Raw genomic sequence first — 57,671 nt, 5'->3', positions numbered from 1 at the left:
GCGTGCCACCTCCGCTGTTTCCAGTTCAATATGCACGCTTTGATTGTCGTGGTTTAAATTGAAGGGTGTGACAGAGTAACTTAGAGGAGTGATGAAAATATCAGGCGAGTCCCAATTACGCACAAAACTGACATTGACATAAGCATTGCCCTGTAAATTATCTGGGATATGAATTTTCTGTACGGAACTTGTAGTTTCGGTTTTAAACCATTGAGTGGCGTACACTTTATCGCGTTCAATAGTAATTAAACCAGAACCGGTGTAAGGCGCAGTGATTTGTAGCTCAATATCTTCACCGGCTTTATATTCGGATTTATCCAATTTAACGCTCAGTTCAGCATTTTTAGATAGGGGGACTTGGCTGGTACCAACAATGCTAAATTTAAATTGACTTAATTCAGTATTGTTTTTATCCAATACCTTGAGTGCAAAATCACCAACTTGCTGAGTTGGCAAATTATATTGAGTCCCCTGTTCATCAATAGTGAAAGGTTTTGTGTCAATCACCGTTGATTGAATAATTGATTGATATTGATAGGTTCCATCCGATTTTTTAACCAGTGTAGAAACGGGATGTAGAGAAACTAGCTGTCTTTTTAAATCACCAACTTGTTGCTGGATAAGTTCAGGATTGACCGCAATAAAATGAATGGAACGCTCGCTGTTTTGTTTAATATAAGCGAGATCGCCATCCGGCTTATAACCAATAAAATAAGGCAGCGGGCTAACTAAAGCGGTTGATTGTGCTGTAACAGAACGACCGCCTTCCGCTTCAAAACCCTCAGCAAAAAAACTGAGCTGATAAGTGGCCTTATCAAAGCGTTCTAAATGCAAATTAAATTGAGCCTGACCGTTTTCATTCGTTGTGCTATCCGCCAAAGTATCGGTAAAAACTTTAGATGGTTTATTCGGATCAAGCAGTGGATCCGCAAAAATATAATCAGGATATTTGGCAAACTGAACAGGTTTAGGAGTAAGAAGAATTTTCGCAGAGACTTTGCGATCTGCTGCCGGTGCACCGTATAAATTCCATAAGCCAACTTTAGCTACAAGGTCAGTCGGTGAAATCCATCCTTGAGTCGCTTCTTGAGAGAAGTTTGAAGTGATGCGCATGCGATCAGGTTGAAATTCGGCGACACGAATGGTGGTTGAGCCCAAAAGGCTATCGGGGCGAGAATCTTTAACAATATAAAGATTCACAAAATACTGACCCGTTGGCGAAGTCGCATTGGTTTGAAAGTCAAAGCTTGAAAAGCCGGTTGAATCAAGGGTAAATTTTTGATCGTAAATAGTAGTACCACGCGGATCGGTAACAGTCACTTCCAGCGGCAAACCCGCAGGTTGAGAGCGGGCATAGGCTTGTTTCACAATCGTTCCGATATGAACTGGATCACCCGGGCGATAAATTCCTCTATCTGAAAATAGATAAGCAGATAAGCTGTTTAATTCTGGATTGCTGCTATAAAGTCCACCGGTCTCAAAACGTGTGTAATTCAGTTGACGTCCAGATTTATTGTAGGGAATAAAAGAAACATCAGAACCCAGACTCGCTAAGTAAACAGTAGGTTCGCGATCATCGACAAAATCACGCAGGGTAGGGAAGTTTGCGCGACCTTGATTATCGGTCATTCGTGTCAATACAGGCAAGCCATTTTTCCCTAAAACGGTGACAGTGGCATTACTAACCGGAGTACCTTGAGTAATGGACTGAACAAAAACATCATGAGAGCCATCATTGTTATCTTTAACGATTAATCCCAGATCCGTAATCAGAACCAAACGACTTGCGTTAACATCAAGGGCGATGTTTTGGGTCGGATCCCATGCCGTCGCTTGCAATAGAAATAAACCTTGCGGGCCGTTTGTATTAGCGGAAGCGGAGAGATATTTTGTAAAATCTAAAGTTGTATATTGTTGTTTAGTTAGATCTGCGGCATCAAATGGTTGGATTTCGGAAAAAATTTGGCTGATATTTTGTTGATTAAAACTCTGATTAATAAAATAGGGGTTATTGAAATCACCTTCAGTTTGAGTGACTAATTGATTAATATTCTCAGGCAATACCCGCGCAAAATTAAATTTAACAGCAGCCAAGCCACGAACGAGCACTGAAAGTTTTTTCTCACTACTAAGAGCAAGTAAAGAGCCTTTATGAAGAAAGCTGATTTCTTTAAGAAATTCAGGTGCTTTAATAATGGCAACATAATCCTTAGTGAGTGCAAAATCACCAAAGCCGCGTATCCCTTTATCAATTTTTAAATAAAGATATTGCGGTGTTGAGGCCTTAAATTTATAGCTATGTAAGTTAGCATAATTGCGATCAGTAGGCAGGGCTTGGATTGCGAGTGGTTTGGCTAATGCTAAGATATTTGCCGTGACTTCGCCTGGGGTTTGCCATTCATAATTGGTTTTTTCTGGCTCTGCGGCTGTTGCAGGGTAATTTTGCGGTAATAAATAGACATGCAAGGATTTGTTTATTTCAGGCTCGGTAACGCCTAAAGTGGATTCGATAGTTAAAACCTGCTCGGGTCTGTCTTGTTCGTTTCTAATAATTGACGCTCCGGCCTGATTAATTTTAAGGTAATTACTGCTGTCGGGAATTAAGAGATTCTGGCTCACTGAAGTGGTTAAATTGCCCGAGCCTGTGCTGGATTTAATGCCTTTACCCAGTGTTAACACCAGGTAACGAGATACTTCAGGGAGCGATAAATTTTCTGAGCTTATATAAGCTATGCGTTTGTGTTCATCGTAACTGACAGTGAATTTATATTGTTGAGCATTTAAATCGCGTTTGTTGTTTTTTAGGGCTTGCAACATGAAGGAGGTTTTAGCTTCGAAACTGTTCGTGTCTACAGGAAAATTAAAGTTAACCGTTGCAACAGCCTGCCTAGTTTTAGGATCCACAGGATCTTGATAAAATTTTAATTCACTAACTTTGGCCTGAAAAGGTTCAGTTGAAAAAGAGTAATCATAACTTGCCATTTTTGCATCGCCTGCAAAAACATCTCTGGCGAAATGAACAGAATAAGTTTGATCAGCAGGCCAGTCTTGAGCTGGTGTGAACACTAAATTGCTATCATCTGTCCAAACCCATTTACCAGGCATCGTAGGCGATAATTCAATACCGGTCGTGACTTCTTTACCAATTAAATTAAGGGGCGCAACCGATTTATTAGTAAAATTATCTGCTGGTCCATCACCAAAACTAAAACTAAGAGTATTTGGAATCAGTTGTTCGGCGAGCGGGGTGATTTTAGGTGCAGCAATTAATGCTTCAATTAATTGCGGTTTAGGCAAGTGTTTATACCAGTAGTAGCTGTACCCCAGCCCCGAAAGTATCAACATAAGTCCTGCGGCCAATCCCCAAAATACCCTTGGACTCGTTGAGGCTTGACGATGCAAATAATTCACCCAAGGAGGACTGCTCCAGTTAACTCGACCAAATAGGGAAGAAAAAGCGCACTTGACCATGCCAAATATTTTACAAAAGAATGAATTGTTCATATATTGTTCTATTTTTAGGTTAACTGTGGCAGACGAGGAGAAGTTTACCTTGTTTTGCTTAATATTTATCCTATTTCGAATTATTTATTTCTCAAAATGGCTCTGAAGCGGCTAGCTTTCAGCTAACTCATTGTATTCCTAAAATATTCCAAATCATCGTTCACATGCGGAATTAGGGGAACAAATTTTTCAAAGTAAGCAGTCATGGTTTCATATTTATGATCAGACCATTGAGATCTTAGCTCTGCATCAATGAGTCGCATATGAAACGTTTGAACATAGCTGGTAGACATTAAAGAATAGGCTGTAATTGTAAAAATTATTAACAATGGAGTAAAATGATTTTTAAGTCATCAATTAATTCCTACTCTATTTCAATATAACTCAATGCGACGATTCCTAAAATTTTTTAGCCTTACACTAATCCTAAGCTTTTTTTGTGGTTTGGGAATCTTATTTTTTTTACCCAAGCCTAGCTTGTTGAGCGATTATCAGTTTTCTACCGCTGTCTATGAAGAGCAACAACACTTACTGCGCTTAACACTTAGCCAAGATGAAAAATATCGCTTGTTTAGTCCTTTAGCACAAATTTCACCCCAACTTAGACAAGCAACTTTATTGCAAGAAGATCAATATTTTTATTGGCATTATGGTTTAAATCCTCTCGCGATATTTAAAGCAGGATGGCAAACCTATGTTGCCAAATCACGTCGTGTTGGTGCATCGACTATTACTATGCAATTAGCGCGGATTCGCTTTGGGATAAATTCTAAAAAAGTATCGGGAAAATTATGGCAAATTATCCGCGCTCTGCAACTTGAAATGCATTACAACAAAGATCAAATCCTAGAGGCCTATTTAAATCTTGCTCCTTATGGAAATAATATCGAAGGAGTAGGGGCCGCGAGTCTTATTTATTTTGCTAAACCGGTGAGTAAACTAACACTTCCGGAAGCACTGACCTTAACTGTTATTCCTCAAAATCCTAGCCGTCGGATCCCTTCAAATAAAAATCTAAAAACGATTCGTAATAAGCTTTTTGTTCGTTGGCTAGCAAAGCATCCAGAAGATGCATACCAAGCGACAAGCATTCATTTACCTCTAGAAATGCAAACGGTGCATTCATTGCCATTTATTGCTCCGCATTTTGTCAATTCCGTTTTGCATGAAACTCGAAAACAGCAAGAAATTACAACAACTTTGGATTATCGTTTACAGACGATTCTAAAACGTATAATCCATCAATATTTAGTTCGTAAAAAAACAGTAGGAGCTTATAATGCGGCTGTTTTATTGGTTGATACCCGTGATATGTCGGTTAAAGGATTAGTGGGTTCGGCTGATTTTTTTAATTCTGAGATTGGCGGGCAAATCAATGGAACCGAAATAAAACGCTCACCAGGTTCGACACTAAAACCTTTTATCTATGGATTAGCGCTTGATCAGGGATTGATTCATCCTAACACGGTATTAAAAGATGTTCCTTCCAGCTTTGGAAGCTATAATCCAGAAAATTTTGATTATGATTTTATGGGACCGATTAAAGCAAAGGATGCGTTGGTATTAAGCCGAAATATCCCGGCGATTTACCTAGAAAGTCAATTAACCAAGCCTAATTTGCATCAATTACTTGAAAACGCCCAAGTCAGCGAATTGAAATCGGAATCTTACTATGGCTTAGCCTTGAGTCTAGGTGGGGCCGAGTTAACTATGAGGGAATTAGCGAGCCTCTACGCGATGTTGAACAATGACGGCCTGTGGCATCCCTTACGAACGCGTAAAGATGAACCCAGTAGTCCAGGTACTCGACTTCTCAGTCCCGAGGCCAGCTATTTAGTTTTAGACATGTTAAAAAATACCCCTCGTCCCCAATTGCAGGGTTCAACGTCGAATAATACGCAGGTCGCGTGGAAAACGGGAACCTCATCGGGATATCGCGATGCCTGGTCAGTCGGTGTTTTTGGTCCCTATGTGTTAACTGTATGGCTTGGCAATTTTGATAACCAAGCTAATCCTGCATTTGTTGGGAAAAATCTTGCTGCCCCTTTATTTTTTGAGTTAATTGATGCTATCCGCCATGAGCGTGGACCCTTAGCTATCATAGAGAAGCGGCCAGAGACAATGCAGCTGACGCGAGTTGAGGTTTGCAAAGCATCGGGCATGCTGCCTACTCGTTATTGCCAAGACAAGGAAATGACTTGGTTTATCCCTGGTAAATCACCGATAAAGACCGACACCATTTATCGCGAAGTGGCTATTGATAAAAATACAGGCTTAAGAACCTGCCATTTTAATGACAATACTCGTTTCGAAATTTACGAATTTTGGCCTACTGACTTACTAAAAATTTTCAAACAAGCCGGCATTCAACGCCGTGTTCCTCCAGTTTTTGAGTCTGATTGTAGTTTAACGCAAACTAACTTTGGGCTAAGCCCGCAAATTAGATCACCCCAAACGGATTTGAGCTATATTGTGCGGGCCAACTCAGTACACAATACAGAAATTCCTTTAACTGCCGTAACGGATGCAGATGTTGCTTCTATTTATTGGTTCATCAATGAAGTCTATTTAGCAAAAACTCGACCTGATGAACCCTTTTTTTGGAAAGCTAAACCAGGTAAATTTGTCATTAGAGTTGTTGATGATCACGGTCGCTCAAATGCGCGAGATATCAATATCGAAATGGGATAACTAGGAGAGTAGGATGAAACTCAATGGATCTTGTCATTGTCAAGCTGTAAAGTTTGAAGTTGAATCGCACACTCCCTATCCTTTTATGTACTGCTATTGTTCTATTTGTCGAAAAACTGCTGGTGGTGGCGGTTATGCCATTAACATTATGGGGCAAGCGGATACTTTAACGATAGAAGGAAAGCCATCTTTAGCAATTTACCATGCGATCATGTCGCGTGATAAACAAGGTAGACCGAAAGAAATCAGTGAAGGCCAAAGACATTTTTGTAAACAATGCGGCTCCTGCTTGTGGATTTTTGATCCGCGATGGCCAGAGTGGGTCTATCCTTTTGCCTCTGCCATTGATACTCCGTTACCTAAACCTCCTGAGAGGTTGCATATTTTGCTAGACTATGCCGCGAATTGGTGTGAACTTGCTAGTACAAATCAGGATCAGCGATTCGCTCAATTCCCTAAAGAGTCGATTGAGGAATGGCATAAGCGTCATCAGCTTTATAACTTGTAGGTGGACCTTGGCCCTGAGGTATCGTCATTTTTTTTGAATAATATTTGGAGCTAAATCCAGTGTTTTACTGAACCGTTCAGCCTGAAGAGGAGCGCCAGCGACGTCTCGAGGGCCTGTCCTGAGGCACTCGAAGGAGTCAGCCCGAACGGATCGAGCTACTGATTGGAGCAACAGCTATTTTTGTTCAAAAAAAAGTGACGATACCTCAGACCTTCGCCCAACACACCTACTCTAGGGGGGGGAAGTCCCCGAGCATAATTGCATCAAACTCTATTATTTTATTGGCTATGATGTTAACATACTGCATTTTTATGTATCCATTGATCTACCAATTAAGCGAAGAACAGTGAATTTTAAGATATAGAGGTTAAAATGTTACGAGCGTTAAATAAAATAAGTGGGGCGGCAGTAGGTTTTGTTTTATATCCGATTAAATCTGCAATCGTTAACGCGTTTATCATAATTGGAACTTTCGTACTTGCTACAATTATTATCCTTGGATTGCCAATTTTATCGGCTATCCAAGCTTTTAGGACTAACGAAGATGATAGATTAGGCTATGCTATCGCGTCACTTATATTAACGGGTTTATTGACATTTTTTATTGGCGTCCCCTTTGCAATTATTGTCCTTGCTGCAGAGTTAACATTAGCAATCAATGATGTAATTAGAAGTTTTATAGCTGGAACATTAGATGGATACAATGAAGGCTTATTTTCCCATGTCATCAACCGATTTTTATTCGATTTCAGTTATTTTTCTACTTCTTTAACTGGAATTGTTGAGTATGTAAGAACTCTAGCAACTTTCGTTGCTCCTCATAATGATCCACAACCTATGGACGAGGCTGCTTTTGCTGCTTTGCACGATAAAACAGGACAAGAGGTTGTTTTTTCGCCCTTATCCGAAGAAGAGCTTGCGTCAGCGCAAGAGAAAGAGGGGATTAAAACTATTTTAGATAAATATATCGATTTAGATGCTCGATTGACAAAGTTAGATCAGGAAATAGCTAGAGGTCAAACACCTTATAATAGTGATCTAGACGAAATGATGATGATGGATATCGAGATACCAGTTTTAGTTGTAAAAATGTTTGAAGTTTCTCCTGACCAATGGAGGGCTGTGCCTGGAACCACTAAAATTAGTTGTGACATACAACTGAATAGATGGTTGGGGAGTGAGAATAATTCTCATCCGACAACGAGAGAACCTATGGACAATGCTAACCCACATGAAGATAAAAACACAAAATATGTAATAACCCCCTATACAAGCAAGAAAGATTCTAAAGAGTTAGTCGAGGCTGCCGATTTAATTCGTAAGGAACTTGCCAAAGTGGAAGTGAGCCTACCAGAAGCTGGTTTGGGTGTAGTAAAGGGAGTAAGCTCTTTAGTTAATCAAATGTTTTTTGGTCAAGGGGTTGTAAGTCCAGCAACACCAACTGCAACTCAAGGATATACACCCTAGAGGGCTTCTATCTGGCCTTTTGAAAGGCTCAGATAGAGCTGAGTTATTCGACGAACCTAATTCGAAAGGAAACTCGTCTCTCAAAGCGAATCACCAAGGGTTATAGCCCCCGTTTTGCGGGGGCCATCACTAGCTAGATTCCAAACCTAAATTCTCAGTACACCATCCCCATTTCAAGACAATGACTACGATTATAAAATAATCCCAATGACCACTTCGCGTAGCTCGCTTAGTAATACATTAAAAGTTCGGCAAGCGGCACCAATGGACATACACTCCAAACCAATACGTTTTTTTGACAAGGTTTCTAAAATAGTCGGTGGTGGGAATTTTCCTTGCTGTTTATGGCCAATAACAATAATGTTAGGACTATAGCGAAGAAGAGGTTCCAAAGAGGCTTCATCGAGTTGCAGAATGCTGTCAATAGACCAGTCAGTGATGAGCTCCCGACTACTTATAATGAGGCTTTTTTGATAAATAATCGAATTAACCTTTATTTCATTGTCGCTATAAGCTTGAATACTGTGTGCATCAGTAGCTTCTAAGTTGATTTGCATGGTGTTTAAACGGGCAATAATTTATACTAAACGCAGTATATCACAGAGGTAGAAAACATGAGTCAGTTTCCACGCATAAAACGCTTGCCCCCTTATGTATTTAATACGCTTAACCAACTTAAGTCAGAGGCGCGAGCGCGTGGAGAAGATATCATTGATTTTGGAATGGGTAATCCTGATCAACCAACGCCAACACACATTGTGGACAAACTGGTTGAGACCGTGCAACGCCCTGATACCCATCGCTACTCCATGTCAAAAGGAATTCCGCGCTTACGTCGAGCAATGGCTGCCTGGTATGAACGAAATTACCACGTGAGTCTCGATAGTGAGAAGCAGGTGTTAACAACGATTGGCTCTAAAGAAGGATTAGCGCATCTTGCTTTGGCCATTAGTGGTCCAGGGGATACAGTGTTAGTTCCCGATCCTGCTTATCCTATTCATACCTATGGATTTATAATTGCCGGAGCTAATGTAAAACAAATTCCTTTGATTAATGAAAATCAATTTTTAGAAGCCGTGGAAGTGGCTATTGAACAAACTTGGCCTAGACCTAAGGCTTTAGTCATCAGTTTCCCTGCTAACCCGAGTACTCATTGCGTTGAGTATGAGTTTTTTGAGCGTGTTATTGCACTTGCTAAACGTCACGGAATTTGGGTGATTCACGATCTGGCTTATGCAGATATCGTTTTTGATGGCTACAAAGCACCCTCCATTTTGCAAGTGCCTGGTGCAATCGATATTGCAATAGAAACCTACTCTATGTCTAAATCCTACAATATGCCCGGTTGGCGTGTTGGTTTTGCTTGTGGTAATGAAGAGTTAGTTGGCGCATTGACTCGAATTAAATCGTATTTGGATTATGGAACTTTTACCCCAATTCAAGTTGCTGCGATTGCGGCTTTAGAAGGCTCAGACGATTGTGTGCATGAAATTAGGTCAATGTATGAACAACGTCGGAATGTTTTATGTGATGGCTTGCAGGATATCGGTTGGTCTGTAGAGCGGCCCAAAGCAACGATGTTTGTCTGGGCAGCTATCCCCGAGCATTACAGTCATATGGGTTCGCTTGAGTTTTCAAAATACCTACTTCAAGAGGCTTACATTGCAGTATCACCAGGAGTAGGATTCGGCCCTCAGGGAGATAATTTTGTGCGTTTTGGTTTAATTGAAAATCACCAACGAACACGACAAGCTTTACGTAATTTAAAAGCTTTATTCCGACGCGACGGTTATTTGCAGGCCGTTTAAGATGGATGTGGTCGTCAATGATTCAAAAGAAGAGCAACCAGTAGGCAGCGAACCTTTAATCGGTCACGAGAACTATTATCAAAATATTTTAGTCGGCTTAGGTTTTAAATCAGAAAGCCTACCTTTAGCCAAATTTTTATCGCTTTATCATTATTTGCCTGAAGGGCAATGGCTTGTTGCCTCACCGATTCACTGGGAGGCAACCCACAACGATGCCATGATTGTTGCAACAGGGTCTGGACTTGATTTAGATGACAGTGAATCACGCTTATGGTTTGCGGAAGTTGCGCGCTTTCTTCAAGACGATCATTTCGAGCCTTTTTTTCATGATGGACAAACTTGGCTGTTTAGAATAAATGGCAAGCCACAAATTACTAGCCGCCCCGTGCAGAGCATGTTGCATCAATCCATAATGCCGACTCTCAACTCACTTGACTCATCGCTCTATTGGCAGCGCCTCATTACCGAGTTGCAAATGTATCTGAGCGCGCACCCTTTGAATTTACAGCGTGAAAACAAGTTGCCAATCAATGGATTGTGGTTCTGGGGAGAGGGCGAGTTTAAAATCATTGAAAAAAGACCGGTCGCAACTGACGATGAGAAACTTCTCAACCTCGGTTTAACAGAAATTAGCGCGCTGACCTCTGAAACGATCATCGAAAAAAATCATTTATTAATTATTAATGATCAAAAAGAAATTGAGCTTTGTCATTTAAACGATAAAATCAGCAAAAACAAAGTTCATTGGTATTGGAATAATTTAGCTTACTCCACTCGAGCGACCCATTGGTGGTCTAGATTTATCTAGCTCGATAGACTAGGGAGATAATAAAAATATGCGCATTAAACAACGACAACTTCCACAGTCCTTGCCTTCATTTTCAAACTATCCGTCTGTTTTACAACGTATTTTTGCTTTACGAGGGGTCAGTGATGAATCCCAATTGAATAAAAGCCTTCAAGCGCTGCTCCCCTTTACTACGCTAATTGATATCGATAAAGCCTGTATTCGCCTCGAGCAAGCTTTACGAGAACAACAGCGCATTTTGATTGTGGGTGATTTTGATGCCGATGGCGCCACCTCAACAACGGTTGCTATTTCTGCTTTACGTTTGATGGGCGCTTTATATGTTGAATTTCTAGTTCCTAATCGGTTCGAGTTTGGCTATGGCTTAACACCAGGGATTGTCGATGTAGCTAAAAAATGGAAACCTGATTTGATTATCACAGTGGATAATGGCATTGCCAGTATTGATGGTGTAGAAGCTGCGCAGGAAGCAGGGATCGATGTCTTGATTACTGATCATCATTTACCCGCAGAGGTATTACCGAAGGCTTGTGCCATCGTCAATCCCAACCAAGCTGGCGATCCGTTTCAAAGTAAATCCATTGCCGGTGTGGGGGTCATTTTTTATGTCATGCTTGCTTTAAGACGTCATTTAATTAATGCCAATTGGTTTAGCTCCCAAGGATTAGCCGAACCGAATATGGCGCAATTGTTAGACCTTGTTGCTCTTGGAACAGTCGCTGATGTGGTGGCGCTTGACCAAAATAACCGTATTCTAGTCAATCAAGGACTGGCACGCATTCGCCAAGGCCAATGTCGACCGGGTATTAAGGCGTTGATAGAAATTGCAGGAAGAAATTGCGAACGATTGCGCGAAAGTGATTTGGGTTTTGCTATAGCTCCAAGGTTAAATGCAGCAGGGCGCTTGGATGATATGTCGCTAGGTATTGAGTGTTTGTTAAGTGATAATTATGAGAAAGCCGTCATGCTTGCAAAAAATTTAGACGAGCTCAATCAAGAGCGTCGAGTGATTGAAGCAGAAATGAAAGAACAAGCGATGTTGGCAGTCGATAAACTGGCTAAAAAAATGGAAAATGCACATCATCTCCCCGTCGCTTTATGCATGGCAGATTCAAGTTGGCACCAAGGTGTGATTGGAATATTAGCGGGACGCTTGAAAGAGCGCTACCATCGCCCGGTGATTGCCTTTGCCATGGTTAGTGACAATGAATTAAAAGGCTCAGCACGCTCGGTATCGGGCTTAAATATACGAGATGCACTCGCAGCAGTCGATCGTGATAATCCTGGTTTAATTACCAAATTTGGTGGTCATGCAATGGCTGCAGGTTTAAGCATGCATCCTCAAGCATTCACTGAGTTTCAACAGGCTTTTGTCGCTGAGGTCGCTAAACATCTTGATGTTTCTCAATGTGAAGGTGAGTTATGGACTGATGGCCCTTTGCAACTCGCAGAACTCAGTATAGAAACCGCCACTTTATTGCAGCAAGCTGGACCGTGGGGACAACAATTTCCTGAGCCTTGTTTTGATAATATCTTCGAAATCCTCGAGCAACGATTAGTAGGGAAGCATCATCTTAAATTAAGTTTGGTTCATTCTGAAGGCGGTAATGCAATCGATGCCATTGCATTTAATGTTGATCTCAATCAATGGCCTAATCACCGTGCACGTAAGGCACATATCGCTTATAAATTGGATATTAATGTTTATCAGGGGCGCTCAAGACTCCAATTATTAGTAGAAGCTATGCAGGTGGTTTAAGTTTCGAGTATAATTAACTGTTTTTATTTTCCGATAACAGCTGTGAAATCCTCTGAACCATTTTTGACTAGCAATTTAATCTCACCTCTTGCAATCGCACCAATGATTGATTGGACTTACACGCATTTCCGCGTGTTTATGCGTCTTATCGCCCCTAGCGCAGTTTTATATACTGAAATGCAAACTGTCGGGGCTATTGTTAATAATCCCAATCGCGCCTTGTCTTTTCACCCAATGGAACATCCTTTAGCCTTACAACTTGGCGGTGCTGATAAGGAAGGATTAATTCGTTGTGCAAAAACGGCCGAGGAACAAGGATTTACCGAAGTAAATTTAAATTTAGGTTGCCCAAGCGACCGGGTGCAAGCAGGCCGATTTGGGGCGTGTTTAATGGCTGAACCTGGAATGGTTGCTGATTGTTTAGCAGGTATAAAACAACATGTTTCAATTCCTGTAACCGCTAAAACCCGTATTGGTATTGATCATCAAGATAGCTACGAATTTTTTTCCTCGTTTGCGCATAAACTTGTCGATGCCGGCTGCGATAAATTGATTGTGCATGCACGCAAAGCTTGGCTTCATGGTTTAAATCCCAAACAAAACCGAACCATTCCGCCTGTGCATTACGATTATGTCTATCGAATTAAACAAGAAATTCCCAATATTCCAATAATAATCAATGGAAACATAAACACTATCGATGAAATAGTGACTCACATGCAATACGTGGATGGTGTGATGCTGGGCCGTTTGGCTTGCCAAAATCCCTATGCATTAATGTCAATTCATCATTATTTTTATCCCAATACGCCAGTTCAATCTCGTTCAGCTATTTTGCAGCAATATATGGCTTATGCTCAAACACAAGCTGAACAGGGCGTGGCTTTAAGTTTATTGTTAAAGCCTATTTTCAATTTTGCTTATGGCCTAGCTGGTGCAAGAAGTTGGCGAGAGTTGTTGGTTAAGATTCAACAACAGAAAAGAATCGATAAATTAGCGCAAGTAGTAACCATGCTTAGAGAGATGGAAGAAGATAAGCTAGTGAGCTTAGATCTGTAGTCATTCAGGCTCCGTTTGGGCTGAGGAGGCCGCGAGGCCGTCTCGAAGCCTTGCCAATCTTGATGTAACTTCGAGACGGCGTAAACGCCTCCTCAGTCCGAACGGTTTAGTCATGACTTGCAGCTTAGAGGAGTAGTTATGGGGAAAAAAATATTATTTGGGTTAGCATTTGCGTTTATGTCAACGGCGAACGCATTTTTTTGTTATCCGGGCTATCATTATAGTGATAATTACTCCTCTGAAATGGTCTGTGAGGTTTATCGATTTAAAGATTATTTATTAGGAAAGACTTATAACAATGGATGCTATAGAGGTTTATTTTTTTACTATTATTGCAAAAAAGATGATTGAAACTTCCCTCAGATAGGATGTTCTCCAGTTTGCATGGTATTTTTATCAAAATTCTAGTAAATTAAGCGCTTTTAAAGCTGAAATTCTCAAGAGGATTACCAAGGGCTATGCTGAATACGTTAATGAAAAAGATGTTTGGTAGTCGCAACGAACGCACCTTGCGACGCATGGAAAAAACAGTAATGGCCATTAATGCCTTCGAGCCTCAGATGCAGGCACTTACTGATGACGAGCTGGCTGCTAAAACTGCACAATTTAAGGCGCGATACGCTGAAGGCGAAACCTTAGATGAAATGCTTGCCGAGGCGTTCGCACTCGTGCGTGAAGTCTCTGTACGTACCTTAGGATTACGTCATTTTGATGTGCAGTTAATCGGGGGAATGGTGTTGCATGAAGGCAACATTGCAGAAATGCGTACCGGGGAAGGTAAAACCTTGATGGCAACCTTAGCTGCTTATCTTAACGCCATTAGTGGTCAGGGCGTGCACGTCGTGACTGTCAATGACTATCTCGCTAAGCGAGATAGTCATTGGATGAAACCAATTTATGATTTTCTCGGTTTGACTGTGGGCGTTATTTTCCCTGACATGCCTCATGGTGAAAAACAAATTGCTTATCGAGCCGATATTGTTTATGGAACAAACAATGAATTTGGTTTCGATTACTTACGCGATAACATGGCCTTCAGTTTAACTGACAAAGTTCAGCGCCAATTAAATTTTGCTATCGTTGACGAAGTCGACTCTATTTTAATTGATGAAGCACGTACTCCTCTCATTATTTCAGGCGCAGCAGAAGGTAGTTCTGAGCTCTATGTCAAAGTGAATCAATTGATCCCTCAATTAATTAAACAAGAAGAAGAGGGCGATCAGGGTGATTACACAATTGATGAAAAACAAAAACAAGCCCATCTAACTGAACTGGGTCATCAACATATTGAAGAGCTTCTCGTCTCAGCAGGTCTGCTTGATCCAGGTGAAAGTTTATATCATGCATCTAATATCATGCTCATGCATCATGTCAATGCAGCACTGAAAGCGCATGCAATGTTCCATCGCGATATTGATTACATTGTGAAAGATAATCAAGTCGTTATTGTGGATGAGCATACTGGCCGTACCATGTCGGGTCGACGTTGGTCTGAAGGCTTGCATCAAGCTATTGAAGCAAAAGAGCGTGTTGCCATTCAACAAGAAAACCAAACCTTAGCTTCAATTACCTTCCAAAATTACTTCCGGATTTATAATAAGTTATCGGGTATGACTGGAACAGCTGATACAGAAGCCTATGAGTTCCAACAAATCTACAATCTTGAAGTAGTGGTTATTCCTACTAACAAAACAATGCGTCGTCGCGATGAGGCTGATTTAGTTTACCTAAGTCATGAAGACAAATATCAAGCAATTATCACTGATGTTAAAGAGTGTATAGAGCGAAAACAACCTGTTTTGGTTGGTACAGCATCGATTGAAACTTCAGAATTAGTTAGTCATTTACTGAATAAAGTAGGAGTTAAGCATCAAGTACTCAACGCGAAGTTTCACGAAAAAGAAGCACAAATTATTGCTGAAGCAGGTAGACCAGGTGTTGTGACTATTGCTACTAATATGGCTGGACGCGGTACTGATATTGTTTTAGGTGGAAGTTTATCCGCTGAATTATCTTCTTTACCCGAAGAGGCCAGTGAAGCTGAGCGTGAAGTAATTAGGAAAGATTGGCGGACGCGTCACGAGGCAGTTATTGAGGCCGGTGGTTTACGCATTATTGGTTCCGAGCGTCACGAATCAAGACGTATCGATAACCAGCTTCGCGGTCGGGCAGGGCGTCAAGGTGACCCAGGATCCAGTCGTTTTTATCTCTCACTAGATGATAATTTAATGCGCATATTCGCCTCAGAGCGTGTTGCTTCCATGATGCGACGTTTAGGTATGAAGCCCGGTGAGCCCATCGAGCATAATTTAGTAACCAAAGCCATAGAAAACGCACAACGTAAGCTTGAAGGACATCATTTCGACATCAGAAAGCAACTTCTTGATTATGACAATGTTGCCAATGATCAAAGAAAAGTGATCTATACTCAACGCGCTGCAATCATGGCAATGACTAATCCACAAGAAGTGGTAGAAGCTATGCGTGAAGAAGTAATTAACGATTTAGTGAATAATTTTATACCGCCACAAAGTTTGGAAGATCAATGGGATTTAGATGGTTTATCGCAAGCTTTAACTGAAGATTTCCAAATTAAAGTTAATGTTGGACAATGGGTGGAAGAAGATCACAGTATTCAACCTGAGCAGATTAAAGAGCGGGTTTTTGAACTTTGCCTAAATCGTTATCGCGAAAAAGAAGAGAGAGCAGGACGAGAAGTCTTAAGTCAATTTGAAAAATCCGTTATTCTACAAACAATGGATAATCATTGGCGTGAGCATTTGGCTTCAATGGATTATTTGCGTCAAGGTATTCATTTACGCGGTTATGCACAAAAGGATCCAAAGCAAGAATATAAACGCGAAGCCTTTTCACTATTTAAAGACATGCTAGATACTCTGAAATATGACATTGTTCGCATAGTCACTGCGGTTGAAGTTCAAACTGAACAGGATGTTGATGCGGTTGAGCAACAACGCCGTGCTGAACAAGTGCAAAAAATGACATTTCATCATCAAGAAAGTTATGATGATGTGGATGAGAGCAATATTCCTGAAAATACTTTCAAACGCGCGGAAAGAAAGATTGGGCGTAATGATCCCTGTCCTTGTGGTTCAGGTAAGAAATATAAAAGTTGCCACGGAAGTTTAGCGTGAAAGTTGCTGTAGCCGTTATTTATGATGAACAAGGCCGTATATTAATTGCTCAAAGGCCCCTACATGCTGCTCATGGTGGCATGTGGGAGTTTCCTGGCGGAAAATTGGAACCTGATGAGTTAGCAGAAACGGCATTAATTAGAGAAATTAAAGAAGAAGTTGGAATTGATATTCTCGACTACTCTTTTTTAGGCGAGGTTGTACATCATTATGGTTCTAAGATGGTTAATTTATTGGTTTTTACAGTAAAAAAATACCTAGGAATACCCTTTAAATGTGAATCTCAGCTTGATCTACAATGGGTTGAGGTAAATAAACTTTTTGATTATAGTTTCCCTGAAGCGAATACCCAAATAATTGAGCTAATAGAGAAAGACACGCTCAGAAATTTATATTTAACTGAAATTTAATCAAAAAGAGGGTAGGAGCAAGCAAGAGGCCTGTACACCTATCCAGAGGAGATCGCAATGAGGTTGTTGTTTTCTCGATTAATAACTATCCTATTGATGTATTGTGTTGTCCTAGCGACACAAGCAGCAACCCCAAAATCTACCGACTATTGTCCTGACCTTAATCGATTGGAATTGATCATAACTGAACTCGATGTAATGATTACGCAAGAGGTGTGCACAAAGAATGTTAAACCTGAAAATATCCAATGGCTAGCCAAACAACTTTTTCCTAAATTGATGAATAAAGCATTTCTCGGTGTTGACCCACCTCCATTTTGGCAGAGCATAACCAATGAAGTTGTAACGAATTGTTATCCAACAGGAAACTTGTGCATGGATAAAGTACAGAGCGATTTTGAGAATTGTCTTATGGAAAAATTTCCTGCCGTAATTTGGCAATTTGGTTTATGGCTCGCAGAGAATTGTGATGCGCTGAATAAAAATATTGTTCTGAATTGGGATTCAAAAAAGCTTGTTGTTAGAGGATTAATATCAGCATTTATCGCCAAACTATAAAAAGTCCTATTCGATAGTAAAGGCATTCTATATCAAAATTATCCTTATCAAACTCTAAACGGCAGTCTTGTTGCAGAAATATATAGCTACTTGGCGCGCAGGTTAAATGAATTAGTCTATGCTTTAGAAATATATGGATGAAGTATATGTCTCGAAAAGGACTCTAATTTGCATCCATAAGGCTAATAGCTAAGCCCAAGTCTGAGCTATCAAGTTCTAACACTAATAGATAGGAGCTGAAATGAAAAAATTGGAACTGCCTAAACTTGCTACTCCTAACGATTTGGATGTAAAAGATCGTAGCGCCATTGCAAAAGTTATAAATCCACTTGTAGCAGATACCTTTGCTTTATATGTGAAAACAAAGAATTTTCATTGGCACATGTCTGGAAGTCATTACCGTGATTACCATCTTTTATTGGATGAGCAAAGCGACCAAATTTTTGAGATGGTTGATGTTTTAGCTGAACGTGTCCGTAAACTTGGCGAAAAAACCATCCATTCGATTGGACAGATTAAAGAGTTAACAACGATTAAGGATTCTAATGAAACTCTGACAGCAGAGGAAATGTTAAGCGAGCTCTTGGAAGACAATCGCCATTTCGCAACCCATATGCGTGCTGCGCATGAGCTTTGTAGTAAGAAAAATGATGTTGCTACAACCAGCTTATTAGAGAATTACATTGACGAAACAGAACGACGAATTTGGTTCTTGTTTGAAACTTTAGCCAAGTAATGTTGGATAACGGACCCCCGTGGCGTTGGTCATGGGGGGAATTCTGATTAAGTCATACAGAAGGGTAAATCTAAAGTTATAACTGGCAAAGCGCCAAATAAAGCTTAGCCTCAGTCTCCCGAACTTCTCGCATTGTACTCACTTCACATAATCGAAGACTTAGCCCATGATGTCCTAGCTGCATGCGTGGGACTATGCCAAACGACTTATCGATTTTTAATAAAATAAGATGGCAAGATGTTTTTGGTGGCAAAGGGCGTTGATAATAACCATTAAACATATCAATTTTATCGAATTGCGCAGTTTTTCTTATCAAGGACAGATAGAGAGTAACTGTAGCATGCAAGGCACGTAAATTATTTAACCAAATTGCAAGATCACGTTGCCTTATGACAGGATTGGATTCTAGCCATAATAATAGTGGTGGAGAATACATTTCATAATCATTTAACTGTGAAGATTGAGCAAGTTTTATAGATTGTAGAAAAGAATTGTTGTGTATGTTTTCACCAAAACGACCTACTGTATGCGATAAGATTTGAATCTGTGTATATAAGTCATTACCTAATTCAATTGGAATTTCCGTTCGCGACTTATTGAGTGAGTGCTGTACACGCATTAATTCTTTTAAGAAACGACTTTTTAACTCAGGTTTTTCAATCAATTTCACTATTTCTATAACATTTTTTAAGGCATAGTGATGAATAATCGGATGGGTTTCTTCACAAGCCTGATTGATAGTGCGAATTAAATATTCCAATCGCAGCGCAATTTTGGGTAAAAAATGGGTGGCTAGTTCAAAGGTAATTGTATCTTCTTGCATAATGAAGTTGCTTTCCTTAGCCAGTATATATGCTCATATATTTATGAAAAATTAAAGAGTCTTATCATGACTTTTGACTTGCGAATTGTAAATACTGCTGATGTAAAATTTCAATTTTTTTTGCTAAATCATTAAGAGATCCATCATTATTCACAATATCATCCGCAAATCCACGATGAGTTGTCTCATTGACTTGGGTTGCAAGTATTGCTTCTGCCTGTTCTTGATTACTATGGTCTCGAGCCATCACTCGGGAAACTTTTTGTTCGTGATTCGCAACAATAAGCAACACCCGATCAAGATAAGGGTAATCTGAGCGGCTATTTAAAAGAGGGATTTCGATGATGACATAAGGACCTGCGGAAGTTTTAATCTTCTCTTGAATCAGTTGTCTAATCAATGGATGAAGTAATTGTTCCAACCAAAGTCGTTGCTTTGGATCCTTGAAAATCATTTCTCGCAGTGCAAAGCGATTGAGTTCGCCATTTGAATGAATAACCGATTTGCCGAAGTGTTTTGCAATCGCGATTAAAGCAGGTTGATTAGCCAAGGTTAACTCACGCGCAACCTCATCAGCACTAATTACGGCGATACCACGTCTTTTAAGAAAATGGCTTACCGTTGATTTTCCGCTAGCAATATTTCCCGTTAACCCTACACAATACATAAGCTTACTCTTGCGAATTTAAATTTTTACAAGTCATCAGATTGATGTAACAAGTATCTGGAAAAGAACTGTGCTGCCGGCAATTGTCTTTCGCGGCTATTGCTGCGTCATCTCGATCGGGGTGAGAATTACTAGGCCATTCTTTTGCCATCTGATCAAGAGCGATGCATTGCCACATTGGACGGGTTGACACACCGTTGACAAATTCTTCACAGGCTGCTTTAGATACTTTGCAACTAGCTGGAATCTTACTTTGTTTTTTACATTCCTCATAGGCTTTATGAATTGCAGAAATTTCATAACTACTATAAATAACCCATTCCCTATTTTCTGCATCATGTGCGCTACAGGTCCAATAATTACCGTCTGAAAGATCAGCTGCCATCGCGAGAGAGGAAATAGAGCTAACTAGAGAAACGAATAAGAAAGATTTGTTCATTTCGAACCACCTTCAACTAATTGCACTAGACGTTCATAAGACAAGGCTTTTGCAAAATACCACCCTTGCATAAAATTAATATTATTTTTAAGTAAAAAATTAACTTGTTCTTCAGTTTCTACCCCTTCAGCAATAATATTGAGTTCCATACATCTTGCCATATGTATAATCGCTTGATTGAGTGTCTCAGTAACAGCACCTGTGCCGATTGCTTGTATGAAAATTTTATCGATTTTAAGGTAATTAAAGGGGAAATGTTGTAAGTACTTTATGCTCGCATGGCCTGTACCATAATCATCAATTGCTAAAGAATAACCTTTCGCTCTTAAGTCATGCATTTTAGATGCAATCTGTGGGTCGTTTTGATCTAAAAGTTCTCTTTCTGTTAATTCCAACATTAGTTGGTGGGGCAAAATTTTATAATTAGCACATAATTCATAAAATTGAAGGAAAAAATCTTTGTCTGAAAAATGATTGGCTGAGAGGTTAAATGATAAATAAAAACTAGGTTGATGTTTAAGGAAAAAATGCACTTGTTGGAAAGTTTTAGCGATTAATTGCAGAGTAATAGGAACAATCAATCCTGATTTTTCTGCATCACCAATGAATGAATCGGGCATAATAATTTCATTAGAATCGGTTTGCCAACGGAGCAACACCTCAGCGCCGCAAAAGCGATCTGTAAAATGATCTCTGATAGGTTGAAAAGCGGGCTGAAAATGATTTTGTTTAAGCGCGTTGGATAATGCATAATGTAATGAATAACGATTATTGAGCATGGATCGCGATTTAAAATAAATGAGCGCAGAGATAAGTGAAATAACGAGAAGTAATGGTATTTCTTGATAAAAAAAAGATGAATTTATTTTGATGGGATTCGCTGCAATAATTATTTTAATATTCGCCAAACTTTGGAGAGGCGTTTCAACTCTATTCTCATTTGTATTAATTGCTAAAGGGTCATTACCAACAACTAATAAATTTCTCTTTAGACTAGAGTCAAAAAGGGCGATTTGGTTATCATTTGTAGAAACAGATTTTAATAAATCCTCAAAAACACTTCTAACGATATAAACACCAAGATAATATTTGCCCAAATGCTGCTGCAATAAAAATGCGGGTACTCTGCCTGAGCCAATAGGGATGGGACCCATGAGTGAAGGTGTTCGTTCTGGAGGTGGTGGAAGCGATAGTTGCGGAGTAAGGGTTGTACAAACTATCTTGTTATTATTATCGCTGAGTACGGCTGCAGAAATAGCAGGATTATTGAAATTCAGATTATACAAATAAGGTAACAGATCCTTTTGACAGTTTTTTAGTTCGCTACCATACAAAGGGATTGAATAGATTGAGTGAAATACCGTATCAAGTAAGACATCAAATTTAAAACCAAGGTTATTGGCGGTTAGCTCAAGTTGTTGCTGTTTTTGAAGTCGATAATTATACCATTGGTGATGCAGTGCGATGATTAAAAATAAAAATGTTAAGAGAGGCCATAAAAAATTCAATGTCCGATGTGCTTTATCATGTTTCCTATAAATGTTGGTTTTCATTTAACCCTTATTATAGAGCCTTCTTATAGAGTTTAGAGTGATTTCTGCTAAATTCTCAATGGTTTTATTATCAATATTTAAGGGTGGAAACCAATATAAAGTATTTCCTAATGGTCTTAAAAGAGCGCCTAGCTCAAGGGCTTCTTGATAAAGTTGAAAACCGGTTCGTTTACTACCGCAATCGACTAAATCTGCTGCAATAATTGCTCCTACTGAGCGAACATTTGTTAATTTACCGGTTATTGAGGCTAGCTCATGAAATTGTTGCTGCATGATCTGACTCAGTTGTTGAGCACGTTCAATCAATTTTTCTGTTTCCATCACTTTGATTGTTGCAAGGGCTGCACTGATTGCAAGAGCATTGCCGCTGTAGGTATGAGAATGCATAAAAGTTTTGCCTTTATCATAATCATCGTAAAAAAGTTCATAAATTGGATGATCAACCAATATACAACTGAAGGGTATTGAACCAGAGGTTAAACCTTTTGATAAGCAAATTAAGTCAGGTTTTATTTCGGCATGATCACAGGCAAGCCATTTTCCGGTTCTACCTAACCCGGTCATGATTTCATCAGCAATGAAATAAATCTCATTTTCCTTTGCCCATTGTGCTAGTTTTCTTAAAAAGTCTGCACTATAACAGCGCATACCACTCGAACCTTGGACAATAGGCTCTACAATTATTGCACAGGCTTTATGCTTAATTTTATCTAATTGCTCAAGAATGAGTGGCCAATATTCCCCTGCCTCTTTCCATAAAGGATCATTTTCATTAGAAATATAGGGTAGTGGCGAGAGAAAATGGCATTGAACACCATAGCCTTCATAAGGTTTTTTAAAAATTCCTAAATCACTAACACTTAAGGTACCAAAAGTCTCTCCATGATAGCTGTTTTGCAGCGAAATAAATTCATTGCGCTGCGGCATTCCTTTGAGTTGGCTTGCATGAAGTGCAAGCTTCATCGCAATTTCAACAGCACTTGAGCCATCACTAGCAAAAAAAACATGCTGAAGCTTGCTGATTTGCGTCATTTTTTCGCCAAACTCCACCAACGCTGAGTGAGTAGTGTGTGCAGAAATGACGTGCTCAAAAGAGTCCAATTGTTCTTTAATTGCCGCAATAACGGCGGGGTGACCATGACCTAAAGATTTGCACCACCAACTAGAAACCGCATCAATCATTGGTCCTTTGTTAGTATAGAGATAACTTCCTTTTGCGTGAGTCACGATCAAAGGTGGGCTTTGTTGAAAATCTTTCATCTGTGAACAGGGGTGCCAAATGTGGTTCAGATCTCTTTCAATCAGCTGCATAGTGTTAACCTAGGTTTAAATTTTGGTTGACAAGTAATGGGGTGACTCTATCATGTTCGGCAGATTAAAAAAAAGGGGTGAACAGTGAGTAGAGTTAGTGAGCGTTGGGCCTTAGCCGAAGTAACAAGCATTTATGAGCAACCTTTTAATACGCTACTCTATGCAGCGCATAGCATTCATAAAGAAAACCATGATGCAAATGCCATACAGCTAGCAAAATTGCTAAGTATTAAAACGGGAGCTTGTCCTGAGGATTGTGGTTATTGTTCGCAAAGTGGACATTATAAAACCCATGTTGAAAAAGAAAAGTTAATGACTGTAGACCAGGTGCTCGCAAAGGCTGCCGAGGCGAAGGCGAACGGTGCAAAACGTTTTTGTATGGGAGCAGCCTGGCGTTGCCCTCCTAATAAAGCAATGCCCGAATTAAAAGCCATGGTTGAAGGGGTGAAAGCAATGGGCATGGAAGCTTGTATGACACTAGGAATGTTGGATAAAGAGCAAGCTGGTGAATTAAAAGAAGCAGGATTAGATTATTATAATCACAATATTGACACCTCGCCTTCCTATTACGACAAAGTGGTTACTACAAGACGGTTTAGCGAGCGCTTAGAAACCCTTGAAACTGTGCGTCAAGCTGGGATGAAAGTTTGCTGTGGTGGAATTTTGGGTTTAGGCGAGACACGTGAGGATAGAATCGAATTTTTATTCACTCTGGCAAACCTAGAATCGCCCCCAGAAAGTGTGCCAATTAATCGTTTAATTCCCGTTGAAGGAACACCGCTTGCTCATGCAAAACAAGTGGAAGGTGTTGAGTTAGTACGAACCATTGCTACAGCGCGCATACTAATGCCTAAAAGTGCAATTCGCCTCACTGCCGGTCGAACTGAAATGAGCGATGAGTTACAAGCGCTTTGCTATTTCGCGGGTGCGAATTCTGTTTTTATCGGCGGTAAACTGTTAACCGAAGCAAATCCTGAACGCGATGAGGACCGAATTCTTTTTAAAAAATTGGGAATAAAGGCCTTTGCTGAAGCATGATAAATGATGCCCTGGTTGACCATTTAGCCCAACTTAAGCAAGATGGCTTGCATCGACGACGGTTACTCAATCGTTTTGATGATAGGTCGTTAATTAACTTTAGTTCAAATGATTATTTGTCATTAGCTGAAGAGTTGAGCATTCGCGAAGCTTTCCAAAGAGGCTTCGCGAATTATCCTTCCGGTAGTGGCGGCTCAATGGTGATTTGTGGCTATCATGCGAGCCATCGTGAATTAGAACAGGCTTTTGCTCAAGCTTTAGGGGTGGATGATGCACTGCTGTTTAGTTCAGGCTATGCTGCCAATTTGGGCATCATTTCTCTCTTTGCCCATTTTAATAGCCACTTTCTAATCGACAAAGGAACTCACGCTTCTTTCTACGATGGCTTGCGGCTGGCAAATGGAGACTATACTCGTTATCTGCATAATGATCTCAACCATTTAGCAAAAAAACTACAAACCTGTCCTGTGAATCCAGTCATTATTACAGAAGCAGTCTTCAGTATGAGTGGACAAACAACAGATCTTCTTGAGCTATCAAGATTAGGTGCCACCTATGGCGCTGATTGTGTGGTTGATGAGGCGCATGCCTTTGGTGTGTTTGGGGAAGAAGGATTAGGTGGAGTGAAACTCTGCGGTCTTAGTCAACATGAAATTCCATTACGAATAATTCCTCTTGGCAAGGCCTTTGCCTTTCAAGGCGCGATAGTTGCGGGACGCGGCGAATGGATTGATGCGTTATTGCAGCTCGCTCGTTCGCATATTTATTCGACTGCTGTGAGTCCGGCCTTGGCGTATGGAATTCTGGAAACCTTAGCATTTATTCGTAATGCAAAGAGTAGACGGCAAAAACTCTATGAATTAATCGCTTATTTTCGGAAATTGAGTGAAAACTCTTCTTTAAAATGGCGCGATTCATCAACGCCTATTCAACAATTACAGCTCGGTTGTCCTCACCAAGCATTAACTTACGCGGATAATTTACGCCAACGAGGAATTTTTTGCCAAGCCATGCGTGAGCCTACTGTGAGTAAAAAAGACACAGGATTGAGGGTTATTTTAAACTATCATCATGAGGCAGAGGATATTGAGTTTTTGTTTGAGATCCTTCATCAAATTGCTTAAATTCATTGACGCATAGCGAAGTTATAAAGGTTTAACTTTATGAATTTACACATCACAGTGATTGGAAAAGGCTTCCCCTTGGTTTTTTTTCATGGTTGGGGCTTTGATCATAAAATATGGCTACAGCTGGCCAGTCATATAAGCAGCGAATATCAGCTTTATTTAGTTGATTTACCTGGTTTTGGTTTAAGTTCGCCTATGAGTTGGGATAGGTTTAAGCAACAGTTAGATCAACTATTGCCAGAGCATTTTGCACTTGCTGGCTGGTCCATGGGTGGGCTTTTTGCTACGCGTTTTGCTATTGAAGAACCAACGCGCGTAACAAAACTAATTAATATTTCATCTTCTCCTCGTTTCATTAAAGAAAAAGGTTGGCCTGGTGTTGAAAAGCATGTTTTCAACCAATTTTTTGTTAATTTAGCGACAGATCCCCAACTAACAATCTCTGAATTTATTGGCTTGCAATTAAAAAATCATCGTTATCAATATCAAAATGAATTAATGCCTGATCCAGTAAGCTTAAAAGAAGGATTACAAATATTAGCTGACTGGGATTTACGAGAACCGCTCCATTCGTTTACAAGGCCAAGTTATTTTTTATTTGGCCGTCTGGATGCAATAACCCCAAGAACAACCATGGCAGCCATGCAAAAAATGTATCCACAATTTGAGTATCTAATGTTTGCCAAAGCAGCGCACATGCCATTTTTGTCTGATCAAAATGAGTTTATAACTGTGTTAAAGGACATTTTGCGATGAAAATTTATTTTATTACAGGTACAGATACAGATAGTGGCAAAACCTATATCACTTGCCAATTGTTGGATTATTTCAAACAGCGAAAAAAAAAGGCCTTGGCTTTGAAACCAGTAGCCAGTGGTTGTTATGAAAAAAATGGACTGTTGCAAAGTGAAGATGTCATCAATCTACAAAAACATAATGTGAACCCCAGGTTTAAAATTAACGCTTGGCAATTTGCTCCTCCTATTTCTCCTCATATTGCAGCAAAGCAAGTAAATTCTCGCCTAACACTTCAAGAAATCGCCGATTTTTGTTTTGATAAACAATTTATTCAGATGGATTATTTGCTGATTGAAGGAGCAGGGGGCTTAATGGCTCCTTTAAATGAGGAGGAAACCTGGCTTGATTTTTTAAAACTTACACAAATTCCTGTTATTCTGGTTGTCGGAATGCGTCTTGGTTGTTTAAACCATGCTTTACTTACGGATGCAGTATTAAAGTACAATCATATAAGTTGTGAAGGTTGGATAGCAAACTGCCTGGACAATGAGATGTTGGTGAGAGATGAAAATATAACCACTTTAGCGCAAAAAATGCATATGCCGCAATTAGCGACGGTCTACTTTCAAGGAAATTTAGCTGATGAGAGAGTTTTTCAGAAATTAACATAGGGTTTAATCAAAAACTGCCGCAAATTTAAGCAATTATCATTGTCGATAACTTGCTAATTAAGCTATAATACTTAATTCTTTTAAATATTTATTATAAAACGACGGAGATTCGTTGATGCCAATTTATGAGTATGAATGCACAAGTTGCCATCATCATTTCGATTTAATGCAAAAGATTGGCGATGAGCCTGCAAAACAATGCCCTCAATGCTTTCAAAATTCGGCAGTACGACAAATTTCTGCTGCAGGATTTCAATTAAAAGGAAGTGGTTGGTATGCCACAGATTTTAAAAATAAAGGAAAGCCAGAGCAGAAAAAAGAAGCGACATCTGATAGTACTGAGAAATCAACGGGTTCAGAGAAAAAATCTGAGGACAAGAAAGCTACGGGTAGCACGTCAACTAAAAAGGGTGATTCTGAGTGAAAGCGTTTCGTAGTTATCTTCTCACAGGCTTAGTAGTATGGTTGCCTATTTTGGTAACTTTTGTTGTGTTGCGCTTTATTATTGAACTACTGGATAACACAATTGCTCTGCTACCCAACTCCTACCAACCAGAAAGACTTTTTGGAATGCATATACCGGGATTAGGAGTAATTATTTCATTACTTTTACTTCTTGGAACAGGCCTTTTAGCGACCAACTTCATCGGACAACGCCTAATGGGCTGGGGTGAGGCAGTATTAGCTCGTATTCCCTTGGTTCGTTCCATTTACAATGCCGCAAAGCAAGTTATCCAGGCAGTATTTGCTACAAATAGCCAAGCTTTTCGTAAAGTACTGCTAGTTGAATACCCAAGAAAGGGATTATGGACAATCGCTTTCCTTACTGGCGCACCGTATCCTGAAGTAAATAGTCTGGTTGGTACAGAAATGCTTTCCATCTTTGTACCAACAACACCAAACCCTACCTCTGGTTTTTTCATGATGATTCCCAAGGAGGATGCCATCGAATTGTCAATGACAATCGAAGAGGCATTAAAGCTCATTATTTCTTTAGGCGTTATGCAGTCTGCACCCTCTCTGCAAATTGAGAAATAAAAACTAATATCAAGACAGGTGGCTTATGAGATCACATTATTGTGCAAATGTTAATGAAACAATCACAGGGCAGTCAGTAAGTGTCTGCGGTTGGATACATAACCGTCGTGATCACGGTGGAGTAATTTTTTTAGATGTACGAGACCGCTCTGGCTTAGTCCAAGTTGTTTATGAACCAGAACTCGCCTCTGTCTTTGCTATTGCTGAAAAACTGCGGCATGAATATGTTGTTTGTATTCATGGCATTGTTCGTCCTCGACCAGAAGGGATGATTAATGACAAAATGGCAACAGGCCGTATTGAGATTTTAGGCACCCAACTTGAAATATTAAATCAGGCACAAACGCCACCTTTCTTGCCTGATGAGCATCAATTAGTCAATGAAGATTTACGTTATCGTTATCGCTACATCGATTTAAGACGTAGTGATATGCAAAATAATCTCATGTTGCGCCATAATTTAAATCGCTGCATTCGTGATTATTTGAATGCACAACATTTTATTGACATCGAAACACCGATGCTGACTAAGGCAACACCCGAAGGCGCAAGGGACTATCTAGTTCCTTCCCGAGTGCATCCAGGACAGTTTTATGCTTTACCTCAGTCACCGCAATTGTTTAAACAGTTATTAATGATGTCTGGTTTTGATAAATATTATCAAATTGTGCGTTGTTTCCGCGATGAAGACCTACGCGCAGATAGACAACCTGAATTTACTCAGCTTGATATTGAAATGGCTTTCATTGATGAAAGCACTATTCAACAACTCATCGAAGGCATGCTCCAAAAAGTTTTCCAGGAAATTTTAGGCGTTGAAATCCCTAAAATTTTGCCTAGAATGACTTACAATGAAGCAATGCGTCGCTTCGGTAGTGATAAACCAGACCTACGTATCCCTCTAGAATTGATTGATATTGCGGATCTGGTGAAAAACTGTGAGTTTAATGTTTTTGCCTCTGCCGCTGAAAGCAAAGAGGGAAGAGTCGTTGCATTAAAATTACCAAATGGTTGCAGTTTAAGTCGTAAAGAATTAGATGATTATGGACAATTTGTAGGCATTTATGGTGCAAAAGGTTTGGCTTACATCAAAGTCAATGATCGCTCTCTAGGGATGGAAGGTCTGCAATCACCGATTATCAAGTTTCTTTCTGAAGACTGTGTAAATGCCATTCTCGATCGTGCTGAAGCTAAGACTGGTGATGTGGTTTTCTTTGGTGCTGGTCATGAACAAATGGTAAACGAATCCATGGGCGCCTTGCGTATTAAATTGGGCCACGATCGTAATCTTGTTGAGCCAGGTTGGCGTTTATTATGGGTTATCGATTGGCCTATGTTTGAAAATGATCCAAAAACAAACCAATTGTTCGCTATGCATCATCCGTTTACTTCGCCGCGAGAGTTATCGATTGCGGCGCTCAAGCAAAATCCAACGAAAACTTTGGCTAAAGCTTATGATATCGTAATTAATGGCTATGAAATTGGCGGTGGCTCAATTCGTATTCATCAGACCCAACTGCAGCAAGCAGTCTTTGATCTGCTAGGAATCGAGAAAGAAGAAGCTCAGCAGAAATTTGGTTTCTTACTTGATGCTTTGCAATATGGTTGTCCTCCGCATGGCGGAATCGCTTTAGGTATTGACCGCTTAGCTATGTTGTTAACCAATTCAAGTTCAATTCGCGATGTAATTGCTTTTCCTAAGACACAATCAGCGTCTTGTCTGCTGACGGATGCGCCGTCGGAGGTTGGTAATACACAACTTAATGAGTTAGGAATTCGTCTTGCACCTACTTCACAAACGAAATAAATTAAATTCAACCGATGCCAGTACATTTTTCTGGCATCGGTTATTTTTCTATCTAGTCTGTATAGCGTTTGCTCTACTGGCTTCGGCGCCTCTTTGTGCTAAATCGGATGGCGGCGTTAATAAACTTATTGAATACCTTGTTCAAGAAAAAAATAGCTTAACCCAATCTCTTAATGAGACAAAATTATTTGCTTCTCCTGCCAATCAAGAGGAATACAATAAGCGATTACAAGAGAATAGGGCGATGCTGGTGCTTAATCGTGCCAAAATTGCAAGTCTTGAGAGTTTTCTAGTTAATCAAAAAAAATTACAGCAAGACTTCACTTTGAGATTAAAACGGTTACAGCAAACCCCGTTATTCGATAGCGAGCAAATCAGTTCGCAAGAACGAATATCAACTATCTCTACCCTCATTGATATCAACAAAAAAGGAATTGATTTAATTGCTGAAGACCTAGTTTTGGCAAATCATTACCAAGACGCCTTGAGCTTCCAAACCGAGCAACTGGATTTATGGAAATCGAAAGCTCAGATGCATCAGCAATTAGAAAAGCTGCGATCGCAAGAGGATCGATTGCGAGAATCTTTGGAAAAGCTTTTTGAAAATAGTATCAAGCTGCAACAACAAGCAAAATCCAATCTCGATTCTATGCTTAACTATACCCTTGAGGCAAAACTAATATTAAATAATCAGGTCATCAATTTAACTCAATATAAAATTGCTGAATTGAATTTACAAAAGCAACTCGTCAAAGCGGATTATAAATTACAAAAAAGTCCCGATATTAGAACATTACAAGCTGTCACAGAAACCTATAAAAATTCGATCACTCAATTATCTGACATGGAAGAATCATTAAAGAAAATGGCGAGTATGCTCAATAACGAGTTATTACAGGTCACTGATTCTAATTTAAAAAAGCAATTTACCGCTTTGGTACGGATTATTAATTCAAAAATTGAAGGGATTGTTATTCAGCAGCAAACCCTACAAGAAGACCTCGAAAATCACGAACAAGAATTGAAAAAACAATTATCCGTGAGACAAAGTTTATCCGAGTACCGAATCGATAGTTGGCCCTCTATTATTCAGCAAATTTCGAAAATTCCAAGTCAGCTTTATAATTACAGCAAATCACTTGTGATGAAGGTTAAGGAAAATTATTTATGGCAAGACGTGCTTCCCGCAACTTTAATTTGGTTAACGGTGGGATTGGTTATCGGTGTTTGTTTTGCTTTAAACAAGTTATTGAAAAATTTGACCCGAGATAAAGAACGTTCGCGTTTATCCGGTCATTTATACACTGGAACTTTAACCCTTCTAAGTCGCAATTTACCTCACTTAGCGATTACTACCTCGATTTTACTGCTGCTCTATCTCAATCATGTTGTATTTGCTAACTATCAATTGCTATTAAATCTGCTTGGAGTATGGCTTACCTTTCGTACACTCATTTTAATAGCTAGTTTGGCGTTATTGGAGCGAGTAAGTGATTCTTCCGGAAAAGATGTCAGTTTATTTTATCGCCTTAAGTGGTTGTTACTGACTGGAGGGTGGGCCACTGCATTAATGGTGATTTCTAACGAACTCCCCTTATCGCCTATTTTACAAGATATTTTCAGTCGTCTATTTATGTTGTTTTTGGTAGCTGTATCAGTGGTTGGATGGCGCTCGCGAGAAGTTATCACTCATATACTGCATCCACTATTAAAATCGAAAAAGCGCTATTTTCGTAATGCAGCGGTACTTTTAGTCGTATTAATCCCCATCACACTGTTTACCACCGCAATAATAGGACTCGTTGGCTATATCAACTTAGCTTGGACAATGAGCCGCTATCAAATGCAAATTCTTTTAATCATTACCGGCTATGTTTTAAGTCGCGGCTTGCTTTTTGATGCACTTGAGCTGATGTCGGAATGGATGATTTCTTCGCTGCATAACGGATGGTTGTGGATAGAGGTTGTCTTAAAGCCTTTAGACAAAATATGCCGCGTATTGCTTTTTATTACCAGTCTTTATATTTTATTTCAGCTGTTTGGATGGTATTCGGACTCCGCTGTGTTTATGACACTACGAGAATATAGCGAATATCCTCTCGTTAACTTATCCGGTATTCATATCACAGCGCTTAGCATACTTGAGTTTCTTATCTTACTTTCCATTTTTGTCTGGACTGCCAAGTGGACGCGCGAATTTTGTTATCGCTGGCTTTATCGTGATGCAAGAGATGCGGGAATTCGTAATAGCTTATCTGTTTTCACTCAATATGCCGTTATTTTAATCGGTGGATTAATCACTTTACGTGTTTTAGGTCTCGATTTTAGTGGCATGTCGATGGTTATTGGTGGTCTTGCGGTAGGAATGGGATTTGGTTTGCGCGACTTTGCTTCCAATATTGTCGGTGGACTTATGTTATTGATCGAACGACCTGTGCGAGAAGGCGATTTGATTACTATAGGTGGTTATGAAGGACGAGTGGCTCATATTGGTATTCGTTCGATGCGAGTATCATCATGGGACAATATGGAGGTGCTGATTCCTAACGCAGAGACCTTCAATAAACCGTTTACCAATTGGACGCATCAAGATAGCATCGTTCGTACAGTAGTTCCTATTAAAGTAAGCCGGGCAGATGATCCTGCATTGGTCCAGCAATTAATTTTTGATGTGCTAGCCACTGTTCCTGAAATTGTCGCTGATCCCCCGGCCCAGGTGTTTTTAAAGCAAATTGACGATGCGCTCATTGAATTTGAAATACGTTATTTCATCAACGTGCAAATTCATACACGCTTTGAGATACGCTCTAAAATCTTATTTGAAATTATGGCGAAATTTAAAGCTGCTGGCATCAAAGCACCCATACCACCCATCAGTATAGAGTTAAAAGAGGGCGCACATGCTCCTACCACTAACAAAAAGAAAGTTGAACAATGAAAATGAACTTTTGGAACGCTGCCGTCTCATTGAAGGATTAAGCTTTGCTCAATTAGCGAATGCCTTACAAATTAAAATTCCAGCTGAGCAGCAAAGACGCAAAGGTTGGACAGGTCTGGCTATTGAATTAGCTCTGGGGACAACAGCGGGCACAAAATCGGCTCCCGATTTTTCTGCTTTGGGAATAGAACTTAAGTCTGTACCCCTTAATGATAAAGGAAAACCGGCTGAATCGACCTTTGTGACTAGCATTCCTTTGTTAACAATACACCAGCAAAACTGGCAATCCTCCCAGTGCTTCGCTAAATTAAAACGAGTTTTATGGTTACCAATCGAAGGAGATAACAAAATCACCTTTGAGCATCGCCGTATTGGCCAGGGATTTTTGTGGTCTCCTAATCAAGCTGAGGAAGCTATTCTCGCTGACGATTGGAGTGAATTAACGACCATGATTAGTACCGGTCATTTAGAAGAAATTCATGCGGGGATAGGTCAATATTTACAAGTTAGACCGAAAGCTGCTAATGCTAAATCATTGTGCTACGGATTTGATAGCGAAGGCACAAAAGTTTTAACACTACCACGAGGTTTTTATCTGCGCAGCTGCTTTACTGAACAAATTATTGCTGCCAATTTATATCGAGGAATCCAACAGGAGGAAAGTTGATGAAGGTAAGCGTTGCAACAGTCGAGGATTTGCCAAAAATTAATCAATTTATTCGCCAGTCCAAAGCAGTGTGGAATTATTCCGAATCCTTTTTAAATGTTTTTATGGAAAAATACGGCGTTAAACCTTCTTTTTTAGAAAGAGAAGAAATAGTTCTTTTTGAAAAAGATCAAAGCTTAGTTGGTCTGTATGCATTTAAAATTAACGAACAATCCGCGGCAGAACTGGATTTGTTTTTTATAAATTCAAATCACATTCGCCAGGGATTAGGAAAGCAAATCTGGCAGCATGCAATTAATTTTGCCTCAACAAAAGGATGGCTAAAGTTTGAACTAGTTTCCGACCCAAATGCCGAAGGATTTTACCTAAAAATGGGAGCGAAAAGTTTAAGAAAGTTTGAATCATTTCCTGGCAGGTTTGTGCCAGTGCTGAGTGTCAGTTTAGTTTGAACCTATAATCGTTTGGACTCAGTTCCCCAGCAATGTTGACACCTCAACAATAGAATCGGGCATTTAAAAAAGTAAGCTTTCTTATTTTGATCTTACTTGCATTTGTCTAAAAAATGTTTACAGTTAATAAGTAATCGATCAATTTACGGAGTAACCATGAAAAAGCATTTGGTTGTGGTGTTATCTTCTTTTATTATTTCTAGTGTTAGCTATGCGTTTGCAGCTGCAGGACAAATAACGGGTACGCCTAGCCAACAAATTCAACAATTAAATACTCAGATCCAAGATCAATTTAACCAGGTACAAACACAGATTGATAAGCTTAATACGCAAACTCAAAGTCAAATAAAACAATTACAAACTCAATTGCAGGATCAAATTCAAAAATTAAATACTCAGACACAAACGCAAATCAAGCAGATACAAAGTAATTTACAAGACCAAGTTAAGCAATTGCAAAACTCTTTTCAACAACAGCTTAAACAAGTACAGCAACAGCAAGCTCCGCAACCAGCAGCAGTAGGGCAACCTGGAGCGCCAGCAACGCCTGGTAAAAGCTAGTAATGGGAAAAACCCTGCTAGTAAACCCACTAAGCAGGGTTAACGGCAAATACTTAGGTTAATTTTAATCTAAAAAATAGCATCAAATTAATTATTTTTAGCTACTAAAGAAATTCAATTAGGTAAAAAACTACGAGAAAGATAGGTAACCCGATTTCTAAGTGAAATTATCGCACTTTTAAAGTCTCCCATCCCCTACTGATGATTGTCAGGCTATAATACTAACACGCAACAAAAAAATTAATCGTCATTTTTTATTAATTTTAATGGAATAAGAATATGGATAAAATACTGGGTTGGAGTGAGTTATTTGACTACGGACTTTATCTTAGAGGCATTATTATTACGCTCTATGCGATAATTCTTTTTAGAGCCAATTCGGCCAGACTTTTTGGTAACCACTCTCCGTTGGATTTTATAATTTACATTATCCTTGGTGCGCTTTTAGGAGAAGCCGTTGTCAATAATATCCCACTCATTCCCTCAATGATCGTGTGTGCATTCATCGTAGCTATTCATCGATTGTTTGCTTATTTATCCTATAAAAATCAGTGGATGGGTAGCTACATTAAAGGTGAGAAAGTGTGCCTTGTAAAAAATGGAAAATACATTGAAAAAAATATTCGCTCTTGTCGACTCACTCCGAATGATATTTTACAAGCATTGAGAGTACAGCATGGCTTGAAAAAAATTACTTCGATAAAAGAAGCAACACTCGAACGGAGTGGTCAAATATCATTCATATTATGATGTCGACCTGAGATAAGGCGTTTTTTGCGATCAGATGAAGTGGCTCACCAATAGCTGATACCGAGCTAAGATTATTGCAACTTCTTACCAGCCCGATAAATCGATGTGGCGCTAGGCTGAGCTGTAGGCATTATTGTTAACTCAGCAATATCGACATGCTCAGGGCGGCTTGCGCAATAATAAGCCGCATCAGCAATATCTTCAGCAAAAAGCGGATTAAAGTCTTGGTAAAATGCCTTTGCTTTGTCTTTATCGTTCCAGCGAACCTCACTAAATTCAGTTTCTACAGCTCCCGGGGCAATTTCTGTCACTCGAATGGGGCTTCCTAAAAGATCCATGCGCATTGATTTGCTGATCGCTCTCACCGCGTGTTTAGTCGCACAATACACATTGCCATTTGGGTAGCATTCTTGGCCTGCAATTGAGCCTATATTAATAATATGTCCTTCATGGCGAGTGAGCATACCCGGTAAAATACTCCGCGTGACATAAAGTAATCCTTTAATATTGGTATCAATCATCACTTCCCAATTAGCAATTGAACCTTCTTGAATGGAGTCACTGGCGAGCGCAAGGCCAGCATTATTGATTAATATGCTGATTGCTTGCCATTCTGAGGGTAAAGTACTTAAAGTGGATTCAACTTTTGTCTTATCTTGAACATCCAAAATGAGAGTTAGGCATTGTGTGTTGTGCATAGCTTCTAAATCTTTCGCAAGATGCTCTATGCGTTCTTGTCTGCGTGCACAAAGAATTAGCTTTGCTCCATTTTTAGCAAAAAGTCGGGCGCAGGCATGTCCAATACCACTTGAGGCACCGGTGATTAACACAATTTTATTTTGTAAATTCATCATTTGAGCTCCTAATTAGGGAGACAAAATGCGCTGATGCCATTGTGCATTTTGCCAATAATATTCGGCGACATCGGATAATTCGTCGAGGCGAAAACTATAGAAAATAAATCGAGTCGGTTTGATGCGAAATCCGCAATAGAAAGGACTTAAAGGTAATTTTTTATTAAGATATTCTCTTTCAAGAGCGGTTTTTTTATCTTCAATAATTTGTTTAGAATTAATGGGTTGCATTGAACTTAAAGCATAAGCAGTAAATCGTAATTGGGCGGAGTGCGGATTAGTATTCCAGTAGTGTTCTACCTCTGATTGCGATAAAGGTTCCGCGATAGCTTCTAAAATTACTTCGCGTTGTCTAAGTTCAAACCAAAAAGTAAGCGAAACTTTGGGATTATTGCTTAAATCCTCGACTTTTCTTGTCCCTTTTTGGGTGAAAAATACCAATTCGTCTTCTCTAATTTCTCTGATGGCAACCACACGGCTATGCGGCGTTGCATCAGAGGTTGCAGTCGACAAGATTGCATGTTGAGGGTTGGGAGCTCCGACGTCTTTTTCTTCTTCAATCCAATGATTCAAAAGTTTAAACGGCATTTTTTATTGCCTCAATTAAGCTGCTGCTTAACATCCTGATAAATATACAAAGTGTAGTTGAAAATATAAGATTTTTCTAATCTTTTTAGTGATAAAAACGATTCACGCTCTGTAGGATGGATATCAACTGCGTATTATCGAAACGATGATTTGATAACGGTTCGGCTCTTAAATCTTGAATTTCAAAGTCACCAGAGGGGAGTAAATTGGTAATGGTTTGAGGAGTAATAAAACTGATATTGTAATTACCACTAACAATAAGCGGGTAACGATTTTTTGCATCAAAAAGATTATAACCGTAACTATAATCAGAATACTCTGTTTTACAGCCTAGGGCATCTGATATTAGCGTTGGAACCACATCATAATGTGAGGTGACATAATTAAATTGTTGTTTCGACTTGCCCGGCCAATGAACGATGAAAGGAACTTCGATCTGATATTTACTGAAATTACTTGCATGCCCCCAATAACCATTGTGACTGTCATTAAACTCCTCACCATGATCTGCACTGATAATAATGATTGAATTATCCCATAAATTGGATTTTTTAATTCCATCTAAGACTTGAGCGACTTGCTGATCGACGAAATTGACCGCATTTAAATAGCGATTTACTAAAGGTACGCCATTATAGCCATTATTTAGAAAATAACGCTTACAGACTTGAGTTTCTGGTTGAAATGGACCTTTAAAATTCCTTTCTCCACAATATTCATGAGCGGCATCATAAAAAATAAATGAAAAAACAGGCCTATCGGTTTTACGATTATTGAGAAATGACAACAACCGCTTTGTCACTTCTTCATCACGTTGATAGGCCCAACCGCTTGGAGGAGGAGGTAGGGGTAGCGTTCTAAAAATAGTAGAGGCAAAATCGGGTATAGTTAAGCTGGCACTAGCAAATACACCGAATTCATATTTTTTTTCCTGCAGTTGATTAATAAATTCAGGGCTCTTTTTCTGTTCAAATATGGCTGTCCAGTAAGAAGCTGGCATGGAATAAAAAAGCGAAAATACCCCTGGTTGTGTTGCATTCCCACCGCTGAAATGATTATGAAAATTAAGGTTTTCTGAAGCAAAACGAGCAATATTTGGAGTGGTTTTTTCGTTCATTGCATCAAAGCGCCAAGTATCAATGAGAATAATAAAGATGTTAGGAGGATTTGCTTCTTTGTTGCACTGAAGTGGATGTCTTGGATAAGACAACTGATGATTGGCAAATTTAGATTGAGCAAAATAGTGACTATAAACAAAGAAATTCATGTCTTCTTTTGAAATCGAAAAAAGATGTCGCACTATCTCCGTATAATAAGGAAAAACTGTACTTTGTCGGATGAGATATTTGTTGCCAATTACCGTGGAGCAAAATGAAATAAAGATTAAGATAATCGATGCATAAATAAATCGCTCGATCCATTTTGAGAAATTGATGACTTTATTAAACCATAAAATTAAGCCAATTAGCCCTTCGAGGAGAAGAATAGATGCCACAATGAGATAAAACACAATCCATTCGTTCGTAGAAAAATAAAATATTTGATAGCTATATTTACTGAATAACATTTTCAATATCAGAGTATTTAAATGAAATCGGTATAGTTTGAATACATATAAATCAGTAACAATAAATAAAATAAAACAGCTTATGCAAAAAATACTGATACAAATCGTAATCCAGTTTCGCGAAGTTAATTTCGAAATTAAATAAGGAATTAATAAACTTAAGATCGTTAATAAGGAAAAATAGCTAATATAAGTCGCTATTAGGTAGAAACTTACAATGAGATGGGTGGTGAGAGACGCCTCATGAAAGCCATCTCTCGCAAAGTAAAACAGTGTTACACCAAAGGCATCAACAATGTAATTGTAAGAAAGAGCATAAACTACAATTAAATTGATAAAGAAAAAATGTAAGAGCCACTTATTAATTCTAGGCTGGCTCGTATTACCAGTTATACTCATATAAAAAATAAGGCTATAAAACCAAGGAAAAGTGTATATTTAATTATATAGTACAAATTTTTATTATAGCTCTTAAGTTTTTTACCCACTAACCGTATTTGATAGAGATGGGTAAATAACTTATTAATCGTTCCCACTTGCTCGTTAGGTAAGTTTTTACTTGCGGCGGCTTTCATTACAGTTCGACTAAAAAATTGATTAAACCAAGTAGCAAGCTTATTTTTCAAAGGTCGTTGAATGTCGCAAAAAAGGATGATTCTATCTTGAGACGTTTTGTTTTCAGCATGATGAACGAAGGTTTCATCGAACATAACATCCTGACCATCTTGCCAAAAATAAGGTTCACCATCGACATAGATACAACAATCTTTGGAGTTAGGTGTAATTAATCCCAAATGATAACGCAAAGAGCCTGCATAAGGATCACGATGACTAAATAGAAAACTATCTTTAGGGAGGAGGGTAAACATAGCGGCATTAATGTTAGGAATTTGTTGAATTAATTCCAATGTTTTGGGGCAAAGCGTTTGCGCAGAATGCATCGGATCTTGGTACCATTTTAAATAGAACCGCTTCCAGCCACGACGGAAAAAAGAATTAAAGCCAATGTCATCATATTTATCCGAGGCAGAGATGTAACCTTCTTGATATAAAAATTCAGCTTCTTCACGAATGGTTTCCCAATTGTCACGTAATATTTTTAATTCCGGAAAAGTCGCTACATCCAAAAAAGGTGTTTTGGGAACTGCGGAAAAAAGATACATGATCGCATTGACCGGAGCCATAAAGCTGGAGTGATCAGTGAGCTGTTTTAAAAATTTTAAACGTACTTTTCCACGAAAATGAGTATAAGCAATCGAAAAAATATACCAAGCAAAAAACAAGGATTTAAAATTTAATATTGAAAAGAAAGTCATAAAAGGTCCGTTATTGTGACAAGCGACTAAATGCTAGAGAAATTATATTCTCTACTGGCAGATGTCAATAAGAAGATTAGTTACAAAAACTAACAGGCTCTTCGGTCAATTCCAGATCTTTTTTAATGGCACTAAAATACATTGATTTTGCTTTAGCACAGAATTGCGAGGGCTTGAGATCGTATTCAATATTCAACACTGCTTTATTCGCATTGATAAAAGGAGTCATCTGATCGCATTCTTTATAGTAAAAACATTGTTCATTCACTGCAAAATCAAAATAAGGCTCTAGCAATTCAACTTGATCCAAATCGTTTTTTAGCCCGACCGCCAGCCCTGCTTGATGAGTTATATTAGCTAATAAAATATTATATTTTGCTTGATCTGCTGCAGTGAGAGGGAACCCTGTTTTGTTGCTAAAGCCGTCGACATTATCGAAATCAATGGCATCAAATCCTTTGTCTTTGCACATATTAATTCGTGCCTGCATAATAGGCATAAGCTGGGTGGTTTGGCGAATATCCAACCATTTCTCTCCTGACCAACCATTGGATTTGCCTTTGATTGCATCAGGAAAATCTCTTTCATCCGAACGCCAATTTTCCCAGGCTCCAGCGTTGATATAACAAATTGCTTTCGCATTTTGGGCATGAATTTTAGCAACGGTTTCTGCCGAATTATCAAAACCATCGATATCATAAACAGGCACCGGCACGGTGAACTTAACTGGTTTGGTCAATATAATGTTCCATTTTACTCCCCGATGAATTTGTGCTGCACAATTTGCGCAAAAGACAGGGGGGACTAAGTTAATATCTTGTGCAAAGGAAGAAAAAGTAGCTGTAACTAAGGCTATAGAATAAATAATTTTTTTGATCATAATATTAACCATCTTTTGAGTAATTTTTAACCAGTATCCGTTGAGTATAGTTACACGCAACATCCTAAACAAATAATTAATCGTCCTACTTTTAAAGTAATTCAAAAATTTATAGTTCTATATTTTATTTCATTATTATAGGGACTATGCTTAATAATTATCTTAAAAAATGCAATGATGTATTGGATAATTTGATCACTCAAGGAAAAGGATTAGCCATGACTACTGATATTTTTATCTGTTCTCCTGTTCGCACTGCTATTGGAACTTTTAATGGTACTTTGAAGAATACTCCTGCACCTAGGCTAGGTGCTGTCGTTGTAGGTGAAACCCTTAAACGGGCAGGACTGGCCGCTGATAAAGTACAGGCTGTTGTTATGGGCCATGTTGTACAAGCAGGGGCGGCTATGAATCCAGCTCGTCAAGCTGCGATTTATGGTGGCGTTCCTGTTAATGTTCCAGCGTATACAGTTAATCGGGTTTGTGGCTCTGGTGCACAAGCTATTGTTTCTGCTTATCTTGAGATTGCCAGTGGGAATATTCAATGTGCGATTGCAGGCGGAATGGAAAACATGGATCTATGTCCTTACCTGCTTCCTTCAGCACGTTGGGGTTATCGCATGGGTGATGGTAAAACCAGTGATAGTATGCTCCTCGATGGCTTACACGATGCCTTCTCAGGCAACCATTCAGGCTGGCATACTGAAGATCTTGCTGAAAAATATTCAATTTCTCGGGAAGAACAAGATGAATGGGCTCTGCGTTCACAACAACTCTTTTCTAAAGCACAGGCAGAGGACAAATTTACTGCCGAAATTACGCCGGTGGAAATCACTTCTCGTAAAGGGATAGAGTTGTTTCAGAAGGATGAACACAATCGTCCCGATACAACGGCAGAAACTCTCGCTAAATTAAAACCAGCATTTCGAAAAGAGGGTACAATCACAGCGGGTAATGCTCCAGGTTTGAATAGTGCTGCTGCTGCCATGATTGTTGCCGATGAAGATTTTGTTTCTTCACATCATTTACAACCAATGGCCCGTATCGTCGCTTATGGTATTAGTGCAGTCGAACCAGGCCTGTTTGGCATAGGCCCTGTACCTGCAGTAAAACAAGCTCTCGAACGAGCAAAATGGCAAATTCAGGATGTTCAACGGGTAGAAATAAATGAAGCCTTTGCTGCAATTGCTATCGCAGTGGCGAAGGAACTGAATTTAGATGAACAGATAGTCAATGTGGAAGGCGGAGCAATTGCTCATGGGCATCCAATCGGAGCTACCGGTGCTATCTTAACTACAAGGCTCATTCACTCCATGAAGCGAGATGGTTTAAAACGAGGGATAGTTACTTTGTGTATCGGTGGCGGACAAGGTATTGCCTTGGCCTTGGAAATACTTTAAAAAACCAGTACGCAGCTGTCTCTTTTCACCAATTATAAAAAGAGACAGCTATTCATAATACCTGCTTAAGAATCAAAGATTAATATCTTCAGATTTATTCTCTCGGACCTTCTACGGTCTTGTCAGCCATAAATTATAATAAGGTCAGCTACACACTATAGATTTCCTTATTCTTGATGATTAATTAAGTTTTTTGGGTTAAAATTACGCCAGTCTAATTAATAAGTGGTCATCCTATGAAGAGAAAAAGAGAAACTGAGAAAAGTAACTACTATTCATCAACGTGGAATCTTCCAAGAAAGCGTAAAAATGAAGAGTCTGAGGTCATAAAATTATCTGGAGAAGAAAAAGCGAGCGATCTAAGTGGAGATAATGGCGTTCTACCTGCACAGGTCCAGGGCTACACTACCACAAGTGCTGATTCTTCTATCCCTCCTGTAAATGTATTCTCTTGGCCTCAACCAACACTGCCAACTGATTCTCAGAGTAATGGGATAATGGTTTATCCTCAGAACTTGTATTATCCCTCATACTATCAAGCACTTGGTATGTACTACGCGAATCGCCTAGCTTTGATTGAGTTAGAAATAAAACGAATAGAAAATGAAATAAGGGAAGAGGCAGAAATAGACCAGATGGCGATTGAATTAAGGAAAGAAGTTGAAATAGACTCTATGGCGGCGGAATTAAGGAAAGAGATAGAAACAGAAGTAACAAGTCCTTCAGAAACTAATGAAACATCTAGAGAGGAAGGCAAAAATCAGCAAACTAACCAAATTGGGGTTGAGATTGCGGATAGAACTATATATAACTTTTTCCAACCTCAAACAGAACTAGGCTCATCTTCCCATTCCTCAGCTTTAACGAGTACCGATAATTTTTATAATTTTTAGCCAATACGCAAATTATCAGCATTGATAAATAGGTCATCCCGAAGAAGCGGGGTCTATTCCAATTGAAACGTAGCACTATATTGAATAGATTCCCGACTTCGCGGCAATAACATAACTCTCGGTACTAACTGATTAGAGGGTTCTTATACTGCTTTAAATAACGCTTCGCGAATTGGTAAGAAGCATAATCAGTAATATGTGCCACATCCCGAAATACTGGAACGCCATTGATATCAGCTTTGCAGTGACCCTCTTTGCTGCATTGTACTTTTCGCGGATCAATAATAACGAGTTGCGTGTATTTTTTTTGCATTTTTAAGAATAAATTGTCAAGCCAAGGATCCGCATTGGTTTGAAGATTAAAATCGCATTGTTCGGGGTTATATTTTTTCCGTTGTTTCACATGTTGGAAGAAACAATCACGCAAATTGTCGGTCGTTGAAGCGGTTGCTTTAATTAATACCGGGGTTGCTCCGGAATCAATAATAATCTGCAAAGCTTTCTCTAATGCAATTTTTATACGCTTTTTAGTCAACATGACAGTACGTTCATCGTTTAGCTGATTGATGACATTAACGCCTAAATAACCGTTCCATGACTGACCTAGGATGACAAAATGATAATGATTGGTTTTGATCATCTCGTAATAGCGTTGTGTTTCGTTGTAGCATTCCTGATAAATCGTATTTCTATACGTAGACCAATCGTAAAGATATATTCCGGGTAGAGCGAGACAGCCAGGTGTTGCTTGGGCGAGAATAGAGATATTTGCTTCCTTAGCTAGAGTATCCATGAAGCGCCAAGAATGATTTGAAAAAGAATCGCCAATCATAAGACTGGCTTTGCTATTAGGATTTTTTGATCCAAAAGTACAGCGACTGTTGATATCGACGCTATTTCTACCCATGCATTTTTCTCTTTGACTAACGTCATATTGTTTTAACTGCTCAAAAACTTTGACTACATCATTATTAAAACGATGAGGAAAGCCAGAGTTGTTTAGAATAAAGTAAGCATCTAAATGAGCGAGACCAATCGGTAAAAGCAATAAGAGGCCTAAAGTATAGACAAAGCGAAGTTGATAAAATTTACGCGCCGGTTTTTCAATATATCGCCAAGAAAGATAGCCTAGGATTAAGCTTGCGCAAAGCGCTGAAGCGATGATTGAATTGGTTTCTTCAATCCCTAAATAGCGAATAAACGCAAAAATGGGCCAATGCCAAATATAAAGCGAATAAGAAATTAAGCCAATGAAAACAAATGGTTTTGTTGACAGTAATTGGTTAATAAGTGGTTTAGGTTGATGTTCTCCGACAGCAATTAGCAAGGCGGTTGCAACACATAAAATAAGGGCATAATAATTGGGAAAACCTAGGCTGATATTGCTACGAGTCGCGATATAAACTAAAGTCAAAAAGGCCAGAGCGCCGATACTATTTAAAACAATACTAGGCAAAGAAAAGCGACGCGGGGTGAGTGCCACACAGGAACCGATTAAAAATTCAAAGACACGACTTAAAAATTGATAGTAAGTTTTTGATGCATTATTGGCTGAAAAATACAGGGCTAAGACGAAAAAAAGTAGAGTGAATAAATAAATAAACTTGCTAATATGCCGTTTAGGGACGAATTGATTAAGTAAATAAATGGCAAGGGGCAAAATTAAATAACATTGCCACTCAATCGATAAAGACCAGGTATGTAAGAGGGGTAATTGATTACTGTCTGCTGCAAAATAACCAGTAGTAACACGAGAAAAATAACTGTTTGAGGTAAAAATAGAGGTTTTTCGAGCACTTTTGGCGAATTGCAACAAATCGTCAGGCAAATAAAAAACCAAGGTGCAAAGAGTAACGACCACAAGCAAGCAAATAAACACGGGCTGCAAACGCCAGAGTCGTCGGCTATAAAATTCAAGAAATGAAAAATGCTGATTCTGAATGGAGCGATGGATAATGCTAGTGATCAAATAACCAGAAATCACGAAAAAAAGATCGACACCGATAAACCCAGAGGGAAAAAGTTTCAGGCCACTGTGAAAAAATAAAACAAATAGGATCGCAATCGCTCTTAAGCCATCCACATCTGGACGATAGTTCATCCTCAAAAATTTCCTTTATTAGAAGTTGTGCATTTATATCATAATTCTTTTTTTGCTAGAAGATTTGTGAGAGAGCGATGGACTGAGATTAGGGGCTGTTGACATTTACTTCCTCCCCACGTCGTCCTTCCAATTGTCAACAAATACTTAGGGTTAATTGAATGACATGTCGCGGGACACGGGGAGGAGCAAGGCTCAACAGCCTCTTGTTAATTTCTTAAAATTAAAGCCAAATCCCAACGCTTTCCATCCACGGTATAGAGCTGTAGCGTATAATAATCTGACAACAGGTTAAGCGGATTTGTTGGCGCTAAGGAAATCACCGCTTCAGCACTCTCCGGTGCAATTAACCCATACATCCCCCCATCAACTTTATTATATTGATAACTATTCTGAATAGCCGTTGCGGGTAATTGACCCAGTTGACTCGCTGACCAGGTCTCAATGATATTTTTAGTTGCGTCTAGTAATTCAATACGCACGATATAACTAGGAACTGCACTTGGTCCTGCATCAACATTGAGTCTAAATCTCACCGACCCCTTGCTGTCTAATTGCCCATCACTTAAGCTGAGATGGAATACATCAGCGCTTACTGGACCTGTACGATAGCGAGACCAGACAGCTCCACGATAATAATCATAGGTTCCAACAGTAAAAAGAATGGTAAAGATAAAAAATGAAATGGCAGTTCGACGCAGGGTAGTCAATTTCCATGGACCGCTATTAAAAAGCAAAAACCAATGTTTGTGGACCAAGTTGGGATAGCGTTTCATCAACCATGCATCAATTGAATAAGCTGAACCACCAGCTAAGATTAAGGTCAGCCCCATCGATAGATTGGAAACAGCCATTGTCCACTCATCCAGACAAGTACTTCCTTGCCAACCAAATAGGAGCATTAATAGAATACTAATCATGACGGTGAGCATCGCTGCCGCCCGGGTAAATAAGCCCAAAATAAGCCCCAGTCCACTTAAAAGCTCTATTAAACTGAAGACAATGATTGCGACATAAAGAAAATAAAAATGATGTAATAAAAAACTAACTACTGGCGTTAGATCAAACAGAGCCCCGGGCATAGCACTTTGAATTTTATTCGCCATCCACTGCGCAGCATAAGGATCGAGCTTGTGAGGATCGTAAATAAACCGCCGCGATCCGCCACCCCAAAAAATCCAACCTTGAACAAAGCGAATTGAAAGAATAATCCAGCCAATAATTCGCCAATCCAAAAGTTCAAACTTCCTTGTGTTGTACATAATTCCTCTATTTTTATAGTGAATAGGAACACAGCAATTAATTTTTTTGACAAAATTTGAAACCGCTGGCAAACTGCACAAAAAATATTCATTACTGGTTTATTATGCCAAAAGTACAAACTCTCAAACAATCAATTGGGCCTGGTTATCTTAACACAACAGGAAGACTTAAGCGTGTAGAAGGTAATTCCGAGGAACTTAAACGAGTCGCCCTGCTTGGGGACTCCACTATTGATAATGGTTGTTGGGTAGAAACTGATAAAGTTTATGCCAAAAAGACGCAAACCGTAACCCATCAAACTGCTCTTGCCCTCGCTAATAGTGAGTTTGAAAATTCTTATGAAATTGCGAATTTTGCTGTTGATGGTGCTACTACACGGGATGTATCTAGATCTTCTCTTTTACAAAAAGTGATAAGAGACGAAGATCATTGTGCGCAAACTGTTCATCAATTAAAAGCACTTAGAGGTTGGAAGCCTGAAATTGCTGTTTTAAGTGTCGCGGGTAACAATTATCGAGAGGCTTTGGCGCAAACATTGATAGAAGAACTAGGACTTGCTCGGTTATTATTGAGAATTACGCCAGCGGAAGCTAAATCGGTGATAAGAGAGGCATTTGCCGGTGTAAAAAAGGATGTATTGAATGAATATAAAGAAATTATCGATCAATTAATTGCAGACAATCCCCAACTTAGCCGCCTTGTCCTATTGTCACAATATTTTCCTGCGATTACAGAGTTTACAAGCTATTTTATCTATACCGGCTTTTCACATCTAGCTCGTGCGGAAGGGCAGGGGCAGGATGCTTTTACTGTTGTAGAAGAGATAATGAATGAGCTTTATCGAGAAATTTTACAGCATGCAGCCACTAAAAACGTAGAAATTGTATTTGTAGATGTGACTTCTTCTCTAAATCCTTTAGGAGGAAACCACAGCCATCAAATCGAACCCAATGAGCGTGGTTCTAATATCATGGGTCGACTTATTGCTAGTGCGGTGGAGTATCAATTTACGCAGAATGATGAGGATGTAGAGCAAAAGCCGGTGGTTATGTTGCGAATGGATGCAGATGAAAAACAAATCAGAGCAACCACTTTCAAACAAGAAGATATCGCTCATTTTAGTGTTAAAAAAATAAAGCAATTTATTAGCGAAAATCGATATCGCCACCTAGGCTTGTTATTTTCGCCCTCAGCTAAGTTAGCAGATCGTTATGAAAATGCTTATCATGTCATTATGGGTAAACAATTCGACCAAGAATACACAGGATGGTTTGCTTTTGGACTATTAGATCTTAGTCTAATTACTGTTGCTGCCTCCTATCTATGGCGTGCTGCGGTTAACGAAGAGCTTCATACAGCTATGAGAGTGGCAGCTGGCGCTATAGCTGCACCGATTTTACTGACTAAATTAGTGATTGGTTTAGCTGCAATGGCAGTTCTTGCTCTACCTATCTATGCTTATCATCAACTAGCGAGACAAATTATTGAACCTAAACAATCTGTTCCTGACGAGGAAACCGATTTACTAGAACTAGAAGAAATGACCTATTGATTTTTGTGCATGTTTTCTTAATATATCTATAATTATTCTAAGCGAACATGCCGAAACTATTTAAGGGATTAAAATGAGTCAAAAACTTGCTATTCTTATAGGAATATTAGTCATTCTTGCTCTGTTATACCTGGTATTACCTACTGTACTGCCTGGCTAACATCTATTGCCATTAATAAATATTTTGCACAACTAATTGAATCTCATGAGATAAATTTAGGAGTTTTTGTCGACACAAATTGACTAAAAACTATTAGCCTATACTTAAAATGAATTCATTTTAGAAGAGGCAATATGAGAGCCATATGGAAGGGTGATATTTCTTTTGGATTAGTAACTATTCCTGTACAAATTATACCGGTTGAAGAGAAAAATGAATTGCATTTTCATTTATTAGATTCTCGAGATAATGCGCGAGTTCGTTATAAACGAGTGAATAGTGAAACCGATAAAGAAGTGCCTTGGGAAAAAATTGTCAAAGGCTATGAATATGATAAAGGAAATTATATTGTAATTGACGAAAAAGCTTTCGAAAATGCCAGTCCCGAGTTATATAAATCGATTGATATTGAAGAGTTTGTCGATCTCGATGAGGTCGATAATTTGTATTTTGATAAACCTTACTATGTAGTCCCTGATTCAAAGAATCAAAAAGCCTATGTGCTTTTGCGGGAAGCATTGAAAAAAACAGGTAAAGTAGGCGTTGCTAAAGTTATTATCCGCATCAAGGAATATTTAAGTTTTGTAATGGCTCATGATAATTCATTAGTGCTTTATCTTATCCATTTTGATGAAGAAATTCGCAAAGAAGATGATTTAAAACTACCTAATGGATCGCTAAAAAACTATAAAGTTTCTGATCGAGAAATGAAAATGGCAGTCGGTCTTATTGAGGATTTAAGCGGAAAATGGGAACCTGAAAAATATCACGATGAATACAGTGAAGCAATGACAAAATGGCTCGATAAAAAAACAGCAGAAATTGAAAAGCAAGCAGGTAAGAAAAAAGCGACGTCCCGACGCGCTCCTGATGATGTGGTCGATTTTATTAGTTTATTGAAAAAAAGCATGGGCAAAAAAGGGAAAAAACGTGCAGCAAACTCCGGAAAATCTGCTACTCGTTAATGCCCATTTAATACAACCTTATCTTTCTAAGGATTCACAGATTTAAATCGAAAATCTTCTGTACCCTGAGGATTAGTGCTTGCAGTGGAGCTGCTTGCCTGAGAACTTGTTGTAAATATCCCTAATCTACCTGGTAATGACCTAACTTCAAGGTTCTGTTGTCTCTCAGGTGACTTTCTTTTTTTAGCCATTTTTTCTTTTTCAAAGTCCTTTGATGATTTTCGTTTACCTAAGGCTTGTTCCTCAAATTGCTCTTGCTCAGCATAGGGCTGTAGCAAGCTTAACATCTTCGAATTAGCTGGTAATTGAGGCATTACTGCACTAACTAAATCAGCTGCAGTAGCGACTGCGCGTTCTAGCATTTCTTGGACGAGTTGAGGGGAATTTGACTTAAGAACGGCAGCACGAAATACATCTGCATTAATTTCTGCACCCTTTTGTAGTAAATATTGCGCACAAGTCGTACCTTTTCTTGATGTAACAGCTTTGTATAGAAGCGTATGGTTTGATGAATCAGTTCTAGTTATAATTCCTCGGTCCAAATCAAGTAAACGTCTGAGTAGATCTACACGATCTTGTGCAACAACTTCTTTTGTTAATTGAGTGCTTCGAAGTTCATCACCTCTTGCCTCAAGAGCTGATAAAAGAATTCTAATCATTGGCGCATGACTTCTTTGTAGAGAGCTGGAATGAAAATAGCCGAAACTCCAGGTTTCAAAAGATCCGTCAGGAACTGCTATTTGGTTAGCTAAACGCCTCTCCCTAGATTGTTGATGCCGAGCTATTTTTTTAAATTGAGCTTCTTCTTTTATTAACCTAGCAAGCGGTAACTCAGGATCTGCCTGATTATCTAATAAAAATTTTACTAAATTATGATGTTGATGTTCAGCTGCCAGATATAAAAGGGTAGATTGTTCTCTACACAACGGCGCATTTATGTCGATAAGTTTTTTCTCTACTACATATTTTATAACATCAATATCGCCCTTTATTGCAGCTTGACGCATTGCATTTCTTATTACTATAAATGCTGTTCCCCCTTGCGATTTCTCGAATTCCGCTTTGAAAAGTTTTTGATATTCTTCATTAAAGGCTGGCTTAAACAATTCTTTCCAAATTAACTCATTCGCTAAGGGTCGAAGCTGAGTATTCACTTGTACTACATGATTGCTGAGATCGTCTAAGCCAATAAATGGCAAAATATGAAGCAGCCATATTTCTTCGGGTAGTGGGGGACTAGCATTGTCCTGAGTAAAACTGTTCGATCCACTGGTTGAAGCAGTATCGATTGTATGTTCTCTGTTTTCTCTCATGTTGCTATTAGCTCATTTAAAGCTGTATTTTATCTTGTTGAACAATTTGAGAACAGAGAATATTTGTAGTTTCACAATTCCAAAATGGAATTAACGCAAGCAAATTTAATGGTTTTAAAAGGGATTTTAATGCCATATTTGTTTCTTTGTTAGCTCCGATGAGCAAATCTATTGGCGAGCGGGCGCCTCAATGTCGTTAAAGGAATAGAGGGGCGTGCCTGCCTAAAATGTCATTACCATTTTAGCCAAGCACGAAAAAATAATGCGAGTCAAGACTGTTTTTTTATTATTTATTTGTTATGATGTTTGACCCGGTACGACTCCCTCGTTATCACCACACTTTGTGGATATTTTTTTTAACCAATCCGCTATTTTTTAATTATTACCACGTTTTATATTAGAACTTACCATGCTGGATAAGGGTTTAAGCTCGTGTCTGTTATTTTCAGTTGTTTTTTCTTATCCACAATTTCTGTGGGTAACTCTGTGAATAGCCTGTCAAACCCCTTTAATAGTGAGTGAGTTAGAGCCTTGCTTAGTGTTTTGACATTTCGCAAAATCAAGGTAAACATCGTGGTTTTCTACAAAATCATGATGTACTTTATGCGCTTCCCAATAGTTCTCAGGAAGCAAATAAGCGTCAACAATTGAAAGATACCAATAGGAGTGTACGAGGCTTATTTGCCCACATTTGATTGCATTTGCAATTTTGCAAAAATAACAGCGCTTTATAGAGTGACACATTGAATTTGCCAGAGTAGAATTTTTACAATAGCAATGTCTCGTGTACTACTTCATTGTCAAACTCTTTTATAAAATCAATAAAAATCTGTATTTTTTTTGGCAGGTTTTTCCTATTGGTAAATAATAAATAAACATAAGATTTAGGTTGTTCAATCGCAGGAAGTAAATGTATTAATCTACCTTGCTCGATTTCCTTTTTAACGAAAATATATGGAACCCTACCAATTCCTGCGCCCAATAATATCAAATGGATTTGCGCACGCAAACTATCCACTTCAGTGATACTGTTTGGAGCAAATTTGATGATTTTACCCTTTTTGTAAAATGGCCAATGAATTTTACTCAAGCCAATATCTCTGTTTATTGAAGTAATACATTTATGATTTTCAAGATCTTCTAATTTATTTGGGGTTATATGATTTTTAAGATAAGAAGGCGCTGCACATAAAACCATTTGCAGCGTCATGAGCGTGCGCATACGAAAATTTGAATCAGGTAAGGACTGCGCGACGCGTATAGCTAAATCAAAATTTTTCTCAATCAGATCCTCTGTTGAACTAGTTAAAGAAAGAATGATTTTGATATTTGGGTATTTTTGATTAAATTGATAAATTAATTTTGGTAGAAACTCACTGCCAAATGATATAGGGGCAGTGATTCTAAGTGTTCCTCGCAAAGCATAGAAGTCTTGTTTCAGTTGATCAACAGCTTCATTATAGCTTTCCTCAATATCGCTACAATTTAAAAAAAATTCTTTACCTGATTCTGTAAGCGCTATTGACCGTGTAGTCCGATAAAGCAACTGGATACCAAGCGAAGTCTCGAGTTGACTTACATGTCTGCTCAATTGTGCTTTAGAAATCCCTATAATTTTTGCAGCATTTGAAAAACCGCCTGCTTTCACGACGGCTACAAAAGATAATGCATTATGAATCACCGGTGCCCCGCTATCAGATTGTTGCATAAATGAAACAGTATCATATCAAAAATTGATATTGTTTTCTAATTGCAACAAGTTAATAATTCCATATTGCAAAATATTTGGGCATAAAATGCATAAGAAAATTAAAAGCTATATTTATTCACCTACCTATTCAATCACGGCTACCGTTGAGAGTGAACTACTTACCTCTATTGACGCTTTATCTAAAAAAGCATTTATTGATAATAATGAAGAAGCACTTTTGAGCGCACATCGAATATTATATATTATTAATAGTGCTCATTTAGCCAATCCTTGGCAAGATACTCCACACCATTTAATGCATCCTACAATTACTCGCATTAAATATATCTTAGAGACCAGTCTAGAACAGGCTGAACGTAGAAAATATAATAATATTATTAATGATATTCCTTGTGTAAATGATTTCTCTCGTTGGATTAAGCAATTTGTTGGCAGCCATCACTCCAATGAATTACATCCTATTTTTACCTTTCTTCGAGATAAAGCAACCTTTGAACAAATGAGGGAGTTTTTTTTCCAAGAGTCTCCTTTAGAAATGATGTTTGGTGATATTCTTGCTTTTATGCTGCCTGGTGTTTATGGCGATATAAAAGTTGAATTCTTAAAAAATTATTGGGATGAAGTAGGTCATGCTAAAGATGAACGAGTTCATCGGAATTTACGCGCTAATTTGATGGATCATCTTGGAATAAAAAGAGATTGTTATATTAGCCAAGTGGACTTCCTTATTCGTGAAGAGTTAGAACTTACTAATCTTTATTTAAGATTGGCTACTAATCGTGCGAAACATACTCAGTTGGTTGGAGTGATGTTAGCCACAGAACTGATGATCCCTAACCGATTTCAATATTCAATTGATGGATGGAAACGTTTGGGAATAAAGGGCGAGGTACTGACTTATTTAATAGAGCATACTTCTATTGATGAGGTACACGCTGAAGATTGGCTAGAGCATGTGGTCATTCCAATTTTACAAGAAGTACCTGTAAGTATTAATAATATTATGTTGGGCATTCTAAATCGACTTGATATTGCTGTGTCTGTATTAGATAGGCTATATGACAAATTGCAACACACACATGTTTCATCTGTTGGGGTATTTAAAGGAAGTTTGAATGGTCTATGAAGCTTCCCAGAATAAATCACAAATAATTAAAAAACAATTATTGGATGATCAGAAAGAGGTAATAGCCTCATTTGAAATGCCATCGACTTATAGAAGTGGTCTACTTTATTTAAAAACATATGCAGCTATTTTTATGGCCATCTATCTAGGGCTGCACTTAATCAATCCTTTCGCTATAATTTTAGTGATGCTTTTTATCGCAGGGCGTCAGCATTCCTTGTATATTTTAAATCATGATGGTAGTCATTACAGCCTCTTTAAAAATCCTAAGTTCAATAAGCAGGTTGCAACAATCCTTTCTAACTTACCTATGTTCCATCACCCTGAAGCTTGGTCATTTATTCAATGGCGAAGAGTTCATTTAATGCATCATAGTTATTTATTTACAGAAAAAGACCCGAATTACCTAGGGAGACATCTGGCTGGTGATACAGAAATAGCACCTACTGCTTTTCAATTAGCTTGGTCTTGTTTATTGGCAGTACCAGAAACATTAAAATACTTTTTTCAAGGCAAACAAGATTATGTTTATCCTGCCACTATAAAATTTCATAAAAACTATTTGAACCATTTATTAGCACTCATTGCTCCATTTAAAAAGGATATAGAAATGGAAAAAGAACGGCGATTAAAGTTAGTATTCTTTTTTATTAGTTTATTGGGCGTTAGTTATTTTCATTGGTGGCAACCTTTCTTATTGTTTTGGATAGCGCCCATGTATTTATTTTATCCTATCATTTTAAGATTCCATGATTTAACAGAACATCATTGGGATAAACAATCAATTAATCTGGATATTAATACCCAATCTGTACAAAGAAACTATCTATTCCAATTATTTTTGAGCTCTTTGCCCAGAGGGTTTCATCGAGAGCATCATTTGTTTCCTCGAGTTGGTATTAAGAACTTACCTAAACTTAAGGCTTTGTTTGGACAGTATGAATGTGAGTGTTCAATTGCGGATTAATAAATAATGATCTTCTAAGGAGAATAACGATGTCTTTTGTTGAATTATCGCAGAATGGGCGCTCGCCGTTTTGAACGGCTTATGGGGCATATCCCTGATAATCTACTCAGATAATTTTGAATGTTTGGCAATAGAGCATCTTATATAAGGCTATGTCCACTCTGTGCATCCCATAGGTTTTTATAAAAACCATTCAGTGTAATTAGCTCACTGTGGCTACCTTGCTCTATGATTTTACCTTGATCCATAACTACAATCTTGTCCATTGACAGAAGAGTTGAAAGCCTATGAGCAATGACTATTACTGTTCTATTCTTCATCGCAGTGTTCAGAGACTGCTTAATGAGTTCTTCTGTAATGGAGTCTAGCGAACTGGTGGCCTCATCTAAGATTAATATGGGGGCATTTTTCAAAATGGCTCTAGCAATCGCTATTCTCTGCCTTTGCCCGCCAGATAATTTAACCCCTTTTTCCCCAACTAAGGTTTTGTATTCTTGTGGCAGTTGGCTTATAAACTCATGAGCATGGGCATGTTTGGCAGCTTTAATGATTTGCTCATGATCGGCATCTGTGCAACCATATTGAATATTTTCAAAGATAGAACGATGAAATAGAGAGGGGTCTTGAGGTATGAAAGCAATATGTTCTCGCAGGCTTTGTCTATGAATATATTTGATGCTTTGACCATCAATTAAAATATCCCCCTTATCGATATCATATAACTTGGTAATAAGCTGTACAATAGTACTTTTGCCTGCACCGCTAAAGCCAACTAAACCTATTTTATTGCCGCCTGCTATTGTTAGACTAAAATCGGTAATGGTTTTTTTACCTTTAACATACTCAAAATTTACATCCTTGAATTCAATTTTCCCCTCTCGAATTCTTAGTTTACTATCTACAGAGCTTAAAGGTTGTAAGTGAGGAGTGAAAATGGTGTCAAGAGCGTTCTGGCAAACACCTGCTTGTTCGCCAACGACTAATAAGCTTTCAGTTAAATACCAAATTTGATCAATAACCATTATTGATAAGATAAATACAAAAGCAAAATCACCAGCTGTAATTTGGCCTTTTGCGCCAAGATAGACCAATAATAATATAGATGTACTTTGTAAAACCCAGGCAAAAAAACCAAGCATTGACGCATTGAGCATATTTTTAACCTGCATTTTAGTTTCTTTTTCTAAAGCGAAATTTGTGTTGTGGGCTAAATATTTTGCTTCATGATTTTCCCTTGCAAATAGCAGCACATTTAAAATATTGCTAAAACAATCAACGATTGCTCCAGAGTATTTAGTTTTTGCCTCTGCATACTCTTTTGCATAGGGTCTAATGCTGGATGCACAATAATACGATAAATAGATAAAAACAGCTGATATAACAAGAAAAATAGCGCTAAAGTACCAACTAACCGCCCCAACTATAAAAATTGATAATAAGATGGTTAAGGCTTGTCTTGCGATATTGAACCACGAATTGACAACATTTTGGATATTATTGGTTAAGTCTGAAATTTTAGCGCTGATATCACCACTCATTCTATCTTGAAAAAATGCATAGGATTGGTTTCGTAAGTGCTCTGTGGCCACAGTTACAATATCAGCTTTTATTCTTGGTAATGATTTGAGTACTAAATAGTTGTAAAATCTCCATACTAGAGTGATTAGAAAACCAAGAAAAATTAGTAACAAAGCAGGTGGTAGGCACTTTGAAACAAAAGTGGTTGCTTCAGATTTAGTTACACGGTCAAGGATAATCTTAAGTACATAAGGTTGAATAACACTGTGTATTGAAGAATAAATACCTACCATACTCATTGCTATAAACCACCACCGATATGGCGTGGCGACTTTCAGGAAAAAGCTGGAAAATTTCTTGTTGTTTTCATTAGTAAGCAAGGTAATTTCCTCAATTTTAAAAATATCTTAAATTGTTGGATACACCTCTCATTCCACGACATCTATCATCATATAGCAATATATAAATAAGCAAAATTGGTTTGGAAATGCTTTGCCTAATTTTAATGGTTCGGATTTGGGTTTTCAAGCAGGTCTGGATTTAATCTTAATGCAGTCTATTACCAATCATCGGAATAACGCGGGGGCTTCAATTTGCGATAATGGATAGGGTATTTATTCAAACAACTGGCATTGCCACACAAATTCAAGAAAATGCATTGCAGTTAGGCGGGGGTTTAATCCACTCTTTTTCACAAAAACTGAGTGTGTTTATCGTCGGGGACTATACCTTTAACATCCAAGGGGAAGTGCAACGAATATGGACCGGTAATACAGGCGTCCGAGTTCACTTTGGATGAGTATGACAGAGGCTTTGTAAAGCCCCCGGAGCTTCTACAAAGCACTTGTTAGGAGTTGCTCACTATAATTGTGTAAAATGGAAATATGACCTTCTTCTGGTAAAAACACATAATTAGCCTGAGGGACCTGTTGCGCAAAGATTTCTGCATGTTTCACTGGGGCTTGCAGATCTTTCCCTCCTTGCCATATAACAAATGGACAACGAATTGCTTCTAAATCAAATCCCCAAGGTCTAGGAAGTAGTTTGAAATCATCGACTACTCCGGAGGCATTTTGTCGAAACGCTTCTTTTATAGATAAAATCATCGATTCTTTATAGTGGTTGTTTTCAAATATTTTTGCATCTGCTTCTGGTAATTGTTTAAGGATTGAGTTTAATCGCTTAGGATTTTCCAAGGCTTTGCAAGACAGTTTCATCATAAGTTTCATGAGCATAGGAGTGTAGCGAATCATCCAATTCATCTGCTTTTGAGATTTAGATAAACTGGTTATTGCTTCGGGGTAGGTCAATGGGGCTATACCTGAAATAATGACCGCTTTATGAAGTAGTTCGGGGATGCGATAAGCGCAAGCAGCTATATAAGGCGCGCCACCAGAATGACCTACAATTGAAAAATTTTTTAAATTTAAAGTCGTAGCAAATTCTTTTATGTCATTTGGCCAGTCTAATAGGGTTCGATTTTTTTGTGGGGAAGAGAGTCCCATTCCCGGTCTATCCAAGCCTATTAATCTCAGTTGTAACCTAAGAGCAGCCGCATGTAATTTCCCTGCTTCAAGACGACTACCAGGTAAGCCATGAAAAAATAATAGGGGAAAACCCTTATTAAAACCATATTCGGCAAACCCAAGCTGTCTTCCGTCTTTAAGCGAGATGTACGAGTTGAGAGTAGTTAAATTTGTTTTCATAAAAACTCCTGAAATCAAAATATTGTTTATTTATTAGGTCAGATCTAAGTTAAATTATGTTTTGCAAACACTTCCATGGCTGCATTCAAGTACTCGGCTAAACTTGGATGGAAGCGATTATAGAAATCACGAAAATCCGGATGATCCAAATACATTTGACCAAGTCCTAAATAGGTTTCTTTATTAGGGGTCCAAAAGTTATTAACCCAATCATAATGTTGTTGAATCAGCTTCTGAACTTTATCTGAATCTATTTTTTGACCCTGCTTGAGTGCTTCCGTAAGTGCAAGATTTAGTTTTTCGCCTGCCTCTTTAAATTGTTCCCAATTTGGCTTTTTCCAATGGGCAACACGTTGCCAACTCTCGTCAATTTGCTGTTGAGAAATAATTCCAGAATCAAGCATATGTTTTTCATGTTCTTGCTGTTTAATTGGGTCAAAACCTTCAAACATTTCTTCAATGCGCATTTTATTTTGTCCTTTTAAATGGGAAATGGTTTTGTCAATGGTCAAAATGAGTGTTTCTGTTCGCACAACTTTAGCTTGCAATGAGGATTTATGCTGTTGTAATGACTTTATTTTATCGAAATCATTACAGCGCAAAATCTGCTTAATCTCATTAAGAGAAAACTCAAGTTCTCGAAAAAAAAGGATTTGCTGTAGTAGGAGTAGTTGTTCTTTGATCCTTCCTCGAAAACCCGTACACCAACATTAAGCCACTAACCCAAACTCAGTCGGTGTTTGATATCCGA

49 protein-coding genes (1 of these 49 running past the window's edge) are annotated in these 57,671 nt (G+C 38.7%); 30 read left to right on the top strand and 19 right to left on the bottom strand.

Annotated elements, in window-relative coordinates:
- Window positions 1-3,504, bottom strand: partial view of an alpha-2-macroglobulin gene (locus Ldro_RS01380; protein ID WP_058494635.1) — the 5' portion only. Its footprint begins 2,265 nt before the window's first position; 3,504 of the gene's 5,769 nt are visible here — the first part of the coding sequence; it begins with the start codon at window positions 3,502-3,504; its stop codon lies off the left edge, out of view.
- A 387-nt stretch (window positions 3,505-3,891) separates the two neighbouring features.
- Between Ldro_RS01380 and pbpC the strand changes: the two genes are divergently transcribed.
- The 3 genes from pbpC (at window position 3,892) to Ldro_RS01365 (ending at window position 8,170) form a co-directional block, all read left to right on the top strand.
- Window positions 3,892-6,195, top strand: a complete 2,304-nt coding sequence (pbpC, locus tag Ldro_RS01375; protein ID WP_058494634.1) for a penicillin-binding protein 1C — start codon at window positions 3,892-3,894, stop codon at window positions 6,193-6,195.
- Window positions 6,196-6,208: 13 nt separating this feature from the next.
- Complete coding sequence (locus Ldro_RS01370; RefSeq protein ID WP_058494633.1) at window positions 6,209-6,703, top strand: GFA family protein; 495 nt, start codon at window positions 6,209-6,211, stop codon at window positions 6,701-6,703.
- A gap of 372 nt (window positions 6,704-7,075) precedes the next feature.
- Window positions 7,076-8,170, top strand: coding sequence for a hypothetical protein (locus tag Ldro_RS01365; protein WP_058494632.1), 1,095 nt, complete (start codon window positions 7,076-7,078; stop codon window positions 8,168-8,170).
- Between the two features lie 191 nt (window positions 8,171-8,361).
- Here the strand turns inward: Ldro_RS01365 and Ldro_RS01360 are convergent, their stop codons facing one another.
- Window positions 8,362-8,727, bottom strand: coding sequence for an Mth938-like domain-containing protein (locus Ldro_RS01360; RefSeq protein ID WP_058494631.1), 366 nt, complete (start codon window positions 8,725-8,727; stop codon window positions 8,362-8,364).
- 57 nt (window positions 8,728-8,784) lie between these two features.
- On the opposite strand from Ldro_RS01360, the gene alaC reads away from it, so the two are divergent.
- From alaC to Ldro_RS01315, 8 genes are all read left to right on the top strand, one after another.
- Window positions 8,785-9,978, top strand: coding sequence for an alanine transaminase (gene alaC, locus Ldro_RS01355; RefSeq protein ID WP_058494630.1), 1,194 nt, complete (start codon window positions 8,785-8,787; stop codon window positions 9,976-9,978).
- 1 nt (window position 9,979) lies between these two features.
- Window positions 9,980-10,786 (top strand): hypothetical protein, encoded by an 807-nt coding sequence (locus tag Ldro_RS01350; protein ID WP_058494629.1) that lies wholly within the window; start codon window positions 9,980-9,982, stop codon window positions 10,784-10,786.
- 28 nt (window positions 10,787-10,814) lie between these two features.
- On the top strand, window positions 10,815-12,545 hold the full coding sequence (gene recJ, locus Ldro_RS01345; RefSeq protein WP_058494628.1) for a single-stranded-DNA-specific exonuclease RecJ: 1,731 nt from the start codon (window positions 10,815-10,817) through the stop codon (window positions 12,543-12,545).
- 63 nt (window positions 12,546-12,608) lie between these two features.
- Entirely contained in the window at window positions 12,609-13,604 is a 996-nt protein-coding gene (gene dusA, locus Ldro_RS01340; protein WP_083497881.1) for a tRNA dihydrouridine(20/20a) synthase DusA, read from the top strand.
- 458 nt (window positions 13,605-14,062) lie between these two features.
- Window positions 14,063-16,759, top strand: a complete 2,697-nt coding sequence (gene secA, locus Ldro_RS01330) for a preprotein translocase subunit SecA (RefSeq protein ID WP_058494626.1) — start codon at window positions 14,063-14,065, stop codon at window positions 16,757-16,759.
- Window positions 16,756-17,169, top strand: coding sequence for an 8-oxo-dGTP diphosphatase MutT (mutT, locus tag Ldro_RS01325; RefSeq protein ID WP_058494625.1), 414 nt, complete (start codon window positions 16,756-16,758; stop codon window positions 17,167-17,169). Before secA ends, mutT begins: the two co-directional genes overlap by 4 nt.
- A gap of 57 nt (window positions 17,170-17,226) precedes the next feature.
- A complete protein-coding gene (locus tag Ldro_RS01320) occupies window positions 17,227-17,727 on the top strand; it encodes a hypothetical protein (protein ID WP_058494624.1) in 501 nt (166 codons plus the stop codon).
- A gap of 241 nt (window positions 17,728-17,968) precedes the next feature.
- Window positions 17,969-18,463 carry a Dps family protein gene (locus Ldro_RS01315; RefSeq protein WP_058494623.1) on the top strand — a complete coding sequence of 165 codons (495 nt, stop codon included), beginning with the start codon at window positions 17,969-17,971 and terminating at the stop codon, window positions 18,461-18,463.
- Between the two features lie 76 nt (window positions 18,464-18,539).
- On the opposite strand, the gene zapD is transcribed toward Ldro_RS01315, so the two are convergent.
- From zapD to bioA, 5 genes are all read right to left on the bottom strand, one after another.
- Entirely contained in the window at window positions 18,540-19,286 is a 747-nt protein-coding gene (gene zapD, locus Ldro_RS01310) for a cell division protein ZapD (RefSeq protein WP_058494622.1), read from the bottom strand.
- A gap of 64 nt (window positions 19,287-19,350) precedes the next feature.
- Window positions 19,351-19,953 carry a dephospho-CoA kinase gene (gene coaE / locus Ldro_RS01305; RefSeq protein ID WP_058494621.1) on the bottom strand — a complete coding sequence of 201 codons (603 nt, stop codon included), beginning with the start codon at window positions 19,951-19,953 and terminating at the stop codon, window positions 19,351-19,353.
- Window positions 19,954-19,957: 4 nt separating this feature from the next.
- Window positions 19,958-20,392: a hypothetical protein gene (locus Ldro_RS01300; RefSeq protein ID WP_058494620.1), complete on the bottom strand. Its 435-nt coding sequence runs from the start codon at window positions 20,390-20,392 to the stop codon at window positions 19,958-19,960.
- The gene (locus Ldro_RS01295) at window positions 20,389-21,945 is read right to left on the bottom strand and encodes an EAL domain-containing protein (protein WP_058494619.1); all 1,557 of its coding nucleotides are present in this window, start codon (window positions 21,943-21,945) and stop codon (window positions 20,389-20,391) included. The genes Ldro_RS01300 and Ldro_RS01295 overlap by 4 nt, the downstream gene beginning before the upstream one ends.
- Window positions 21,946-23,256, bottom strand: coding sequence for an adenosylmethionine--8-amino-7-oxononanoate transaminase (gene bioA / locus Ldro_RS01290; RefSeq protein ID WP_058494618.1), 1,311 nt, complete (start codon window positions 23,254-23,256; stop codon window positions 21,946-21,948).
- Between the two features lie 84 nt (window positions 23,257-23,340).
- On the opposite strand from bioA, the gene bioB reads away from it, so the two are divergent.
- From bioB to Ldro_RS01230, 12 genes are all read left to right on the top strand, one after another.
- Window positions 23,341-24,294 (top strand): biotin synthase BioB, encoded by a 954-nt coding sequence (gene bioB, locus Ldro_RS01285; RefSeq protein WP_058494617.1) that lies wholly within the window; start codon window positions 23,341-23,343, stop codon window positions 24,292-24,294.
- Window positions 24,291-25,418: an aminotransferase class I/II-fold pyridoxal phosphate-dependent enzyme gene (locus tag Ldro_RS01280; RefSeq protein ID WP_058494616.1), complete on the top strand. Its 1,128-nt coding sequence runs from the start codon at window positions 24,291-24,293 to the stop codon at window positions 25,416-25,418. Before bioB ends, Ldro_RS01280 begins: the two co-directional genes overlap by 4 nt.
- A gap of 39 nt (window positions 25,419-25,457) precedes the next feature.
- Entirely contained in the window at window positions 25,458-26,177 is a 720-nt protein-coding gene (locus tag Ldro_RS01275) for an alpha/beta fold hydrolase (RefSeq protein ID WP_058494615.1), read from the top strand.
- A complete protein-coding gene (bioD, locus tag Ldro_RS01270) occupies window positions 26,174-26,830 on the top strand; it encodes a dethiobiotin synthase (RefSeq protein ID WP_058494614.1) in 657 nt (218 codons plus the stop codon). The genes Ldro_RS01275 and bioD overlap by 4 nt, the downstream gene beginning before the upstream one ends.
- 115 nt (window positions 26,831-26,945) lie before the next feature.
- On the top strand, window positions 26,946-27,254 hold the full coding sequence (locus Ldro_RS01265; protein ID WP_058494613.1) for an FmdB family zinc ribbon protein: 309 nt from the start codon (window positions 26,946-26,948) through the stop codon (window positions 27,252-27,254).
- Window positions 27,251-27,868, top strand: a complete 618-nt coding sequence (locus tag Ldro_RS01260) for a DUF502 domain-containing protein (protein WP_058494612.1) — start codon at window positions 27,251-27,253, stop codon at window positions 27,866-27,868. The genes Ldro_RS01265 and Ldro_RS01260 overlap by 4 nt, the downstream gene beginning before the upstream one ends.
- Before the next feature lie 25 nt (window positions 27,869-27,893).
- On the top strand, window positions 27,894-29,675 hold the full coding sequence (gene aspS / locus Ldro_RS01255; RefSeq protein ID WP_058494611.1) for an aspartate--tRNA ligase: 1,782 nt from the start codon (window positions 27,894-27,896) through the stop codon (window positions 29,673-29,675).
- A complete protein-coding gene (locus Ldro_RS01250) occupies window positions 29,650-32,613 on the top strand; it encodes a mechanosensitive ion channel domain-containing protein (protein WP_058494610.1) in 2,964 nt (987 codons plus the stop codon). The genes aspS and Ldro_RS01250 overlap by 26 nt, the downstream gene beginning before the upstream one ends.
- Window positions 32,576-33,280 carry a DNA mismatch repair endonuclease MutH gene (gene mutH, locus Ldro_RS01245; protein ID WP_058494609.1) on the top strand — a complete coding sequence of 235 codons (705 nt, stop codon included), beginning with the start codon at window positions 32,576-32,578 and terminating at the stop codon, window positions 33,278-33,280. Before Ldro_RS01250 ends, mutH begins: the two co-directional genes overlap by 38 nt.
- Before the next feature lie 29 nt (window positions 33,281-33,309).
- The gene (locus tag Ldro_RS01240; protein WP_162263960.1) at window positions 33,310-33,729 is read left to right on the top strand and encodes a GNAT family N-acetyltransferase; all 420 of its coding nucleotides are present in this window, start codon (window positions 33,310-33,312) and stop codon (window positions 33,727-33,729) included.
- Between the two features lie 156 nt (window positions 33,730-33,885).
- Window positions 33,886-34,290, top strand: a complete 405-nt coding sequence (locus Ldro_RS01235) for a hypothetical protein (RefSeq protein WP_238583942.1) — start codon at window positions 33,886-33,888, stop codon at window positions 34,288-34,290.
- A gap of 279 nt (window positions 34,291-34,569) precedes the next feature.
- Window positions 34,570-35,040 (top strand): DUF421 domain-containing protein, encoded by a 471-nt coding sequence (locus Ldro_RS01230; protein WP_058494607.1) that lies wholly within the window; start codon window positions 34,570-34,572, stop codon window positions 35,038-35,040.
- A gap of 71 nt (window positions 35,041-35,111) precedes the next feature.
- Here Ldro_RS01230 and Ldro_RS01225 read toward each other — a convergent pair whose 3' ends face one another.
- The 5 genes from Ldro_RS01225 to Ldro_RS01205 form a co-directional block, all read right to left on the bottom strand.
- Window positions 35,112-35,894: an SDR family NAD(P)-dependent oxidoreductase gene (locus Ldro_RS01225; protein ID WP_058494606.1), complete on the bottom strand. Its 783-nt coding sequence runs from the start codon at window positions 35,892-35,894 to the stop codon at window positions 35,112-35,114.
- A gap of 12 nt (window positions 35,895-35,906) precedes the next feature.
- On the bottom strand, window positions 35,907-36,482 hold the full coding sequence (locus Ldro_RS01220) for a pyridoxine/pyridoxamine 5'-phosphate oxidase (RefSeq protein ID WP_058494605.1): 576 nt from the start codon (window positions 36,480-36,482) through the stop codon (window positions 35,907-35,909).
- A gap of 85 nt (window positions 36,483-36,567) precedes the next feature.
- Complete coding sequence (locus Ldro_RS01215) at window positions 36,568-38,448, bottom strand: sulfatase-like hydrolase/transferase (RefSeq protein WP_058494604.1); 1,881 nt, start codon at window positions 38,446-38,448, stop codon at window positions 36,568-36,570.
- Window positions 38,445-39,365, bottom strand: a complete 921-nt coding sequence (locus Ldro_RS01210) for an aspartyl/asparaginyl beta-hydroxylase domain-containing protein (RefSeq protein ID WP_058494603.1) — start codon at window positions 39,363-39,365, stop codon at window positions 38,445-38,447. Before Ldro_RS01210 ends, Ldro_RS01215 begins: the two co-directional genes overlap by 4 nt.
- A gap of 76 nt (window positions 39,366-39,441) precedes the next feature.
- Window positions 39,442-40,245, bottom strand: a complete 804-nt coding sequence (locus tag Ldro_RS01205) for an endo alpha-1,4 polygalactosaminidase (RefSeq protein WP_162263959.1) — start codon at window positions 40,243-40,245, stop codon at window positions 39,442-39,444.
- Window positions 40,246-40,391: 146 nt separating this feature from the next.
- On the opposite strand from Ldro_RS01205, the gene Ldro_RS01200 reads away from it, so the two are divergent.
- A complete protein-coding gene (locus Ldro_RS01200; RefSeq protein ID WP_238583941.1) occupies window positions 40,392-41,645 on the top strand; it encodes a thiolase family protein in 1,254 nt (417 codons plus the stop codon).
- 236 nt (window positions 41,646-41,881) lie between these two features.
- Window positions 41,882-42,538 carry a hypothetical protein gene (locus Ldro_RS01195; RefSeq protein ID WP_058494601.1) on the top strand — a complete coding sequence of 219 codons (657 nt, stop codon included), beginning with the start codon at window positions 41,882-41,884 and terminating at the stop codon, window positions 42,536-42,538.
- A 124-nt stretch (window positions 42,539-42,662) separates the two neighbouring features.
- Here Ldro_RS01195 and Ldro_RS01190 read toward each other — a convergent pair whose 3' ends face one another.
- Together Ldro_RS01190 and Ldro_RS01185 are read right to left on the bottom strand one after the other, a co-directional pair.
- Complete coding sequence (locus Ldro_RS01190; protein WP_058494600.1) at window positions 42,663-44,639, bottom strand: acyltransferase family protein; 1,977 nt, start codon at window positions 44,637-44,639, stop codon at window positions 42,663-42,665.
- A 209-nt stretch (window positions 44,640-44,848) separates the two neighbouring features.
- Window positions 44,849-45,901 (bottom strand): TQO small subunit DoxD, encoded by a 1,053-nt coding sequence (locus tag Ldro_RS01185; RefSeq protein ID WP_058494599.1) that lies wholly within the window; start codon window positions 45,899-45,901, stop codon window positions 44,849-44,851.
- A gap of 104 nt (window positions 45,902-46,005) precedes the next feature.
- Here Ldro_RS01185 and Ldro_RS01180 point away from each other — a divergent pair, with 104 nt between their 5' ends.
- Window positions 46,006-47,454 (top strand): SGNH/GDSL hydrolase family protein, encoded by a 1,449-nt coding sequence (locus Ldro_RS01180; protein WP_058494598.1) that lies wholly within the window; start codon window positions 46,006-46,008, stop codon window positions 47,452-47,454.
- 294 nt (window positions 47,455-47,748) lie between these two features.
- Window positions 47,749-48,579, top strand: a complete 831-nt coding sequence (gene ku, locus Ldro_RS01175) for a non-homologous end joining protein Ku (RefSeq protein WP_058494597.1) — start codon at window positions 47,749-47,751, stop codon at window positions 48,577-48,579.
- Window positions 48,580-48,605: 26 nt separating this feature from the next.
- On the opposite strand, the gene Ldro_RS01170 is transcribed toward ku, so the two are convergent.
- Together Ldro_RS01170 and Ldro_RS01160 are read right to left on the bottom strand one after the other, a co-directional pair.
- On the bottom strand, window positions 48,606-49,892 hold the full coding sequence (locus tag Ldro_RS01170; protein ID WP_058494596.1) for an ankyrin repeat domain-containing F-box protein: 1,287 nt from the start codon (window positions 49,890-49,892) through the stop codon (window positions 48,606-48,608).
- Window positions 49,893-50,658: 766 nt separating this feature from the next.
- Complete coding sequence (locus Ldro_RS01160) at window positions 50,659-51,600, bottom strand: LysR family transcriptional regulator (protein ID WP_058494594.1); 942 nt, start codon at window positions 51,598-51,600, stop codon at window positions 50,659-50,661.
- Between the two features lie 88 nt (window positions 51,601-51,688).
- Between Ldro_RS01160 and Ldro_RS01155 the strand changes: the two genes are divergently transcribed.
- Window positions 51,689-52,729 carry an iron-containing redox enzyme family protein gene (locus Ldro_RS01155; protein WP_058494593.1) on the top strand — a complete coding sequence of 347 codons (1,041 nt, stop codon included), beginning with the start codon at window positions 51,689-51,691 and terminating at the stop codon, window positions 52,727-52,729.
- Window positions 52,719-53,696: a fatty acid desaturase family protein gene (locus tag Ldro_RS01150; RefSeq protein WP_058494592.1), complete on the top strand. Its 978-nt coding sequence runs from the start codon at window positions 52,719-52,721 to the stop codon at window positions 53,694-53,696. The genes Ldro_RS01155 and Ldro_RS01150 overlap by 11 nt, the downstream gene beginning before the upstream one ends.
- A gap of 140 nt (window positions 53,697-53,836) precedes the next feature.
- On the opposite strand, the gene Ldro_RS01145 is transcribed toward Ldro_RS01150, so the two are convergent.
- Complete coding sequence (locus tag Ldro_RS01145; RefSeq protein WP_058494591.1) at window positions 53,837-55,594, bottom strand: ABC transporter ATP-binding protein; 1,758 nt, start codon at window positions 55,592-55,594, stop codon at window positions 53,837-53,839.
- 221 nt (window positions 55,595-55,815) lie between these two features.
- Here Ldro_RS01145 and Ldro_RS01140 point away from each other — a divergent pair, with 221 nt between their 5' ends.
- Window positions 55,816-56,013, top strand: a complete 198-nt coding sequence (locus Ldro_RS01140; protein WP_058494590.1) for a hypothetical protein — start codon at window positions 55,816-55,818, stop codon at window positions 56,011-56,013.
- A 34-nt stretch (window positions 56,014-56,047) separates the two neighbouring features.
- Here Ldro_RS01140 and Ldro_RS01135 read toward each other — a convergent pair whose 3' ends face one another.
- Window positions 56,048-56,920 (bottom strand): alpha/beta fold hydrolase, encoded by an 873-nt coding sequence (locus Ldro_RS01135; protein WP_058494589.1) that lies wholly within the window; start codon window positions 56,918-56,920, stop codon window positions 56,048-56,050.
- Between the two features lie 44 nt (window positions 56,921-56,964).
- Window positions 56,965-57,522, bottom strand: a complete 558-nt coding sequence (locus Ldro_RS01130; protein WP_238583940.1) for a TipAS antibiotic-recognition domain-containing protein — start codon at window positions 57,520-57,522, stop codon at window positions 56,965-56,967.
- Between the last annotated feature and the right edge of the window lie 149 nt (window positions 57,523-57,671).

It is taken from the genome of Legionella drozanskii LLAP-1, from assembly GCF_001467585.1.
Taxonomy (GTDB): Bacteria; Pseudomonadota; Gammaproteobacteria; order Legionellales; family Legionellaceae; genus Tatlockia; species Tatlockia drozanskii.
This window is presented reverse-complemented; position numbering and strand designations above follow the sequence as displayed.

Excerpts from the sequence above, each read along its gene's own strand:
- pbpC (WP_058494634.1), top strand. The coding sequence starts at position 3,892 with ATGCGACGATTCCTAAAATTTTTTAGCCTTACACTAATCCTAAGCTTT.
- Ldro_RS01370 (WP_058494633.1), top strand. The coding sequence starts at position 6,209 with ATGAAACTCAATGGATCTTGTCATTGTCAAGCTGTAAAGTTTGAAGTT.
- Ldro_RS01365 (WP_058494632.1), top strand. The coding sequence starts at position 7,076 with ATGTTACGAGCGTTAAATAAAATAAGTGGGGCGGCAGTAGGTTTTGTT.
- Ldro_RS01360 (WP_058494631.1), bottom strand. The coding sequence starts at position 8,727 with ATGCAAATCAACTTAGAAGCTACTGATGCACACAGTATTCAAGCTTAT.
- alaC (WP_058494630.1), top strand. The coding sequence starts at position 8,785 with ATGAGTCAGTTTCCACGCATAAAACGCTTGCCCCCTTATGTATTTAAT.
- Ldro_RS01350 (WP_058494629.1), top strand. The coding sequence starts at position 9,980 with ATGGATGTGGTCGTCAATGATTCAAAAGAAGAGCAACCAGTAGGCAGC.
- recJ (WP_058494628.1), top strand. The coding sequence starts at position 10,815 with ATGCGCATTAAACAACGACAACTTCCACAGTCCTTGCCTTCATTTTCA.
- secA (WP_058494626.1), top strand. The coding sequence starts at position 14,063 with ATGCTGAATACGTTAATGAAAAAGATGTTTGGTAGTCGCAACGAACGC.
- Ldro_RS01320 (WP_058494624.1), top strand. The coding sequence starts at position 17,227 with ATGAGGTTGTTGTTTTCTCGATTAATAACTATCCTATTGATGTATTGT.
- Ldro_RS01315 (WP_058494623.1), top strand. The coding sequence starts at position 17,969 with ATGAAAAAATTGGAACTGCCTAAACTTGCTACTCCTAACGATTTGGAT.
- zapD (WP_058494622.1), bottom strand. The coding sequence starts at position 19,286 with ATGCAAGAAGATACAATTACCTTTGAACTAGCCACCCATTTTTTACCC.
- coaE (WP_058494621.1), bottom strand. The coding sequence starts at position 19,953 with ATGTATTGTGTAGGGTTAACGGGAAATATTGCTAGCGGAAAATCAACG.
- Ldro_RS01300 (WP_058494620.1), bottom strand. The coding sequence starts at position 20,392 with ATGAACAAATCTTTCTTATTCGTTTCTCTAGTTAGCTCTATTTCCTCT.
- Ldro_RS01295 (WP_058494619.1), bottom strand. The coding sequence starts at position 21,945 with ATGAAAACCAACATTTATAGGAAACATGATAAAGCACATCGGACATTG.
- bioA (WP_058494618.1), bottom strand. The coding sequence starts at position 23,256 with ATGCAGCTGATTGAAAGAGATCTGAACCACATTTGGCACCCCTGTTCA.
- Ldro_RS01280 (WP_058494616.1), top strand. The coding sequence starts at position 24,291 with ATGATAAATGATGCCCTGGTTGACCATTTAGCCCAACTTAAGCAAGAT.
- Ldro_RS01275 (WP_058494615.1), top strand. The coding sequence starts at position 25,458 with ATGAATTTACACATCACAGTGATTGGAAAAGGCTTCCCCTTGGTTTTT.
- bioD (WP_058494614.1), top strand. The coding sequence starts at position 26,174 with ATGAAAATTTATTTTATTACAGGTACAGATACAGATAGTGGCAAAACC.
- Ldro_RS01265 (WP_058494613.1), top strand. The coding sequence starts at position 26,946 with ATGCCAATTTATGAGTATGAATGCACAAGTTGCCATCATCATTTCGAT.
- aspS (WP_058494611.1), top strand. The coding sequence starts at position 27,894 with ATGAGATCACATTATTGTGCAAATGTTAATGAAACAATCACAGGGCAG.
- mutH (WP_058494609.1), top strand. The coding sequence starts at position 32,576 with ATGCTCCTACCACTAACAAAAAGAAAGTTGAACAATGAAAATGAACTT.
- Ldro_RS01235 (WP_238583942.1), top strand. The coding sequence starts at position 33,886 with ATGAAAAAGCATTTGGTTGTGGTGTTATCTTCTTTTATTATTTCTAGT.
- Ldro_RS01230 (WP_058494607.1), top strand. The coding sequence starts at position 34,570 with ATGGATAAAATACTGGGTTGGAGTGAGTTATTTGACTACGGACTTTAT.
- Ldro_RS01225 (WP_058494606.1), bottom strand. The coding sequence starts at position 35,894 with ATGATGAATTTACAAAATAAAATTGTGTTAATCACCGGTGCCTCAAGT.
- Ldro_RS01220 (WP_058494605.1), bottom strand. The coding sequence starts at position 36,482 with ATGCCGTTTAAACTTTTGAATCATTGGATTGAAGAAGAAAAAGACGTC.
- Ldro_RS01215 (WP_058494604.1), bottom strand. The coding sequence starts at position 38,448 with ATGAGTATAACTGGTAATACGAGCCAGCCTAGAATTAATAAGTGGCTC.
- Ldro_RS01210 (WP_058494603.1), bottom strand. The coding sequence starts at position 39,365 with ATGACTTTCTTTTCAATATTAAATTTTAAATCCTTGTTTTTTGCTTGG.
- Ldro_RS01205 (WP_162263959.1), bottom strand. The coding sequence starts at position 40,245 with ATGATCAAAAAAATTATTTATTCTATAGCCTTAGTTACAGCTACTTTT.
- Ldro_RS01200 (WP_238583941.1), top strand. The coding sequence starts at position 40,392 with ATGCTTAATAATTATCTTAAAAAATGCAATGATGTATTGGATAATTTG.
- Ldro_RS01195 (WP_058494601.1), top strand. The coding sequence starts at position 41,882 with ATGAAGAGAAAAAGAGAAACTGAGAAAAGTAACTACTATTCATCAACG.
- Ldro_RS01190 (WP_058494600.1), bottom strand. The coding sequence starts at position 44,639 with ATGAACTATCGTCCAGATGTGGATGGCTTAAGAGCGATTGCGATCCTA.
- Ldro_RS01185 (WP_058494599.1), bottom strand. The coding sequence starts at position 45,901 with ATGTACAACACAAGGAAGTTTGAACTTTTGGATTGGCGAATTATTGGC.
- Ldro_RS01180 (WP_058494598.1), top strand. The coding sequence starts at position 46,006 with ATGCCAAAAGTACAAACTCTCAAACAATCAATTGGGCCTGGTTATCTT.
- ku (WP_058494597.1), top strand. The coding sequence starts at position 47,749 with ATGAGAGCCATATGGAAGGGTGATATTTCTTTTGGATTAGTAACTATT.
- Ldro_RS01170 (WP_058494596.1), bottom strand. The coding sequence starts at position 49,892 with ATGAGAGAAAACAGAGAACATACAATCGATACTGCTTCAACCAGTGGA.
- Ldro_RS01160 (WP_058494594.1), bottom strand. The coding sequence starts at position 51,600 with ATGCAACAATCTGATAGCGGGGCACCGGTGATTCATAATGCATTATCT.
- Ldro_RS01155 (WP_058494593.1), top strand. The coding sequence starts at position 51,689 with ATGCATAAGAAAATTAAAAGCTATATTTATTCACCTACCTATTCAATC.
- Ldro_RS01150 (WP_058494592.1), top strand. The coding sequence starts at position 52,719 with ATGGTCTATGAAGCTTCCCAGAATAAATCACAAATAATTAAAAAACAA.
- Ldro_RS01140 (WP_058494590.1), top strand. The coding sequence starts at position 55,816 with ATGGATAGGGTATTTATTCAAACAACTGGCATTGCCACACAAATTCAA.
- Ldro_RS01135 (WP_058494589.1), bottom strand. The coding sequence starts at position 56,920 with ATGAAAACAAATTTAACTACTCTCAACTCGTACATCTCGCTTAAAGAC.